General features: G+C 66.0%; 53 protein-coding genes and 2 tRNA genes (1 of these 55 running past the window's edge). 25 read left to right on the top strand and 30 right to left on the bottom strand.

Going from position 1 to position 57,671, the window contains the following annotated elements; genetic code table 11:
- Positions 1-27 precede the first annotated feature (27 nt).
- From OH799_RS33505 to OH799_RS33485, 5 genes are all read left to right on the top strand, one after another.
- The gene (locus OH799_RS33505) at positions 28-450 is read left to right on the top strand and encodes a DUF3052 domain-containing protein (protein ID WP_357267501.1); all 423 of its coding nucleotides are present in this window, start codon (positions 28-30) and stop codon (positions 448-450) included.
- A gap of 75 nt (positions 451-525) precedes the next feature.
- On the top strand, positions 526-990 hold the full coding sequence (locus OH799_RS33500) for a peroxiredoxin (protein WP_357267498.1): 465 nt from the start codon (positions 526-528) through the stop codon (positions 988-990).
- Positions 991-1,007: 17 nt separating this feature from the next.
- Positions 1,008-1,079, top strand: a tRNA-Val gene (locus OH799_RS33495).
- A gap of 376 nt (positions 1,080-1,455) precedes the next feature.
- The gene (locus OH799_RS33490) at positions 1,456-1,644 is read left to right on the top strand and encodes a hypothetical protein (protein ID WP_406272722.1); all 189 of its coding nucleotides are present in this window, start codon (positions 1,456-1,458) and stop codon (positions 1,642-1,644) included.
- Positions 1,641-2,309: a class I SAM-dependent methyltransferase gene (locus OH799_RS33485; protein WP_406272719.1), complete on the top strand. Its 669-nt coding sequence runs from the start codon at positions 1,641-1,643 to the stop codon at positions 2,307-2,309. Before OH799_RS33490 ends, OH799_RS33485 begins: the two co-directional genes overlap by 4 nt.
- Before the next feature lie 224 nt (positions 2,310-2,533).
- Here OH799_RS33485 and OH799_RS33480 read toward each other — a convergent pair whose 3' ends face one another.
- Together OH799_RS33480 and OH799_RS33475 are read right to left on the bottom strand one after the other, a co-directional pair.
- A complete protein-coding gene (locus OH799_RS33480) occupies positions 2,534-2,971 on the bottom strand; it encodes a VOC family protein (RefSeq protein WP_406272716.1) in 438 nt (145 codons plus the stop codon).
- A gap of 44 nt (positions 2,972-3,015) precedes the next feature.
- On the bottom strand, positions 3,016-3,594 hold the full coding sequence (locus OH799_RS33475) for a tyrosine-type recombinase/integrase (RefSeq protein ID WP_406272713.1): 579 nt from the start codon (positions 3,592-3,594) through the stop codon (positions 3,016-3,018).
- A gap of 151 nt (positions 3,595-3,745) precedes the next feature.
- Here OH799_RS33475 and OH799_RS33470 point away from each other — a divergent pair.
- Positions 3,746-3,838: transfer RNA gene (locus tag OH799_RS33470), tRNA-Val, on the top strand.
- Positions 3,839-4,030: 192 nt separating this feature from the next.
- On the opposite strand, the gene OH799_RS33465 is transcribed toward OH799_RS33470, so the two are convergent.
- The gene (locus OH799_RS33465; protein ID WP_406272710.1) at positions 4,031-5,824 is read right to left on the bottom strand and encodes a serine/threonine-protein kinase PknD; all 1,794 of its coding nucleotides are present in this window, start codon (positions 5,822-5,824) and stop codon (positions 4,031-4,033) included.
- 855 nt (positions 5,825-6,679) lie between these two features.
- Positions 6,680-7,279 carry a DUF2867 domain-containing protein gene (locus OH799_RS33460; RefSeq protein WP_406272707.1) on the bottom strand — a complete coding sequence of 200 codons (600 nt, stop codon included), beginning with the start codon at positions 7,277-7,279 and terminating at the stop codon, positions 6,680-6,682.
- 84 nt (positions 7,280-7,363) lie between these two features.
- Here OH799_RS33460 and OH799_RS33455 point away from each other — a divergent pair, with 84 nt between their 5' ends.
- Positions 7,364-7,921 (top strand): TetR/AcrR family transcriptional regulator, encoded by a 558-nt coding sequence (locus tag OH799_RS33455; protein ID WP_406282820.1) that lies wholly within the window; start codon positions 7,364-7,366, stop codon positions 7,919-7,921.
- Between the two features lie 90 nt (positions 7,922-8,011).
- Here OH799_RS33455 and OH799_RS33450 read toward each other — a convergent pair whose 3' ends face one another.
- On the bottom strand, positions 8,012-8,254 hold the full coding sequence (locus OH799_RS33450) for a hypothetical protein (RefSeq protein ID WP_406272704.1): 243 nt from the start codon (positions 8,252-8,254) through the stop codon (positions 8,012-8,014).
- A gap of 779 nt (positions 8,255-9,033) precedes the next feature.
- Positions 9,034-9,420, bottom strand: coding sequence for a hypothetical protein (locus OH799_RS33445; RefSeq protein ID WP_406272702.1), 387 nt, complete (start codon positions 9,418-9,420; stop codon positions 9,034-9,036).
- A gap of 116 nt (positions 9,421-9,536) precedes the next feature.
- On the opposite strand from OH799_RS33445, the gene OH799_RS33440 reads away from it, so the two are divergent.
- A complete protein-coding gene (locus OH799_RS33440; protein WP_406282817.1) occupies positions 9,537-10,103 on the top strand; it encodes a hypothetical protein in 567 nt (188 codons plus the stop codon).
- A gap of 83 nt (positions 10,104-10,186) precedes the next feature.
- Here OH799_RS33440 and OH799_RS33435 read toward each other — a convergent pair whose 3' ends face one another.
- Both OH799_RS33435 and OH799_RS33430 read right to left on the bottom strand, forming a co-directional pair.
- Positions 10,187-10,720 (bottom strand): DUF3145 domain-containing protein, encoded by a 534-nt coding sequence (locus OH799_RS33435; RefSeq protein ID WP_406272699.1) that lies wholly within the window; start codon positions 10,718-10,720, stop codon positions 10,187-10,189.
- Between the two features lie 95 nt (positions 10,721-10,815).
- The gene (locus OH799_RS33430; RefSeq protein ID WP_406272696.1) at positions 10,816-11,649 is read right to left on the bottom strand and encodes a serine hydrolase domain-containing protein; all 834 of its coding nucleotides are present in this window, start codon (positions 11,647-11,649) and stop codon (positions 10,816-10,818) included.
- 332 nt (positions 11,650-11,981) lie between these two features.
- On the opposite strand from OH799_RS33430, the gene OH799_RS33425 reads away from it, so the two are divergent.
- A complete protein-coding gene (locus OH799_RS33425; protein WP_406272693.1) occupies positions 11,982-12,329 on the top strand; it encodes an iron chaperone in 348 nt (115 codons plus the stop codon).
- Between the two features lie 6 nt (positions 12,330-12,335).
- Here the strand turns inward: OH799_RS33425 and OH799_RS33420 are convergent, their stop codons facing one another.
- Positions 12,336-13,466, bottom strand: a complete 1,131-nt coding sequence (locus OH799_RS33420) for an NDMA-dependent alcohol dehydrogenase (RefSeq protein WP_406272690.1) — start codon at positions 13,464-13,466, stop codon at positions 12,336-12,338.
- Positions 13,467-13,623: 157 nt separating this feature from the next.
- Positions 13,624-14,619 (bottom strand): phosphotransferase family protein, encoded by a 996-nt coding sequence (locus OH799_RS33415; RefSeq protein ID WP_406272687.1) that lies wholly within the window; start codon positions 14,617-14,619, stop codon positions 13,624-13,626.
- Positions 14,620-15,019: 400 nt separating this feature from the next.
- On the opposite strand from OH799_RS33415, the gene pabB reads away from it, so the two are divergent.
- Entirely contained in the window at positions 15,020-17,266 is a 2,247-nt protein-coding gene (pabB, locus tag OH799_RS33410) for an aminodeoxychorismate synthase component I (RefSeq protein ID WP_406272684.1), read from the top strand.
- A gap of 44 nt (positions 17,267-17,310) precedes the next feature.
- Here pabB and OH799_RS33405 read toward each other — a convergent pair whose 3' ends face one another.
- Positions 17,311-17,802: a hypothetical protein gene (locus OH799_RS33405; protein ID WP_406272681.1), complete on the bottom strand. Its 492-nt coding sequence runs from the start codon at positions 17,800-17,802 to the stop codon at positions 17,311-17,313.
- Positions 17,803-17,929: 127 nt separating this feature from the next.
- Between OH799_RS33405 and OH799_RS33400 the strand changes: the two genes are divergently transcribed.
- Positions 17,930-19,969 carry a TerD family protein gene (locus OH799_RS33400; RefSeq protein WP_406272678.1) on the top strand — a complete coding sequence of 680 codons (2,040 nt, stop codon included), beginning with the start codon at positions 17,930-17,932 and terminating at the stop codon, positions 19,967-19,969.
- 2 nt (positions 19,970-19,971) lie between these two features.
- Here the strand turns inward: OH799_RS33400 and OH799_RS33395 are convergent, their stop codons facing one another.
- The 4 genes from OH799_RS33395 to OH799_RS33380 form a co-directional block, all read right to left on the bottom strand.
- A complete protein-coding gene (locus OH799_RS33395) occupies positions 19,972-20,697 on the bottom strand; it encodes a TetR/AcrR family transcriptional regulator (protein ID WP_406272675.1) in 726 nt (241 codons plus the stop codon).
- An 8-nt stretch (positions 20,698-20,705) separates the two neighbouring features.
- Positions 20,706-21,935, bottom strand: a complete 1,230-nt coding sequence (locus tag OH799_RS33390; RefSeq protein WP_406272672.1) for a cytochrome P450 — start codon at positions 21,933-21,935, stop codon at positions 20,706-20,708.
- A gap of 154 nt (positions 21,936-22,089) precedes the next feature.
- Positions 22,090-23,511, bottom strand: coding sequence for a DUF1254 domain-containing protein (locus OH799_RS33385; RefSeq protein WP_406272669.1), 1,422 nt, complete (start codon positions 23,509-23,511; stop codon positions 22,090-22,092).
- A 325-nt stretch (positions 23,512-23,836) separates the two neighbouring features.
- A complete protein-coding gene (locus tag OH799_RS33380) occupies positions 23,837-24,130 on the bottom strand; it encodes a hypothetical protein (protein WP_357267451.1) in 294 nt (97 codons plus the stop codon).
- A 413-nt stretch (positions 24,131-24,543) separates the two neighbouring features.
- On the opposite strand from OH799_RS33380, the gene OH799_RS33375 reads away from it, so the two are divergent.
- Positions 24,544-24,819: a hypothetical protein gene (locus tag OH799_RS33375; protein WP_195033234.1), complete on the top strand. Its 276-nt coding sequence runs from the start codon at positions 24,544-24,546 to the stop codon at positions 24,817-24,819.
- Between the two features lie 141 nt (positions 24,820-24,960).
- On the opposite strand, the gene OH799_RS33370 is transcribed toward OH799_RS33375, so the two are convergent.
- On the bottom strand, positions 24,961-26,250 hold the full coding sequence (locus tag OH799_RS33370) for a VWA domain-containing protein (protein WP_406272666.1): 1,290 nt from the start codon (positions 26,248-26,250) through the stop codon (positions 24,961-24,963).
- 166 nt (positions 26,251-26,416) lie between these two features.
- Between OH799_RS33370 and OH799_RS33365 the strand changes: the two genes are divergently transcribed.
- The 9 genes from OH799_RS33365 to OH799_RS33325 all read left to right on the top strand — a co-directional run bounded on the left by OH799_RS33365 (position 26,417) and on the right by OH799_RS33325 (position 35,659).
- Entirely contained in the window at positions 26,417-27,793 is a 1,377-nt protein-coding gene (locus OH799_RS33365; RefSeq protein ID WP_406272663.1) for an MFS transporter, read from the top strand.
- Positions 27,783-28,202 carry a MarR family winged helix-turn-helix transcriptional regulator gene (locus tag OH799_RS33360; RefSeq protein ID WP_406272661.1) on the top strand — a complete coding sequence of 140 codons (420 nt, stop codon included), beginning with the start codon at positions 27,783-27,785 and terminating at the stop codon, positions 28,200-28,202. Before OH799_RS33365 ends, OH799_RS33360 begins: the two co-directional genes overlap by 11 nt.
- Before the next feature lie 167 nt (positions 28,203-28,369).
- Positions 28,370-28,978, top strand: a complete 609-nt coding sequence (locus tag OH799_RS33355; RefSeq protein ID WP_406272658.1) for a TetR/AcrR family transcriptional regulator — start codon at positions 28,370-28,372, stop codon at positions 28,976-28,978.
- 7 nt (positions 28,979-28,985) lie between these two features.
- The gene (locus OH799_RS33350) at positions 28,986-30,446 is read left to right on the top strand and encodes a hypothetical protein (RefSeq protein WP_406272655.1); all 1,461 of its coding nucleotides are present in this window, start codon (positions 28,986-28,988) and stop codon (positions 30,444-30,446) included.
- A gap of 286 nt (positions 30,447-30,732) precedes the next feature.
- Complete coding sequence (locus OH799_RS33345) at positions 30,733-31,875, top strand: AI-2E family transporter (protein ID WP_406272652.1); 1,143 nt, start codon at positions 30,733-30,735, stop codon at positions 31,873-31,875.
- Between the two features lie 96 nt (positions 31,876-31,971).
- Positions 31,972-32,487: an OsmC family protein gene (locus OH799_RS33340; RefSeq protein WP_406272649.1), complete on the top strand. Its 516-nt coding sequence runs from the start codon at positions 31,972-31,974 to the stop codon at positions 32,485-32,487.
- Between the two features lie 48 nt (positions 32,488-32,535).
- Positions 32,536-33,834 (top strand): bifunctional o-acetylhomoserine/o-acetylserine sulfhydrylase, encoded by a 1,299-nt coding sequence (locus tag OH799_RS33335; protein WP_406272646.1) that lies wholly within the window; start codon positions 32,536-32,538, stop codon positions 33,832-33,834.
- A 512-nt stretch (positions 33,835-34,346) separates the two neighbouring features.
- On the top strand, positions 34,347-35,261 hold the full coding sequence (locus OH799_RS33330) for a hypothetical protein (RefSeq protein ID WP_406272643.1): 915 nt from the start codon (positions 34,347-34,349) through the stop codon (positions 35,259-35,261).
- A gap of 224 nt (positions 35,262-35,485) precedes the next feature.
- Positions 35,486-35,659, top strand: coding sequence for a CsbD family protein (locus OH799_RS33325; RefSeq protein ID WP_357267423.1), 174 nt, complete (start codon positions 35,486-35,488; stop codon positions 35,657-35,659).
- A gap of 52 nt (positions 35,660-35,711) precedes the next feature.
- On the opposite strand, the gene OH799_RS33320 is transcribed toward OH799_RS33325, so the two are convergent.
- From OH799_RS33320 to OH799_RS33295, 6 genes are all read right to left on the bottom strand, one after another.
- Positions 35,712-36,305, bottom strand: coding sequence for a vancomycin high temperature exclusion protein (locus OH799_RS33320; RefSeq protein WP_406272640.1), 594 nt, complete (start codon positions 36,303-36,305; stop codon positions 35,712-35,714).
- Positions 36,306-36,485: 180 nt separating this feature from the next.
- Positions 36,486-38,543: an MMPL family transporter gene (locus OH799_RS33315; protein ID WP_406272637.1), complete on the bottom strand. Its 2,058-nt coding sequence runs from the start codon at positions 38,541-38,543 to the stop codon at positions 36,486-36,488.
- 237 nt (positions 38,544-38,780) lie between these two features.
- Positions 38,781-39,593: an RNA polymerase sigma factor SigF gene (locus tag OH799_RS33310; RefSeq protein ID WP_406272634.1), complete on the bottom strand. Its 813-nt coding sequence runs from the start codon at positions 39,591-39,593 to the stop codon at positions 38,781-38,783.
- The gene (locus tag OH799_RS33305; protein ID WP_406272631.1) at positions 39,586-40,020 is read right to left on the bottom strand and encodes an ATP-binding protein; all 435 of its coding nucleotides are present in this window, start codon (positions 40,018-40,020) and stop codon (positions 39,586-39,588) included. Before OH799_RS33305 ends, OH799_RS33310 begins: the two co-directional genes overlap by 8 nt.
- A 131-nt stretch (positions 40,021-40,151) precedes the next feature.
- Positions 40,152-40,622, bottom strand: coding sequence for a hypothetical protein (locus tag OH799_RS33300; RefSeq protein ID WP_406272628.1), 471 nt, complete (start codon positions 40,620-40,622; stop codon positions 40,152-40,154).
- A 115-nt stretch (positions 40,623-40,737) separates the two neighbouring features.
- Positions 40,738-41,163 carry a VOC family protein gene (locus tag OH799_RS33295; RefSeq protein ID WP_406272624.1) on the bottom strand — a complete coding sequence of 142 codons (426 nt, stop codon included), beginning with the start codon at positions 41,161-41,163 and terminating at the stop codon, positions 40,738-40,740.
- A gap of 149 nt (positions 41,164-41,312) precedes the next feature.
- On the opposite strand from OH799_RS33295, the gene OH799_RS33290 reads away from it, so the two are divergent.
- Positions 41,313-42,287 carry a GlxA family transcriptional regulator gene (locus OH799_RS33290; RefSeq protein ID WP_406272621.1) on the top strand — a complete coding sequence of 325 codons (975 nt, stop codon included), beginning with the start codon at positions 41,313-41,315 and terminating at the stop codon, positions 42,285-42,287.
- Positions 42,288-42,447: 160 nt separating this feature from the next.
- On the opposite strand, the gene OH799_RS33285 is transcribed toward OH799_RS33290, so the two are convergent.
- From OH799_RS33285 to hsaA, 3 genes are read right to left on the bottom strand one after another with little or no spacing between them, the layout of a single operon-like run.
- The gene (locus OH799_RS33285; protein ID WP_406272618.1) at positions 42,448-48,210 is read right to left on the bottom strand and encodes a beta-ketoacyl synthase N-terminal-like domain-containing protein; all 5,763 of its coding nucleotides are present in this window, start codon (positions 48,208-48,210) and stop codon (positions 42,448-42,450) included.
- Positions 48,198-49,331 carry a 3-oxoacyl-[acyl-carrier-protein] synthase III C-terminal domain-containing protein gene (locus tag OH799_RS33280; RefSeq protein WP_406272615.1) on the bottom strand — a complete coding sequence of 378 codons (1,134 nt, stop codon included), beginning with the start codon at positions 49,329-49,331 and terminating at the stop codon, positions 48,198-48,200. The genes OH799_RS33285 and OH799_RS33280 overlap by 13 nt, the downstream gene beginning before the upstream one ends.
- A 2-nt stretch (positions 49,332-49,333) precedes the next feature.
- Positions 49,334-50,476, bottom strand: a complete 1,143-nt coding sequence (gene hsaA, locus OH799_RS33275) for a 3-hydroxy-9,10-secoandrosta-1,3,5(10)-triene-9,17-dione monooxygenase oxygenase subunit (RefSeq protein WP_406272612.1) — start codon at positions 50,474-50,476, stop codon at positions 49,334-49,336.
- Between the two features lie 338 nt (positions 50,477-50,814).
- Between hsaA and OH799_RS33270 the strand changes: the two genes are divergently transcribed.
- The gene (locus OH799_RS33270) at positions 50,815-51,555 is read left to right on the top strand and encodes a hypothetical protein (protein ID WP_406272609.1); all 741 of its coding nucleotides are present in this window, start codon (positions 50,815-50,817) and stop codon (positions 51,553-51,555) included.
- 163 nt (positions 51,556-51,718) lie between these two features.
- Here the strand turns inward: OH799_RS33270 and OH799_RS33265 are convergent, their stop codons facing one another.
- Genes OH799_RS33265 through OH799_RS33250 form a run of 4 tightly spaced genes read right to left on the bottom strand, consistent with a single transcriptional unit; the run spans position 51,719 to position 54,877 of the window.
- A complete protein-coding gene (locus tag OH799_RS33265; RefSeq protein ID WP_406272606.1) occupies positions 51,719-52,306 on the bottom strand; it encodes a DUF5825 family protein in 588 nt (195 codons plus the stop codon).
- Positions 52,303-54,204: a RiPP maturation radical SAM C-methyltransferase gene (locus OH799_RS33260; protein ID WP_406272603.1), complete on the bottom strand. Its 1,902-nt coding sequence runs from the start codon at positions 54,202-54,204 to the stop codon at positions 52,303-52,305. The genes OH799_RS33265 and OH799_RS33260 overlap by 4 nt, the downstream gene beginning before the upstream one ends.
- A complete protein-coding gene (locus tag OH799_RS33255; RefSeq protein WP_406272600.1) occupies positions 54,201-54,707 on the bottom strand; it encodes a hypothetical protein in 507 nt (168 codons plus the stop codon). Before OH799_RS33255 ends, OH799_RS33260 begins: the two co-directional genes overlap by 4 nt.
- 5 nt (positions 54,708-54,712) lie before the next feature.
- Positions 54,713-54,877 (bottom strand): hypothetical protein, encoded by a 165-nt coding sequence (locus OH799_RS33250; protein WP_406272597.1) that lies wholly within the window; start codon positions 54,875-54,877, stop codon positions 54,713-54,715.
- A gap of 145 nt (positions 54,878-55,022) precedes the next feature.
- Here OH799_RS33250 and OH799_RS33245 point away from each other — a divergent pair, with 145 nt between their 5' ends.
- Positions 55,023-55,685 (top strand): CatB-related O-acetyltransferase, encoded by a 663-nt coding sequence (locus OH799_RS33245; RefSeq protein WP_406272594.1) that lies wholly within the window; start codon positions 55,023-55,025, stop codon positions 55,683-55,685.
- A gap of 110 nt (positions 55,686-55,795) precedes the next feature.
- On the opposite strand, the gene OH799_RS33240 is transcribed toward OH799_RS33245, so the two are convergent.
- Positions 55,796-57,070 carry a cytochrome P450 gene (locus tag OH799_RS33240; protein ID WP_406272591.1) on the bottom strand — a complete coding sequence of 425 codons (1,275 nt, stop codon included), beginning with the start codon at positions 57,068-57,070 and terminating at the stop codon, positions 55,796-55,798.
- Positions 57,071-57,546: 476 nt separating this feature from the next.
- On the opposite strand from OH799_RS33240, the gene OH799_RS33235 reads away from it, so the two are divergent.
- A protein-coding gene (locus OH799_RS33235) for a DUF389 domain-containing protein (RefSeq protein ID WP_406272588.1) crosses the window boundary here: on the top strand, positions 57,547-57,671 show its start. The gene runs 838 nt beyond the window's last position; only the first 125 of its 963 coding nucleotides appear in the window; it begins with the start codon at positions 57,547-57,549; the stop codon falls past the right edge of the window.

Here is a 57,671-nt window from a genome sequence, read left to right as displayed (position 1 = left end):
CTGTCGGGAGTTGAGGAGGACACCACCGTGGTCGCCGCGGCGGACGCGCAGAACTACGCTCAGAAGCTTGGCATCACACACGGCTTGGTTGTCCAGGAATTGGGTTGGGACGAGGACGTCGACGACGACCTGAGGGCCGACGTCGAGGACTCGATCGGCGGCGAAATCGTCGACGAGGATTCCGACGAGGTCGTCGACGTTGTGCTGCTGTGGTGGCGCGACGGGGACGGTGATCTGGTGGACGCGTTGATGGACGCGATCAGCCCGCTCGCCGACGACGGTTTCGTCTGGGTACTGACACCAAAGACTGGGCAGCCCGGCCATGTAGAGCCGAGCGAAATAGCAGAATCCGCACCTACCGCCGGTCTTACCCAGACCTCGGCGATCAACCTCGGCACCTGGACGGGTAGTCGTCTGGTGCAGCCCAAGGCGCCCTCGAAGCAGCGCTGACCCACTTCGCTATGGTTTTCACCGGGCGGCCGTGTACGCCGCCCGGTGAAAACCCGACACGATGGAGGACTCACGATGCCACTCGAGGTCGGCACTGTCGCCCCGGATTTCACGCTGCGGGACCAGAACAACCAGAACGTCACCCTGTCGGACTTCCGCGGCAAGAAGAACGTTCTCATCGTGTTCTACCCGCTCGCGTTCACCGGGATCTGCCAGGGTGAATTGTGCAAGGTGCGCGACGAGCTGCCGAAGTTCCAGAACGAAGACGCGGAAATCATCGCGATCTCGGTCGGGCCACCGCCCACGCACAAGATCTGGGCCGCCGAACAGGGCTACACCTTCCCACTGCTGTCGGACTTCTGGCCGCACGGCGCGGTGGCTCATGCCTACGGCGTCTTCAACGAGAAATCCGGCTATCCCAACCGCGGCACCTTCGTCGTCGACCGCGAGGGACGCATCCGTTTCGCCGAAATGAACGGCCCCGGCGAGCCCCGTGACCAGGCGGCTTGGGAGAAAGCGCTCGCCGCACTAGATTCATAGACCGTCGGCAACGATCCGGGCGTATAGCTCAGCGGTAGAGCACTGGTTTTACACACCAGCGGTCGGGGGTTCGATCCCCTCTGCGCCCACAGATGAATATGCAGGTAGAGAGCCGTTGTCCAGCATCGAATGTTTGCCCCACGGAGTCGCCGTGGGGCAACGTGGGGCAGTCCAACCCGAGTGGTAGTCACGACTACCGCGAAATACGCGACCACAACGGCATCAGGACTCACGCTTTCGCGAAGTGTCCGACCGGGATCAGTACCGCCGCCGCGCTGGCCGCCGCACTAATCACCACCGAATGCGCTGTCGCGCTGTGTGAGGCGCAGGCCTGCGCACCCGGCGGACAGGCGACCATACGTCCGGTCGTCAATCACCTGGCGCAGACCATCACGCAGTGGGCTGACGCGTATCGAAACTGACGCCTACACACGAACAGAGCTCAGCACCGGTACGAAGGACAAGGTGCTCGAGCATCTACGCGACGCCGTCACTGCGCACCTGAGCCTGCCCCAGGAGGCGATCGTGCCGAAGGAGGCGACCACAGGGGTCAAACGCAACATCAACTACCTGTATCCCGCGCGAACCACTGCTTCGTCCGCCGCGGCGGACGCGTACGCGATGACGCCCGTCGGCGTACGGTCGAGTCTGTGAGCAGTGGCGGCATGCCAGCGGCAGCGGTGGAGCGCTCGGACCTGTGGGCGCGGGTGTTCGCGGTGCTGTATGACCCGCTGCTGTGGGTGGGCGAGAGGGCGGGTATGGGCGCTCGCCGACGCGATTTGCTCGGTCGTGTGAGGGGGCGGACTGTCGAGCTCGGCAGTGGTACTGGTCTGAACTTGGGGTACTACCCTGACGGCCTTGACGAGCTGATCTTGACCGAACCGGAGGCCGCGATGCGTGCGCGGTTGGCGCGGAGGCTGCGTCGCAATCGACGTCGGGCGCGTGTGCTCGACGCGTCGGCGGAACAGCTGCCGTTCGAGGATGAAACCGTGGATACGGTCGTCTCAACGCTCGTGTTGTGCACTGTCGACGACCCCGATCCGGTGTTGCGGGAGATCGCGCGCGTGTTGCGTCCCCGCGGCCAGCTGCTGTTCCTCGAGCACGTACGTTCCAAGTCGCCGCGACTTGCCTATTGGCAAGACCGCCTCGCCGGCCCTTGGCGCCGGTTCGCGGAGGGCTGCCACTGCAACCGTGCCACCCTCGAGCTGATCCGGGCGTGCGGGCTGGAACTCGAAGACGTACAGGAAACGTCGTGGCGGGGAATGCCCCCGATTGTTCGACCGCTGATCACGGGTGTGGCCACCAAAAGCGATATCTGACTGAAGCTGCGCCTCACTCGGCCGTGTACCGACGAGCTGCCTCAACGGCCTGCCGGTGGCACCAACCTCATGAGACGGCACAACTAGAGCGTGTCTGACAATGCTCGGGTTCAGGCGATCACGGCGTTTGAGGGCGACGGCTGCGCGGTGGGTGATGGTCTAGTGGGCAGACCTGCGACCTCGACGAGGTCTAGCAACAGACCCCTGAATGGGTCGATCGGCCGTCAGCTCTTCTTCAGCTCCTGGGCGAGCATAACGATGATGTCGCTGGGACCGCGAACGTACGTGAGCTTGTAGACGTCCTCATAGGTCGCCACACCACGAAGCGGATGGCAACCGTGCCTCGCGGCTATCTCGAGGGCTTTGTCGATGTCATCGACTGAGAACGCGACGCGGTGCATGCCAATCTCGTTGGGACGAGTGGGCTCCGACTCTATCGCTTTGGGATGGATGTACTCGAAGAGCTCGAGGCGACCATGACCGTCCGGCGTCTGGAGCATCGCAATGTTTGCGTGGTTGCCATCAATGCCGACGGCAGTGTCGGTCCACTCGCCGCTGACTGTGTCACGGCCGACGACCGTGAGACCAAGGTCGGTGAAAAACGCGATCGTTGCTTCGAGGTCGCGAACGGCGATGCCGACGTTCTCGAGTTTGATGGCCATGCGTTGCATGCTACCGAGCCGGGCCTATTAGGCCTGGTGGCGAGCTAGCCCAGCACACCGCGGACGCTCTCCCACTGGCTGTCCGCCAAGCTGGCGTAGCGCTGGGTCGTTCGAAGCGACGCATGCCCGAGCAGCTTCTGGACCTGCTGGATCGGCACTCCTGCTCGCACCAGGCGGCCCGCGTAGGTGTGCCGCAGATCGTGGGGCCGGACCTTCCCCAGTCGACACTTGTCGTCGCCCTCACCGACCCATGTCACACGTGACGCAGCCTGGAAGCGCTTGCCGAAGTTGTCGGCATCGAATGGTCGGCCATCGACGTGCGCGAGGAGCAGTCCGCTTCGGACCGATCGGCCGGCCACGTACGGAACTGGCGCCGTTTCGCCGAGCCCGTCCCGCTTGATCACGGCGGCGAGGAGCTTCGTCAGCGTGTCACCAATCGGAATCACTCGCTTCTCGTGGTCTTTCGGAGGCTTCATGCGGCGCGCGGCCTTGTCCCATGCCCATTCGATCGAGATCGTCTTCCGCTTGAGGTCGATGTGCTCCTTGTGTAAGCCTTGGGCCTCGCCCATCCTCATTCCGGTACCGATCAATACGTCGATGATCAGCCTACCGGGAAGGTCCACCAGGCTCTGACACAAGTGACTGTACGTGGGGCAGCACGGCAGCGTACATGGGGCAGATTGTGGGGCAGACACGTGTTTCGACCTGACATTTTCTGTCGCTCAAGTCGCATCATCGTGAGCCTGAAACTTCCTGTTCTGCACCGATATTTTCGGGCATCGGCACTGGCAGAGCTCTCCGCAGTATCAGAAACCCTGTACTGGTTTTACACACCAGCGGTCGGGGGTTCGATCGCCTCTGCGCCCACAGAACAAGTACCGGCTAGACAAGGGTCTTCTACGCCCGACCTGCTGCTCCATGCGCATTCCGTGGAGCAAATGTGGAGCACGTGACCATTCCAGCCAAGCCGCCTGCACCACCACGGGGCCGCGCCATCGCCCGCTGCCACGCCAGATTCCGGACACTCACACATCCCCCCGCAGTAGGCGGAACAGGGGTTCAGCCGACCTGGAGTTTCACCACCGGATTGGGGCCCAGGTCGGTGACGTATACGTTGCCCGCCGTGTCGACCGCCACACCCTGGGGATTCTTGAGGCCGGTGAACGGCAGCGGGGTCGGCGTCGACGCGCCCGCCGCCAACCTCACCACCCATTTGTTACCCCAGTCGACGAGGTACACGTCTCCCGCCGTGTCGACCGCCACACCTTGGGGATCTTTGAGCCCCGCGAACGGCAACGTGGTCGGCGCGGACGCGCCTGCCGCCAACCTCACCACCCGCTCGGTACCCAATTCGGTGACGTATACGTTGCCCGCCGTGTCCACCGCAAGCCCCTGAGGATCTTGGAGCCCCGTGAACGGCAGCGTAGTCGGCGCCGACGCGCCCGCCGCCAACCTCACCACCCGATCATTACCCCAGTCGGCGACGTACACGTCTCCCGCCGTGTCGACCGCCACACCATGGGGATTCTTCAGGCCGGTGAACGGCAGCGGGGTCGGCGTCGACGCGCCCGCCGCCAACCTCACCACCCGATCGTTACTCGTGTCGGTGACGTATACGTTGCCCGCAGTGTCCACCGCCACACCCTGAGGATTATTCAGGCCGGTGAACGGCAGCGAGGTCGACGTCGACGCGCCCGCCGCCAACCTCACCACCCGATCGTTACCCATGTCGGTGACGTATACGTTGCCCGCAGTGTCCACCGCCACATCGGTGGGCAGGCTGACGCCGGTGAACGACAGCGGAGTCTGTGACGGATAGGCCGGGGCGATGGGCGTGGGCGAGTTGCCGCCTGATTCTCGTTGGACACCGATGACGACAGCTACGGCGGCCACCACCGTAGCCGCGACCGCGGCGGCGAGCAGCCCGGCGGTCTTGGGCGCCAATCTGATTCGCCGCCCATGGCGCGCAGCCACGCCCCGGGTGGTGCTGACCGCGGAATCGCCCACCGCGGCAGAGGCCGCCGCGGCCAGCTCGCGCACGGTCTGGTAACGCTCGTCGGGGTTTTTGGCCATTCCCTTGGCAATGACCGCATCGAACGCAGTCGGTACATCGGGTGTAGTGGTGCTGGGACACGGCGGCGGGGTGTGCAAATGATGGGCGATCACACCCTGCACCCCCGCTGCGCTCGCAAACGGCGGTCGGCCGGTCAGACACTCATACAGCACGCACGTCAACGCGTACACGTCCACTCGGGCATCGGCCTTGACCTCCGCGCCGATCTCCTCCGGCGCCATGTAGGCGATGGTGCCGATGGTCTCGCCGATCGTGGTCAGCGTACGGTCGTCGGCGGCGTGGGCGATCCCGAAGTCGATCAGGGAGGCGAACTCATCGGCCCCTAGCAGGATGTTGGTGGGTTTGACATCGCGGTGGACCAGCCCGGCGTCGTGGGCCGCCTGCAGCGCACCGGCCACCTGTGTGATGATCGCCACTGCCCGCCGCGGCGACAAGGCCCCTTCTCGGCTGATCACCTTGCGCAGGTCGGTGCCCTCGATCAAGCGCATATTCAGATAGAGCCGACCGTCGATGTCGCCGAAGTCGTGGATGGGGATCACATGCGGCTCGGTCAACTGCGCCACCGCCCGGCACTCCCGGCGGAACCGCTCGCGCAACTGCTCGTCATCGGCGAAGCGCTCAGGCAACACCTTGAGCGCCACCACCCGGTTGGTCAGCGAATCATGCGCCCGCCACACCTGGCCCATACCGCCCTGACCCAGCAGCGACAGAAGCCGATAGCGTCCGAACGCCTCCGCTGACAAAGTGGCGTCCCCGCCACCCATTGATGTGTCATCCATTGTGCCGTCCCGTGACCGCCTGACTGGCAAAACGATGTAATTGGTTGCATTCCCACCCCGCCCGAGCGGGTAGCCCACACCAGTTGATATAGCCAGGTCAGACAGTCGAGATTCGGCGCTATCGTCGGCGCTCGACTTTCCCAGCCATGCTCGTGCCGGCAAGTACGCGGCTCGGGCACTGCCCCGCCGGTGCGAGTGCGCAGATCGTGCCCGGAAATCCGCCAACAAACCCTGTCGCAAGTTCAGCGTACCTCTGAGCCATACGACCAACTTTGTGAAGCCGGTCGTCCAGCACCACTCGGAGGCCAGGCATCTTGCATAAAAGGCCCGTCCGACAGCGAACCGATTACACTGGCAGCACAAGGCCCGGCGGCGCGCATCACGCCAGGTCCATCTCCCGGTCTCGGGCTGTTCCTCCCAGTCGATTTTCCTTTCGCGCTGCCAGGATGATGAGTGCCCCCGAGATGGTCCCGGCGAAGAACGGGGACGGGACGAGAAGGACACCGCCTAACACACACCACGCCGCGAGGCCCCAACCGATCCCGGCGGGCACAGCCACCTCGCGTCCAGCGAGGTGCCATGTCAAGCAACCCAAGAGAAGCAGAGGCACGGCGAAACTTCCCGGACCGCCCCAGAAGGTGACTTCATTCTGCATGGAATCCACCGTCTGAACGGCGTCTCCATCCGCGAGCACGAGCGGGACGGCTGCCCATATCCCCCGATCCACCCAGCCGGTGATATCCGCCCAAGCGACGAGCCCCAGCAAAGATAGGTGCCCTACTCCCAGCACGAGCATGATTCCGCTCGCCCAGCGGAGCAACCGCTTTCTGGAGTTCATCATGACCTCTCTTCTTCCTACTCCGCCGCTGCACGATCGTGGTCGCGCCAGGCTCGTTCCCATTGCCGGGTCAGGGCCGGGTACACGATGAGGTATCGGAACGGGGCGATGGCGCCCATGTAGAGGCGCCCGAACCATCCATTGGGCTTGACGAGTACGGCCATCCGCAACTCATAGTCGCCGTTCGCTGCTTGCACCCAGCCGAGATGCATCACGGTGTGCACGGTCTTGTTCGCAAGCTCGCGAGCGGACTCCGTGTCGAGTTCGTAGACCGCTTCGAGGGGCATGCTCTCGTTGTCCGGACCGCGCGAAGCGGCTCGGACGTCGCTGGGCAGGCGGTCGCGCAGCGAGGCAACCCGTTCACCGACGCCCGCTGACGGTTCATCCCAGCCGAGGAGTGCACCGAGCTTCCACCGCACATCGAACAAGAACCGCACCAGCCAGGTCTGCTGCACGGGGCCACCGGCAGCTCGCATTGCCGCGAGCATCGTCGGGAAGTCGTCAGGCCCGGCACCGGGAGTGCGGAACGCCCACACGTCCTCAACCGAGAAGTCACTCGTCAGTTCGTGGATGCGCCACGACTGCTCGAGGTAGGTGGTCTTTGCAAGTCGTGGCACGGTTCGACCTCTCATCTATACGGTGTCGTACAGTTCATATATACGATAACGTATAAATACAACGCGCTCAATGGAGGTGTCCGAATTCCTGCCGTGCCCCGCACAACCCGAGCCCGCTGGATAGCAGCGGGCCTCGAAGCCCTCGCACGAGGAGGACCCGACGCAGTCCGCGTCGAGACGCTCGCCACCGAACTCGGCGTGACGAAAGGCGGGTTCTATGGGCACTTCGATGGCCGTCCCGCGTTCCTCATGGAGATGCTCGACGAGTGGGAACGCCGCTGCACCAAAGAGGTCATCGCCCAGGCCGACGCGGAAGGTGGCGACGCCACCGACAAAATCCGGCGCGCGGGTCGACTGACCTTCTCAGAGGACCTTCACCGGATCGATCTCGCGATCCGGGCCTGGGCCCGCCACGACCAGTCTGTCGCGACGCGCCTGCGGCGCATCGACAACGAGCGGATGCAGTTCCTGCGCACGATGTTCGGCGCCTTCATCTCCGACCCCGACGAGATCGAGGCACGCAGCATCCTGACGTTCACGCTCGCGATCGGCCGCCACTTCATCGTCGCGGACCACCCTGGGTACACGAAACGCGAAGCCATCCAACTTGCCGGAGAACACCTCTTGCGCCCGCCACCGTGAAACGTACGATTCGCGCAGGCAACGCCGAGCCGACTCAATCACCGTGATCAGGAGACGGCCCCAACACAAACCCCTGATCGAAGCTCATAACTACGACCACAACCGGGAAACGTGTGTTCGATTACACAGCTGCTGGAGCCGACAGTTTTGGACACCCCCGCTGGGGTTGCTCGCCACAGCGACCGGCGCGGGCATCGACCCGACGGCGGGGGCGGCGGTAGCGTGCCCCATTTCGGCCTCCGAAAATGCCCGCATGGCCTCGGTATCGTTGCCTTCGGCTGTCAGCGCGTAGAGCTGCGCCGAGCGGGTGAAGCGCTGCGGGGGCGTGAGCATTCGACGCCGACCACATCGCCTCGGTGCCGCGGCGAAGCCGCCATTTCATCGAGATAGCCCGCACGCTTCCAACGTGGCGCGCGGCCGCTTCCGGATCCCTCCGGTTTGCGGCTCGCTAGCCCTCTCGATTCAGTTCCCGCCGACGGGCCGACGTCGTTGGTGGCCCTTCCAGCGCCGTTGCTGGATGCGGGACTGTTCATAGGTGTAGCGGTCTCGCTACCTCATCTGTTCAATTGAAGGTCGCGGAACCGTCTTGGGGTGGCCCGCTGAGGCCCTGATAAGAACAGTACGTCGAGCGGCGATGGAGAATAAGCGTCGGAACCGACAACTTTCGCGCGTTTTCCGACATCCTCACCTTCTCGCCGACGACCTCATCCGCCGAAAACGTCCAGTCGACCTATCTAGAGCATCATGTGTTCGCCGCCGAACTAGAGGCAACAAGGCGGGCCGGGTTGCTGAAGTCGGGTCCTCGGGGAACGGACCGATTCCACTCATGTGCTGGCAGTCTGCAGCCACGGTGAGCAGGATGAGATCATCGGCGCCTTCATCCGCTGGCGGAACCAGTACGCCGAACCAAAATGGGACTTCGCCATCAACTCCTGCAGTCTCTGAGCAGGCGTTGTGCAGATCGATGATCACGGGCCCAACTTAGTACTCCAGCTGCACTTCGTGATGTAATCGGTGTCGGCGCTGGTAGTGGGCCTTCTTGGCCCTGTATTGGTGGCGTCGGCGCCAGGTCGACCATCGCCAGATCGCTGCGCGGTCGGGTGAGTGTGTGATCACGTGTGCCAGAAGACGGCGGATTTCGCCGAGGGTGAGCGAGATAAGGCCGCTGCCAACGCTTTTGGGGCGATAGCGGCGGTGACTGCGAGGTAGGTATGGGCGAGCATGGCCAGGGTGATGTGCCGGTACCAGGCGTCGTAGTGGCGGACCTGGTAGTGGTCGAGCCCGACCTCGGTTTTGGCGGTTTGGAAGCAGTCCTCGACGGCCCATCGGGAACCGGCGACGCGGATCAGTTCCTCGTCGGTGGTGCCCGTGGGTGCGCAACACAGGTAGTAGGCGATCTCCAGCTCGCCCTTGGCGTTCGGAGTCAGTGCCCGCCGCGCCAGCAGCCAGCGGCTCCAGCCCGGGGCGGTGGTCCACTCATAGACCGGCTGAGAGGCCACCGCCCAGTCGAACAGTCGTGGCCCTTTCGCTCCGGCACCGCAACTACGCCGTTTCCATGCTTGCGAAGGTGCTTGCGTGACAAGGTGATCCGCACGCGTGCGACAAAGTCGCTGAACTGCGGGCCCGGTTCGAGCGGACCAAGAACCCCCGCCACTCCGCGGCACGGCTGCGGTTGCATCGCGTGTGGAGGCTGACCGACACCACCGGTCAGGAAGTCTGGGACAAGGTCCGCGAGCGGTTGCGGCACACTCGGCGGCTCTGGCACGGCACCCTCACCCACAATGTCCTGTCCATTTTGCACCGCGGGCTGTTTGTGCCGCCGACGAGCGGCAGTACCGTGAACATCACCGGTCGCATGTTCGGCGACGGTATCTACTTTTCCGACCAGTCCACCAAGGCGCTGAACTACAGCCACGGAACCTGGTCGCGCACAGGCGAACGGACCTACCGCTGTTTCATGTTCGCCGCCCACGTCGTCATGGGACGGGAACTTCGCACGACTGCTGGCGACGACCGCGGCGACGTGCTGCACCGAATGTTCGGCCCCGCCTCGACCTCCGTCCGCACCTACAACTCGCTCGTCGTGCAGGCCGGCACCTGCGGTGTCATCAACAACGAGATGATCGTGCCGAGCACCGATCAGATTCTCCTTCGCTACCTGTGCGAATTCCGTTCCGACTGAACTTCCCCGCGCCCAGCTCAGAACGAACGGCCTTTCCACGAAACGCGTTTTAGTTCACAACTTTCGCGGCTCGCGGGCTAGGTCTACCCCACGTCGCGGCGCAGCCAGGTGACCTCGGCGCCGGATTCGGTTCCGTAACGGTAGATTTCGAGGTCCTCGTCCCAGTCGGTGCCGAGGGCGCGGTCGATTTCCGCGGCCAGGTCGTAGCCGGAGTACCTGCCGAGTTCGCTGGTGGCCTGCAGCATCGCGCGCAGGCGCATCTCACCGATCGTGACGTCGCCGTTGGCGCTGGTGGATCCGTGCCACAGACCTAGGCCGGGGACGAAGCTGTAGCGCTCGCCGTCCACGCCGTCGCTGGGGTCCTCGGTCACCTCGAAACGCAGCACCGGCCACGAGCGCAACGATTGGGCGATCCGGGAGGCGGTACCGACGGGACCGATCCAGTCGCTGGTTGCGCGCAGTTGGCCGTCGGCCGGTTGTGCGGTCCAACGCAGTTTTGCCGGGGAGCCGAGGGTCGAGGTGAGTGCCCACTCGACATGCGGGCACAGCGCGGCAGGCGACGAGTGGATGTAGACCACACCCGCCGTCGCATCCGCGAACTGACTCGATGCTCGCACCACCAATACCTCCAGCTTCGACGAGGAACGTCTTCCCCAACGACTCGTCGAACTGGCGTTGCCCGAGTGTACTGGAGTGCCCGAAGTTACACGTGTTACTTTGCGATCGTGTTGCGTGCGGTTGTCGCCTCCGCAATGACGGCATCGCTGAAAGGTGGCCAGGCCGCACGCGCCCAGTCGCCGAAATTCTCGTCGCTCAGTGCAAGACAAGCCGTCCCTGCGTCCGGGTCGACCCACAGAAATGTCCCGGATTGGCCGAAATGGCCATATGTGCGTGGCGAGTTCGTGCCACCGGTCCAATGCGGCGTCTTTTCGTCGCGAATCTCGACGCCGAGCCCCCAGGCGTTCGGGCGTTGCGAGCCGTAGCCGGGCAACACGCCATCTAGTCCGGGGAATTGGACCGAGGTAGCCTCGGAGTGTGTCTGCGCGGAGATCAACTGCGGGGCCAGCAATTCGGCCGCGAAACGCGCCAGGTCGGCCGCAGTGGACCGCCCCGCGTGTCCGGCCGGGCCCGCGAGGACCGAAGCAGTCATGCCGAGCGGCCGGAACACCGCGTCGCGTAGATACTCCTCGAACGCGATACCGGTCTGCTCGGTGACGAACCCGGCGAGCACCTCGAAGCCCGCGCTGGAGTAGATCCTGCGGGCACCGGGTGCCGCCTGGACATCGGTGGTGTCGAACGCGAGCCCCGACGCGTGCGCCAACAGGTGGCGCACCGTGGCGCCGGGCGGTCCAGCGGGCTGGTCCAGTTCTACCGCGCCCTCCTCCACCGCCACCAGTACGGCGTAGGCCACCAGCGGCTTGGTCACCGACGCGAGCGGGAAGACCCGGTCGACGTCGCCCTCGCTCGCTGTTCCGCCATCCGCGGTGACCACCGCCGCCGCCGCGTGCCGAACCGGCCATTCCCGAATCTGCTCGAGTGAACGCACGCTGTGAGCCTACGAGAACCCCGCCGCCGCCATCGACTCGCCATCCGTGACGAGCTCAGGCTGCATGGTGAAGTCGAGTCCTTCTCCGTTCGGGTTCGGCCCGGACAAGCGGGCCTGCGGCAGCACGATGCTGGGCGGCTCGTTCGGTTCGCCGGCTCCGCAACGGGTCTCGACTTCGGTTACACGACAGGCCGGCTCGGGCCCGCGATCTTCCGACGCCGTCCGCGATCGCGACCGGCGCGAAGGTTTGTTGTGCCGCCTCCGACCCTCCCGATTCCGTACACTGGCCTGGCTCGACCAGCGGTAGCCGATCGCGGAATCGAGGAGGCCTGATGGCACAGCAACCCGAGAACATCGACGCGTACCTCGCCGGATTCCAGGACGACGTGCGCGAGATCCTGAGTGAGATCCGCGGTACCGTGCGGCGGGCGCTACCGGAGGCGACCGAGGCGATCAGCTACGGCATCCCGACCTTCCGGCTGGGTGGCCGCAACGTCGTGCACTTCGCGGGCTGGAAGCGCCATGTCAGCCTCTACCCGATCCCGGACGGCGACGCGGCGTTCGAGCACGCGGTCGAGCCGTACCGGGCAGGCAAGGGGACACTGCGATTCCACCTCGGCGAGCCGGTGCCGTATGACCTGATCGCACAGATCGCCACCCTGCTCGCCGAACAGCGTTGATCGGGTCTACCAGTCGGCTTCGGTGTACTTGATGATGCCGCGAATGTTCTTGCCTTCCAGCATGTCCTGGTAGCCCTGGTTGATCTCCTCCAGCGAGTAGCTGCGTGTCACCATGTCGTCCAGGTTGAGTTGGCCGGACTTGTACAGTGCGAGCAGGCGCGGCGCGTCCTGGCGGGCGTTGCCGCCGCCGAAGATGCAGCCCTTCACCGTCTTCTGCAGCATGGACAGCAAGAAGCTGTTCAGCTTGACGTCGCTCTCATCCATCCGGCCCATCGCGGTGACCACCACGGTGCCCGCCTTGGCGGTGAGGATCAGGCCCTCTTCGATGTACTCGCCGTGCATCTCACCCATGGTGAGGATGACTTTCTCCGCCATCCGTCCCTCGGTGGCCTCCATCAGCGGCATGATCGCCGCGGCCATGCTCTCGTAGGTGTGCGTTGCTCCGAACTTCTGCGCCTGCTCACGCTTCCACGGGTTCGGGTCGATGGCAACGACTTTCGAGGCGCCCGAGAGCACAGCCCCCTGTAGCGCACTCATGCCGACGCCACCGATACCCGCGATCACCACGGTCTCGCCCGGAGACACCTGGGCGACGTGGGTGGCGGAACCGAAGCCGGTGGGGACGCCGCAGCCGACCAGGCACGCCACCTCGAACGGAATGCTCGGATCGATCTTCACCACCGAGGTGTGGTGCACCGTCATATACGGCGAGAAAGTGCCCAGCAAGCACATCGGGATGACATTCTCGCCGCGCGCCTGGATCCGGTAGGTGCCGTCGCTGATCGCCTGCCCCATCAGCAGGCCCGCGCCGAGGTCGCACAGCGCCATGTGTCCGGCTACGCAAGCCGGACAGCGGCCGCAGGCCGGGATGAACGAGAGGATCACATGGTCACCGACCTGCAGGTCAGCAGGGGTGTTCGGCCCGAGCTCGGTGATCACGCCCGCACCCTCGTGCCCGCCCATCACGGGATAGGCCGGCATCGGGGTCGCACCGGTCACGATGTGGTGGTCGGAATGGCACATGCCGGCCGTTTCCAGTCGGATCTGCACCTCGCCGGCGACCGGGTCACCGACCTCGATCTCCTCCACCGACCACGGCTGGTCGATCCCCCACAGGATCGCGCCCTTCGTCTTCATTCCTGTCGACCCTCTCGCATGCACGTGCTTATATGTGACTGCACCCACACTACGAGAAAAATGGAACGCGTTCTAGTACCGCTCGGAAAATATCACTGATACGGCCGAACATGTACTCCGAACGCGTTCTAGTCCTGAGGCGCGCTCAGCCACAACGTCATGGATGTGCCATCAGGTACTGCGCACGCTCGAAAAGCTCCAGTGTGATCGCGTGCAGGAAGTCGCCGACCTGCTTGGGCGCCTTGCCCGCGAACGCGCGGGCATGCGTGCCCTCCAGGACGATGCCGAGCTTGAAGCAGGCCAACACGGTGTACCAAGGGACTGCGCCGAGATCGCGATCGGAGAACTGGCCGTAGTGCGCGATCATCTCCTCCGGGGTCGGCAGACCGCCGACCGCGCCGAGCTTGCCTACCAGGGCCGCGACGGTGGTACCCGGCTCCGGGCGGGTGGCGATCTGCCAGCCGAGGTCCAGCAGCGGGTCGCCAATCGTGGACATCTCCCAGTCGACCATCGCCGCGACCTGGGGGCCGTCGAAGGAGAACATCATGTTCGCCAGATGACAGTCGCCGTGCAGGATCCCGGGCGTCCAGTGCGCGGGACGGTTGCGGTCCAACCACTCCCCGACCTGCTTCACACCAGGGATCTCAGGCCCCGGGTAGCCCTCGTTCACCGAGTACGACTCGAGTTCGCCGAGCCAGCGCGGCACCTGCCGCTCGAGGAAGCCCTCCGGCTTGCCGTAATCGGTCAGGCCGAGCGCCTGGTAATCCAGCGCACCGAGCCGCGCGATGGCCTCGACCGCGGACAGACCCATCTGCCTGCGGATCTCCGGATCGCTCGCGTGCGGTTCCGGCAGCTCGTTCTGTGGGTTGAACCCGTGGATCGGCTCCATCAGGTAGAAAACCGCGCCTAGCACCGATTCGTCGGGGCAGGCCGCGATCACTCGGGGCGCACGCACCTCGGTGCCGTTGAGCGCGCCGAGCAGGCGGGCCTCGCGCCGGATCACGTCGTTGCTCTTGGCGCGCAAGTGCTTCGGCCCGCGACGCAGCACGTATCCGCGGCCACCACGGACGAAGCGAAGCATGATGTTCTGCGTTCCGCCGCCCAGCGTGGTCACGTCCTCGAATTCGCCGGCAGGAAGCCCCTGCTCATCCATCCACCTTCCGACGACGGCGAAGTCGACGACCGCGGGATCCGCATCCGCTCCTCCGCCGCTCCTCGCCTTATGTCGATCTGTAAACACCTCCGAAGTCGCGTCGCGGACCGGCGGTGCGGCAGGTCGCCCGGATTTGGGCTTACCCGGCGAGTTACCCATGTACTGTTCCGCCTCTCCGAGGATCAGGCCGTGCCCGTCGGGGGCGCCGGATTTGCGTTCAGGTCCTGCGTCTGGTGCCACTCGAGTTCTGGGGTACCCGGCGAGTTACCCACTGTTGTCTCGAATCACTTATCGCGTGAGAGCATGAGCATCCATACCTATCACGTTGTCATGAGCTGTCTCACTCCGGCCATCGTAGGGCGCAGGCGTCAGCCAGCCGTTGGCGTAGTGTTCTGCACAAATGCGCACGCTGTTGGTCGACAATTACGACTCGTTCACCTATAACCTCTATCAGCTGATCAGCGAGGTGAACGGAGTCGAGCCGACGGTCGTGCGCAACGACGAGGTGCGGACCGTCGCCGAGCTGGAACTCACCCGCTTCGACAACGTGGTCGTTTCGCCGGGGCCAGGGCGGCCCGACATCGCGCGGGACATCGGGATTTCCGCGGCCGTGATTCGCGAGACCGAGCTGCCGGTGCTCGGGGTGTGCCTCGGACATCAGGGCATCGTGGTCGGCGCCGGTGGCGTCGTTGCCGCGGCGCCCGCGGCAAGACATGGATTCCTCGACCGAATCGAGCACGACGACCGGGATCTGTTCGCCGGAATCCCGCAGGGTTTCACCGCCGTGCGGTATCACTCGCTGTGTGCGCTGCGGCCGTTGCCAAGGGATCTGGAAGTCACCGCGGTGGCCGCGGACGATGTTGTCATGGGGGTACGGCACCGCCGAAGGGCACAGTGGGGTGTGCAGTTCCATCCCGAGTCGATCGCCAGCGAGTTCGGCGCGGCAATATTGCGCAATTTCGCGAATCTCACCGCGACGCGCCGTGTTCGGTCGAATGCCGGGCGCGCCGCCGTACCGCGAGACCCGGTGGAGGCGGAAGGCGGGATCGCTCCGGAAGCGAGCACCGCCGGCCCACCATCCCCCACTCCGATGTCGGCACTCGCGCCTGAGCAGTTCCCGGCCGCCGCAGTCCGATTCGAGCGCTCCGTCGGCGAATGGTCCGTAGCGCGAGCGGTTTCGGCTCGCACCGAGCACTCGGCACCACTTCCCCGGACATTCCGGCTCCAGCAGGAGGTGATCGAGCGGGCGATCGATACCGAGAGCGCGTTCGTGCGGCTCTACGGCAACTCTCCCACCGCATTCTGGCTGGACAGCGAGCACGTGGAGCCTGGGTTGGACCGGTTCTCGTTCCTGGGTGACGCGAGCGGTCCCCTCGCGGAGGTGCTGCGCTACCGCGTGGGCGACGGCGAGGTGACCGTCGAGTCGTCCGACGGCCATCGGCGCACCGTCTCGGGCGGCATTCTCGACTACCTGGCCGCCGAACTGCGGGCGCGGCAGTTCGAACTTCCCGATCTGCCTTTCGATTTCGTGGGCGGGTACGTCGGCTATCTCGGCTACGAGGTCAAGGCCGACTGCGGCGGGGACGCGGTTCATCGCGCACCGACACCGGACGCACAGTGGATTTTCGCCGACCGGATGGTGGTGGTCGACCACATGGGCGGGCGAACACATCTGCTCTCGCTCACCGACGCGACACCGGACACCACCCGGGCGGGCGCCGACTGGCTGCGCGATACCCGCGAGACCATGGAAACCCTTCCGACCTGGAGAAATCCGCTGCCGCTCGAGGTGCCCTCGGACCGCGAGGCCGCCGCACCGCTGCTCACCCGCGGCCGCGAGCGCTACCTCGCCGACATCGCGGTCTGCCAGGGGCGACTGCACGCCGGCGAGTCCTACGAGATCTGCCTGACCGACAGCGCGACAATCCCCGCCCACGAAGCCGACGGACTCGACTTCTACCGCGCGCTGCGGCGCTGCAACCCCTCGCCGTATGCCGCCTACCTACGCTTCGACGACCTCGACATCGCGTGCTCCTCGCCGGAGCGCTTCCTCAAGGTCGACCGCCACCGCGCCGTGGAGAGCAAGCCGATCAAGGGCACCGCGCCACGCGGCGCCACCCCCGCCGAGGACGAACGTCTGCGCCGCGAGCTGGCCGATAGCCCGAAGACCAGGGCGGAGAACCTGATGATCGTCGATTTGCTGCGCAACGATCTCGGCCGGGTCTGCGAGATCGGCAGCGTGTATGTGCCGAAGCTGATGGCCACCGAGCAGTACACGACCATGCATCAACTGGTGTCCACCGTGCGCGGCAGACTGCGGCCCGAGGTCGACGTGGTCGACTGTCTGCGCGCGTGTTTCCCAGGCGGCTCGATGACCGGCGCGCCGAAGCTACGTACCCTGGAGATCATCGACGCGCTGGAAACCGAAGCGCGCGGGGTCTATTCGGGCACCATCGGCTTTCTCGGGCTCGGCGGCACCGCCGACCTGAACATAGTGATCCGCACCGCCGTGCGCTACGACGGCAGCTGGCGGATCGGTGCGGGCGGCGCCATCGTGCTCGATTCCGATCCCGAAGACGAATACCACGAGGTCCTGCTCAAGGCTGCCGCCACCTTGCGCGCGGCCACAGTCCACGCGCCCCGCTGAGTTCGAGCGGTGCACCTTTCGCCGCTTCGCGCGGCCGCCCACCTTCACCTACGCCGCTTGGTCGACTTCGACGGTGGCGGCTCGACCGGCTCCGGTGCGCTCAGGCCGGTCAGCTTGCCGAGCAAAGCCACTCCGGGCACCTTCGACAATCGGCTGAGCACGTCCTCGCCGAGCGCGATCATCGCCTCCAGCCTGGGCAGCAACCTGTCATAGGCCACGAAGGCCGGGTCGGCCAGCGCCAGCGTCCGATCCAGGCGATCGATCGTGGAGTTCAGCCGCTCGACGGCGATCGACAGGCGCTCTACCAGGTCGGGCAGCTGCGCGGCCAGCTGGGCCGATGCGGGAGGCAGCCGCACCGCTGTGTCGAACGCCGAGCTCGCGGTCAGCTGGGCGGCTTCCAGCGCCTGACCCGCCGCCGTCTGCGCCGCTTCGACCGCGGACTGCGCGGCGGCCAGGATGTCGGAGGGACCGGGCACGCGCCCACCCGGCATTTTCGGGGTCGAGGGCCTGCGACCCGGGCGTTTCGGGTTCGTCATGAGAACACTGTGCCGTACCGCACGGTACGAACGCGGTATTGCGGGATCACGCGCGTTGTCCGCCCCGCCGAGGGACGCCACCTCGCGCGTTCGGCGTGTCGGAGGGTCGTGGCATAGTTCGAGCACGATGAAACTCAGCAAAGGCGCCAACGCGCCGGTACCGACATCCCTTCTAGCCGTGGTTGTTTCATGGCGGTCGGAGCATGCGGTGGACGCACACGCCTTGCTCCTGGACAGGACCGGCACGGTCCGCTCGGACCGGGATCTGGTGTTCTACAACGCCCCGCGCCACGTCTCCCAGGCAGTGACGCTGGACCAAGAGCCGGCGCCGCGGACCGCGCGGCTGAGCGTCTCACTGCCGCGCACCGAAGCGGACGTGGACCGGATCGTCGTCGCCGGCTCCGTCGAGAACGGAATCTTCAGCGATATCACCGCTTTGACTCTCACCGTGCACGCCGTCGACGGGGCGGTGGCGACCTTCGAGATCGAGGACGCGGACGCGGTGCCCGCGCTGATGTTCGGCGAGTTCTACCGCAGAGATGGGCGGTGGCGGTTCCGAGCCATCGGCCAAGGCTGGTCCAGCGGCCTGGCCGGACTGGTCACCGAATTCGGCGTCCAGGTCGAAGATCCGGCGGATCCGGCCCGCGCGACGCACCCCACCGATCCGTTCCGTCTGCACCGATCCGCCCGTACATCGCCGTCGCAGGAGCTGCGCTCGGCACGGTCGGCCACCGGCGCTCACCCGGATCCGGCCGCCCCGAGCCTGCGCGATCGGCACGACCTCGCTCCGGTCCTGCACTTTCCGCACGGGTCCTTCGCGTCCGATCCGCCCCGCAGGAGTTCGCAGTCGGCGCGGGAGGAACGAGCGAGCGAAACCGACTCCGAAGGCATTGCGGTGCAACGCTTCTCTTCGAATTCCGACGACGTCGACAGCCCCGACGAACAAGGAGTGGCGCACAACCGGTCGGACGCGAGCGCATTCGACCGGCCGCGCACGAACCTGCTGGACCGCGCGGAGACCGCCGCCATGCTCGGTTCGTACCGCCCGGTCGACCTGACCCGGCACACCTCGGAAACCGCACCCGCCGCGCTCCCACCACCCCCGAATCCCGAACTGGCCGACTGGCATTCGGATCCCGAAGTACCGGAACGCATGCGCTGGTGGGACGGCAATGAGTGGACGAGCGCCAGCTACCCGCGCCACCGGCCGAGCGATCGGCACTGCGCGCGCTGCGGACATCCGCTCCGCCGCAAGCTATTCGGCGGGCTCGCGCCCTGCCAGGGATGCGAGCTGGAGATCGAGGAGTACCTCACCCATTGGCACACCCAGGCGTGGCGGGTGCTCACCACGCACGGTCCGCGCGGACCCGAATGGGCGGCACTCTGGGCGTCGTTGCGCTACCAGCGGATCGACGCGGACGCGGGCCGCCGTGCCTTACGCGCCGCGGCGCTCAGCTACGTGGAGCGGCTGGTCACCTTCACCTTCGCCGACGGCGAGGTCCAGCACGCCGAACTGGAGCTGTTCGAGCAGGCGGTCACCGAGTTGGCGCTCGACGGCCCGCTGATCGAGGACCTGCGCAGGCGGATGCACCGCGGACGTACCCTGTCCCGGTTGCGTGCGGGCGATCTACCGGTGGTCCGCACGCCGGGCTTGCACCTGGACCCCGAGGAGAAGGTGCACGTGGATCTGCCCGCGATGCACGTGCGTCAGCTCGCCCGCGGCCCGAAGCTCACCGAGGGCAGGCTGATCTGCAGCAACAAGAAGCTGCGGTTCGTCGGCGCCGGCGCAGGCACCGAAATGCCATGGTCCCGCATTATTTCCGTGCACGCGGAGCAGGAAACGGTGGTGATCGCGGCCACCTCGTCTCGTGGCGGTGGGACGTTCGCCGTCGCAGATCCCGACTACGTCGCCGCCGCACTGGAAGGTGCGTTGCGTGTGGCCAAACGCCTGGTGCTCACACCAGGGCAGCGCGACACCCGCAGCATCCCGCAGGAGATCAAAGCCGAGGTGTGGCAGCGTGACGGCGGCAAGTGTGTCGAATGCGGTGACGGGCACTACTTGGAGTTCGACCATGTCATCCCGCTCAGTCGTGGCGGCGCGACCAGCGCGGCCAATCTCCAGATCCTGTGCCGCTCGTGCAACCGCGCCAAGGGCGCACGCATCTGAACTCAGCCCGCGATCAGGCCCGCCGTCCGCCCCAGGTCGGCCAGCATGGCGTCGAACAGGATCTCCGGATTGGCCAACGGGATCGGATAGTTCCCGAATACCTCCAGCGTGACGTGCCCGTACAGCCTGGCCCAGATCTGGATCATCAGATAGATCACCCCGAGGTCGAGCTTCTCCGCCGGGAACTTCTGGCCTGACTCGGACAGCACCGCGAGCAGCTCGGTCTGGAAATGCAGGAGATCCTCGCGCAGTTCCGGCGGGATGACATCGGTGGGCGGAGTGACGACGTCATAGGTGGCAAGCAGCCTCCCCGCCGCACCGAGGAAGATGCGGCCGAACGGCTCATCGAACCGGCGCAGTGCCTGTACCCGATCGGCGCCCGGCGAGGCGAACACCAGGGTGAACTCCCTGGTGTGCGCGAGCGCCCAGCGCCGAAAACCACGGCAGATGGCGAAGAACTGCACCACGCCGTCGTCGGGCAGCGTGGCGATCTCGGCGGTCAGCTCCCCAGCCAGATCGGCGCAGAAGTCCAGGCGCAGCCTTTCCAGCAGATCGTCCAGCGACTTGTAGTACCGATACAGCGCGGGAGCGGTGACACCGAGCTCGCGCGCGATCGCGCGCAGGGTGATGGCGGCGGGCCCGCGCCCGACCAGCAGCGTACTGGCGACCCGCCGGATGTCGGCGTCGCTCACCACCGGTGAGCGGCCCCGCGGTTTGGACTGATGCACGAGTCGATTCAAGCGTATTCGACTTCCCAGCGCTTGATCCCGTTCAGCCAGCCCGAGCGCAGCCGCACCGGATCGGAGACCTGCCGCAGGTTCGGCATCACGTCGGCGATGGCGTTGAACATCAGGTCGATCTGCAGCCGGGCCAGGTTGGCGCCGACGCAGTAGTGCGTGCCGGTGCCGCCGAACCCGACATGCGGGTTCGGGTCGCGCAGTACGTCGAAAGTGAACGGATTCTCGAACGCGTCCTCGTCGAAATTGGCCGAGCTGTAGAACAGTCCGATCCGTTGGCCCTTCTCGATCTCCTGGCCGCCCAGCACAGTGTCTCGGGTCGCGGTGCGCTGAAACGCCGTCACCGGGGTCGCCCAGCGGACGATCTCGTCAGGTGCAGTGCGCGGGCGCCGCTGCTTGTAGATCTCCCACTGCTCCGGGTTGTCCACGAACGCCTTCATGCCATGCGTGATCGAGTTGCGGGTGGTCTCGTTGCCCGCCACCGACAGCAGGATGACGAAGAAGGCGAACTCGTCCGAGCCGAGATGCTCGCCGTCGATGTCGGCGTTGACCAGCTGGGTGACGATGTCGTCGGCCGGGCACGTGCGCCGCTGCTCGGCCATGTTCCACGCGTAACCCATCACCTCGGCGGTGGCGGCGTGGTGGTCGCCCTCGAACTCCGGATCATCGTAGGAGATCATCTGATTGGACCAGTCGAAAATCTTCATCCGGTCTTCCTGCGGGATGCCGATCAGCTCGGCGATGGCCTGCAGCGGCAGCTCGCAGGCCACCTGTTCGACGAAGTCGCCACCGCCGGACTTCTTGGCCTCGTGCACGATCCTGGCGGCGCGTTCGGTGAGCGCGGCGCGCAAACTCTCCACCGCGCGCGGGGTGAAGCCCTTGGAGATGATGCGGCGGGTCTTGGTGTGCTTGGGCGGATCGAGGTTCAGCAGCAGCATGTCACCGAGCATGTCGATCTGCTCCCGGGTGGTGTCCTCGTTGAACCGGATGATCGCCGTGTTCTCCTGCGAGGAGAACACCTCCGGCTTCTTCGAGATCTCCTTGAGATGGTCGAGCTTGGAGACGACCCAGTACCCGCCGTCGCCGAAGCCGCTGGCGCGGCCGGACTGAGCGCACCACCACACCGGGGCGGTGCGGCGCAGCTCGGCGAACTCCTGGATGGGCAGGCGGGTGGCGAGCAGGTCGGGGTCGGTGAAGTCGAATCCTGTGGGGATCGAGGGCGTGGTCACGGCTAACTCCTACCGGTCTGGGCGTGGCGCAGACCTCACGACATTGTGTTGAAACACGGTCCAAGAGGAGATGGAACCACAGAACAAGCTTGAGTGAACAGTGTTTAGTAAAGCCCGTTTACTTTCTGCTTCGTTTGGGCAGGCGAGGGCTGAATCAGAGCAGTGGCGTGAGCGGCGGGGGCAGCCAGCGCCCTTGCAACGCCTCTTCTTTCGGCACGTACAGGCGCAGGGTCAGCGAGAACTGGCCCGATTCCGGGATGGGCAGCCAGTTTCCGGTGGGGACGCTCGGTCCGGGGTCGGCGTACTGGAGCGTGAGGTCCAGGGAGCCATCTGCATTGAGCACGACCGGGACCAGGTGGCCGACCGCGTATATCCTCGCCGGGTTGGGCACCAAATAGTTGTCGGCGTCGTAGGCGGTCAGCGACCAGAAGGCGTCGACAGGCGGCAGCTGGCCCGGTGCGAAGTGCAGCCGAAAGCGGCCCGCGCTGCCGTGCGCGTCCGCGGTGGTGAACAGTGTCGGATAGATGGCGTCCTCTGGCAGGCCGATGCCGAGACCCACCCAGGCCATCACGGCGCGCAGCGGGTAGTTGGTGCCGTACCTGCCGACGCCGTGGTCGTAGACCCAGCCGTTCACGTTGGCCGTCTGTGCACCCAGAACCACAGGAATCTGCTGCCGGGCGGTGTCGACGGCAGCCGCGAGCTCGACGTCGGACAAGCCCTCGACCTTGCCGCCCGGCCGGATGCCTATGGTCGCGAAGCGGCGCATCGCGGGCGCGTCGTCGGGCGCCGGTGGATTGATCGACATCACCGCGCACATCCGGTCGAAGAAGGCCCGCGGGTCCAACTCCGCGACCTGGGCAGGCGGGGACTGCGCCTCCGCCGGCCCACTGGGCGCCGCGGCGGGCGGATCCGTTCCTGCGATCCATGCGCTCAGCGGAACCAGCTTCAGCTCCTGCTGCAGCACGCGAACGCTGGGGAGGTCGTCGTTGCCATTGACCTGAATCCGGCTGATCAGCCATACCGTCGGCGTCGGCATCGACATCGGGGTGAGACCGTTCGGCAGCGCACCCGACCAACCGGGACCGGTCACCACGTAGGTATACGGCGGCGCGGCCGACTTGGCTCGTGGACGAACGCTACTCGGGTTGTGCACTGTGTTCGTCCACGCGTCGAGCAATTGCACCAGCCAGTACCGCCGGCCGTCCATCGCGGGAACCTGCAGCACCATCGGCTCGGCAGTCAGATCGAGCCAGGCGGTCGAGTACAGGGTGTCCAGATTCATCCGCACCAGATCTCGCTCCGCGGAGGTGGGCAATGTCGCGGCGTGCTGGAACCGGTTGGCGGGTGTGGTCGCCTCGTTCGCAGCGCGCGTGAAGTCCATCAGCACCAGCGGAAAGCCGAAAATGTATGCGTCCTTGGCGATCTTCGCGGCCTCGCCGGGCATGGTGGGGACGGTCGAGCCGTCCTCATCCGATCCGCCACACGCCGCCACGCCGATCGCGGCCATCGACGTCACGGCCATGCCGAGCACGGCGCGCCGCGAGACCACGGGCCTATTCCCGGTCCTATCGTCCATGATCCTGCTCCGCCTCCGATCCTATCGGGCACCGCGCGAGATCCGTCCTGGAGTATAGCCATCCCTCACCGCGAAAATCGCTGGTCAGCGCCCCCGAGGCGCAACAATCCCGAGCAGCCCGGTGCGTCGACCAGGTCGGTGGCCGGCGGCCGCGGTTCGTCCAGGCTCCACCGAGGCGCCGGAACGTCGAGCGCGCCGAGGAACGCTATCCGGCGCCAGCCAGGCGCGCATAGGCGACCGCACGGCGAGCAGCCACCGCGTTGCACTCCTTGCCGCCGACGACAGTCCGGACCCGGACCAGAGGCTCGCCGAGCGGTCTGCGCGGTCAGATCTCCAGGATGGTGTTCATGATCGTGCCCGCGCTGGTGGCGACAACACCACCGAGCATGGCTCCCGCGATCATCTTCGGCGACTGCAATGCGCCCCCGGTCCACTTCTCCCAGGCGAATCTGCCGCCCGCGTAGATGATGCTGACGATGCCGGACAGCAGCGCGAACCAGGTCAGATACCGGACGAACTTCAACAACTTGTCCGACAGAGGAGGCGCCTCCGGGGTTGGATTGCCGATCTGCGCCAGTGTTGTGATCGATTCGCCGACCGACGCCAGAATGATGCTCACCGTCTACTCCCTACGCTCCAGTACAACCTTGCCGTTGCCGAGCTGCCACACGAAAGCTGTTCGACCATTGAGGAATTCGATCGTGAATGAGAATACGGGCCCGGCCGCGCCACCGTGTGCAGGTTCTGCCGAGCAGGCACGGTGCCGGCCGCGAAACCTGGTGCGGGGCTCGAGAATCCGAATCGCGCCCAAGTGGTCATGACAATCGCCGGCGAGTCCGGCGACGCACGACAACCGCGTTCTCGATCACCGTGCCCCACCCATCTTCCAGAGCTTCGACCGACCCGGCAAGGCCGTAGAATGCACGAACTCCCCTGCGCCACACCGACCCGCCTACATCACGGCAGACAAACGGATACGATCTTCACAGCGAAGCACTGCCCTTGTCCCGAATCCGGAATGAGCGAACGACGATGATCCTGGCCGCCGCTTACGACACCCTGGCGCAGATCGGCAACCCCACCCCCGAGGCTCCGCCGATTTCAGACAAGTTCCTTCAACTGGTCCGCTACCTGACGTGGTTCGTTCTCCTGTCGGGCGTCTGCGGCATCATCTACGCGGGCGGCCGCTTCGCCTGGGAGAAGTGGACCGGCGGCGGCCTCGAGTCGCCGAAGATGGTGGCGGGAGCCATGATCGGCGGCGTCATCGCCACCAGCGCGGGCACCATCATGAACGCCGTCATCGGCTGACCCCGAACCAACACAGCACTAAGCAGAGCTCTCATAGCTTCTCGCCATAACAGCTGATGGCGTCGAATGGGACATGGCGTCGCGCTTCGCCGCGAATGTCCCACGCACGCCAGGTGTCCGGGGTGTGCGAGCGGAACGGTTTCAGCGAAGGATGCCCGCGACCCGCGCAGCACGAAGCCAGTCCGGGAACTCACCGAGCAACCGCGCGTACAGCCGCGCGTCATCGACCTGATCGATGTCGTCGAGGGCGAAGAAGCCCGCGTTGTCCACCACCCGGTCGGCCATCTCGTCCAGCGAGCGCAGCAGGCCGTAGTTGGCCAGGCCGAGGCCGATGAACTGCCAGAAGACGGGCAGCCGTGACGCTTCCCGCATCAGGGCGGCGATCTCGCGCTTGTTGGCGAAACCGCCGTCGGTGAAGAACAGCACGAGGGTGGGGCGGTCACCAGGACGCAGGGAGTCGATGATGTCACGCATGATCGGCAGTTCGTCGTTGCGGCCGCCGATCCCGTCGTAGTCGATGTCGGCGTGGGTTCCACTGAGGTGCAGGAAGGTCTGGGCCCATTCGTCGCCGTGTTCCACCTCGATATCGGGCAGCTTCACGAAGAAGCGGGCATAGAGGTATGCCTCCAGGGTGCCGTCGTCATCGAGCTGAGTGGCGACCGGAATCATCCGCTGTACGACGCGATGCACCACCTGGTCGCGGTACTGCCGGTTCATGCTGCCGGTCTTGTCGATGACCAGCACGACACGGGCGCGAATCCCGAAGGCGTCCTTGTCGATCAGGACTTTCGCCACTTCGCGCTTGCGCAGATCCAGCTTCGCGCGCTTCTCCAAGGAGAGCTTCGCTTCACCCGGCACGGTGAAAACCTCGACTGAGCGAGCGAATCGGGACGTCGCTCCCGATTGCGGCGGCGCCGAAGGGGCCCGATCTGCGGGCTCGTCCACCGTCACACCGTGATCGGTGACGAGTGCGGCGAATCCCCCTGCATAGCCTTGACCAACCGCCCGCACCTTCCATTGCGCGTTCCGCCGATACAGCTCCAGCGCGATCACCACCGATTCGCTGTCGAGGCCCTCGATTCGATACTCGTACAACACCGCCCCCGCCGCGTCGGCCACCGTCGCCACCGCCGCCTCGAACCGGCCGAAGGTCGCTGTCGGATCGTCGAGGGTGAGCACCGCGCGCAGCTGTGCAATGCCCTCAGGCAGATCGGTGAGCGAAACCTCGAGCGTGGCGGGCGTTCCCGGTCGCAGCGACACTCCCGGCGCACTCGGCTGGTTGAAGAACACGAAGTCCGCGTCCGATCGCACCTGCCCGGCTTCTGTCACCAGCAGCGCCGACAGGTCGACCGTGGTCTCGGTCAGCACCGAAACCAGCACCCGATCCACCTCCAGCGCCCCGTTCTGCCCTTTCACCAATGCAGCGCCCACCGGAACTCCCAAGCCGAATCGAATTCGCTACCGCGATCAGCCTCAGCCTAGGACAGCCCCGGCCCGGCCCGCCGACTTCGAGTTCGCCGGATCGGAGGACCACCTGCGACGCGGACCACATCGTGCGTCCTTGCGCGGGCAACTATTGCAACATCACAATAGTTATGTGAACACAACTGTTGAGTCATTGACCGTCCGGCGCAAAGCGCTCGTGCTGGCCACCTGCTGCCTGAGCCTGTTGATCGCGTCAATGGACGTGACGATCGTGAACGTCGCCATCCCGACGATCCGCGACGACCTACACGCTTCGCTCTCCCGCTTGCAATGGGTCATCGACATCTACACGCTCACGCTCGCGAGCCTGCTCATGCTGTCGGGTGCCGCGGCGGACCGGTTCGGACGCCGCCGCGTCTTCCGGATCGGGCTGGTGACCTTCGCCGTCGGCTCACTTCTGTGCAGTCTCGCCCCGACTGTCGAGCTGCTCATCGGGGCCAGGTTCATCCAGGCCATCGGCGGTTCGATGCTCAACCCGGTGGCGATGTCGATCATCACCCAGGTCTTCACCGGCCGGGTGGAACGGGCCCGCGCCGTAGGGGTGTGGGGCGCGGTGGTCGGTGTCTCGATGGCGCTGGGGCCCACGGTCGGCGGCGTGCTGATCGATTCGCTCGGCTGGCAGGCGGTGTTCTGGATCAACCTGCCGATCTGCGTGCTCGCGCTGATCCTTACCACGGTCTTCGTGCCGGAATCGCGGTCGGCGACAGTGCGCGGCATCGACCCAGTCGGCCAACTGCTGGTGATCGTCTTTTTGTTCACCATCGTGTTCGGGCTGGTCGAGCGCGCGCCCGCGATCTTCGTGCTCGCCGCGCTCGCGTTCGCCGCGTTCCTGCGCCACGGATCCCGGCACCGGGATCCGTTCATCGATCCGCGATTCTTCCGCAGTGTCCCGTTCGCCGCCGCCACGGTGATCGCGGTGTTCGCCTTCACCGGCCTCGGCGCGTTCCTGTTCACCTGTTCGCTGTATCTGCAGAACGTGCGGCACTATTCGGCGGTCCACACCGGTCTGCTCTACCTCGCGATGGCGATCGCGATGCTGATCTCCTCGCCGCTGTCCGGCCGCCTGGTCGGCCGGCACGGCACGCGGCCATCCCTGCTCACCGCCGGGTTCGCCATGACGCTTGCCGCGGTCCTGCTCACCCGGCTCGACACCGGCACCCCGGTGTGGGCGCTGGTCGGGATGTTCGCAGTGTTCGGTATCGGCTTCGGCATGGTGAACGCCCCGATCACCACCTCCGCGGTCAGTGGGATGCCGCTGGATCGCGCGGGCGCCGCCGCCGGGGTCGCCTCGACCAGCCGCCAGGTGGGCGCGAGCGTCGGTGTCGCGCTGTGCGGCGCATTGACCGGCGCGAGCCTGTGGTGGGTGATCGCCATACTCGCCGCGGGAATCGCCATACTCGGCATTGCCTCGAACACCTCGTGGGCCGACCGGTCGCGCGACCGCGTTGCTCCGCTCTTGGAACAGAAAGTCCCGATCCATGCCGGCTGACACCCCGACACCCGACGAGGTGTGGGCACTGCTCACCCACCTGGTGATCGACACCCGCGACCAATGGAAGCGCGCCGTTACCGAGCGAACCGGCTTGCCGTTCAGCCGGATTCGCGTCTTGCGACGGCTGCGTCCCGGGCCGAAGACAGTCAAGGAACTGGCGCACGCCGCGGCCATGGATGCCCCCGCCGCCACCGTCACGGTGAATCACCTGGAGGAGCTGGGATTGGTGGCCAGGGAGATCGATCCGGCCAACCGCAGGCAAAAGCAGGTCTCGATCACAGCCGCCGGGCGCACGGTTCTGAACACCGCCCTCGCCACCCCTGACCCCGCCCCCGCGTCGATCACCGCCCTCTCGAACGAGGAACTGCGGGCACTACACGAGATCCTGGGAAAGCTTCAGCACTGAGGGATCCGTGACGCGATCACGCACCCCTACCAGCCGACCTGGAAGACCACCGCACCATAGCCGCGCCCGACCCGACCAACAGTTTGTCGCGCCGTCAGGTATCGACATATAGATACGGTTTCGTAGCTACGCTTGAATAGCTACGAAGCAGTTGCTAAATTGCCGTTGTGAGCTCCCCACGCACGCCAAGGGCCCGGCGCACCAAAGCCGAACTGCTCGATGCCTGCCGATCCGCCGTCATCGCCGAAGTCTGCGAATTCGGGCTCGGCCGCCTCGGAATGGAAGGTGTCGCACGACGGGCCGACACCGCGAAAACCTCGCTGTACCGGCATTGGGCCACCGCCGAGGATCTACTGCTCGACGCACTGCGGCATGCACACCCGGTGGAACTGCCATCGCCAGAGGGCGGTCAGCTACGCGCGGACCTGCTGCGCGCACTGGCGCAGTTGACCGGCTGGCTCGCCAGCCCGGCGGGAGCGGCGACCGCGGCGGTCCTCGCCGAACGGGGACGCCGCCCGGAGCTGGTAGATGCCATGTACCGCACCGTGTTCGACTCACGCGGTGGCCGGTTCACGCGCACCGTGCTCGAACACTACGCATCGCTGGGCGAACTCGACGCCCGGCTACTGACCCCCGTCGTGACCGACATCGGCGAGGCCCTTGTCATCAAGCACCACATCGACAGCGGGCAGTTGCCCGACGAACGGGCCAGGGCTGCGATCGTCGACCAGGCGATACTGCCCGCGCTCGGTTTTCCCCGTTTCCGTGAGGAGTAAACCCGATATGACACAGACACTTCCCTGCTCGGTCCAGGTGGACTGGAAGACGACCACCGGCACCTCCCGCACCACACTCACCACACATCTGTGGACCGCGCCGCCGCTGCGCCGCGATTCTCCCATCCACGACAAGGCATTCGACGCGCTGCGCTCTCTCGACGCCGATCTCGTCCGCTTTCTGCCGTGGTTCTCCCATCCGCGCCTCGCGGTCGCCGAGCTGACGCCGCCGACGAAATCCGAAACATCCTGGAACTTCGACCTCCTCGACCCCATGGTCGAGGATTTCGTCGCCGCTGCGGGCGGACGACCTATCGTCGCGAACTTCGCGACCATCCCGGCCTGGATGTTCCGCACGCCGGAAACCGTGGCCGTGTCCGCGGATCCGAACGAGATCCATTGGGATTACGAACAAGGCACCGAACTCCGCGACCCGACACTGAACGAAATCGCCGACTACTTCTATCGGGTCGCCAGCTGGTACATCGTGGGCGGTTTCACCGACGAGCTGGGACGCAGACACGAGTCGGGCCATCGGTACCGCTTCGCGTACTGGGAGGTGCTCTGCGAACCCGATCTCGGCCACCGGATCTCCCCGGAGCTCTACACCCGACTGTACGACGCGATTGTCGAACGCCTGCGCCCACTCGATCCGGAGATGAAATTCATCGGATTGTCACTGAGCCATGTGCATCACGACCCTGAGTACTTCTGGCACTTCCTCGACGCCGCGAACCATCGGGCGGGCATCCCGATCGACGCGTTCTCGTACCACTTCTATGCCGCGCCGGAGATCGTGAACCCTTTTTCCGCAGAGGGCAACGCGCCGTACTCGTCCTGGCGCGACATCTTCTTCGCCCAGGCCGACGGTTTCATCGAGCAGGTCCGCTACATCGAGTCCCTCCGCCGCCGCCTCGCGCCGGACACCCGCACGTTCATCAACGAACTCGGTACCTTTCCCGCCGATGTGATGAATCCGGAACCCGAGATCCCCGATGAGTACTGGGCGCTCAGCGCCGCTGTGCAGTCGTATCTGTGGGCACGGCTCGTCGGTATCGGAATCGACCTGGTCGGCATCGCGGAGTTCATGGACTACCCGGGCATGATTCCCGGCACCACGCTGCTCGACTGGGATACCGGAACCCCCAACCTCCGCTACCGTGCGCTGGCGCTGCTGCTCGAGCACTTCGGGCCGGGAGACCAGTCGGTCACCACCGCTACGGGAATGCCGGGTATGCCCGACAGCCGAGTGCATGCGCAAGGGTTCCACACCGTGTCGGGAGACCGAAAAATTCTGCTGGTCAACAAGACCGCCGATCCCATCACAGTCGCGATCTCCGGTGACACCCCGGACATCGGTCATCTGGCTCAGATCGGCGCTGCCACCACCGACGCTCCGAGCACGGCAACCCTGTCCGAACCGAGCTTCGCGCTGGACGGCTTCGCCACCGCGATCGTCACCTACTGACCGGTCCCACTCACCATGGGCCGGTAGCCCGCACGACTGGCCCCTGTTTCGCCGCGGCGCGCGGTCGACAGCTCGGTTCGACCTGCCGGACCGCGGCCCGGCGCGTCACCGCGTGCGGAACGAGTCCTCGGCTCGGGGTGCTGTTGCGGCATTCCGCCGAAGACAACCACGTGGAAGAACAGCTCGGCGGTGGGGCGACACGGATCGCCCGCCACACGCGCCCAGGCGCGGCCTGCGCCTGAGCCGAGCCCTACTCGGCCCCGCGACTTCGTGCCAAACTTGGCCCGTGAGCGAACCGAACAAGGGCCAGGAACCGGATGACCGTGCGACTCGGGATCGGGGCGACGTCATAGGCGCGGGCATCCTGTGGCTCGCCAAATGGGCGCTGTGTGTTATCGCGATCGCGGCGGGCGCCTGGGTGCTCGGCTTCCTGGTCGCCAAGCTGTGGGTGGTGATCCTGCCGGTGGCGCTGGCGATCGTCGTCTCGACCGTGCTGTGGCCGCCGACGCGCTGGCTCACCACACACGGCCTGCGGCCCGCCGCGGCAGCCTCGATCGCGGTGCTCGGGTTCATCGGGCTGCTGGCCGGGGTCATCGCGCTGATCGTGCCCTCGGTCGTGGACCAAGCACCCGAACTCGCGGACAAGTCGACCGAGGGTGTCAACCAGGTGCGCGACTGGCTGCAAGGTCCGCCGCTGAGAATCCGTGACGAACAATTGGATTCGGCGGTCGACGCGATCGTATCCCGGCTGCAGTCGAGCTCCGAGCAGATCGCGACCGGCGTGTTCAGCGGCGTGAGCACCGCGACATCGGTGCTCGTCGCCCTGTTCCTCGTGCTCGTGCTCACGTTCTTCTTCGTCAAGGACGGGCCGCGCTTCCTGCCGTGGCTGCACATCATCTCCGGCAGTCGCAGCGGCAAGCACCTCGAAGAGGTGCTGAACCGGATCTGGGTGGTACTCGGCGGGTTCATCCGGACCCAGGCGCTGGTCAGCCTGATCGATGCAGTGCTGATCGGGGCGGGTCTGGTGATTCTCGGGGTGCCGCTCGCACTGGTCCTCGCGGTGATCACCTTCCTCGGCGGGTTCGTCCCGATTGTCGGCGCGTTCGTCGCGGGCGCCCTCGCGGTGCTCGTCGCGCTCGTCGGCAATGGGTTCGTGACGGCGCTGATCGTGCTCGGCATCATCGTCGCCGTGCAGCAGCTGGAAGGCAATGTCCTGCAACCGGTATTGCAGAGCCGCAGCATGCGGCTGCACGCCGTTATCGTGCTGCTGGCCATCACCGCGGGTGGCTCGCTGTACGGCATCGTCGGCGCCTTCCTCGCGGTGCCGGTCGCCGCCATTGTCGCGGTCATCGTGCGCTACATCGGCGAGCAGATCGACGCGGCAACCGCCGCTGCGACGGGGCCCGAAACCGAACCCACTCCCGAATAAGCGCAGGGCAATTGGGAAAGGTCGACGCACCACTGTTCGACTCAGCCGGAGTGTAACTATCGCCGTCGCGCGACATCGTTCCTAGCGTCAGTGCATATGACAACCATCCGGCGCACGCCGCTCAACGACATCGCCGATGCCACGGCACGGGCCGTCGCGGACGACCTGGCGAACGCGCTGGTGGTCTTCCGCGCTTCCGGCACACCGGAAGGAACAGTAGGCAGCGCGGTCACTCTCGGCAAGCACACCGTTCGTGTGGATGAGCCGCCCGCGCTCGGTGGCGCGGACACCGCACCCAACCCCGTCGAGGTCTACCTGGCCTCGCTCATCGCCTGCCAGGTGGTGACCTACCGGTTCTGGGCCCAGCGGCTCGGCATCACGATCGATGATCTGGCGGTGACGGCCGAGGGCGATCTCGACGTGCGCGGGTTCTTCGGTCTGGACGGCGCCATCCGCCCGGGGTTCCAGGTGGTGCGCGTGACCGTGCGGGTCAGCGGACCCGAGACCGAGCAGCGCTACACCGAGCTCCAGCAGGCCGTCGACGCGCACTGCCCGGTCCTGGATCTCACCACCGGAACCACTCCGGTGGACACCACCCTGATCATCGGCTAGCCGCTGCTCGACTACGACCCGATCGCCCACACGAAGGAGGACCTTTCGATGACCGAACCCGACCTGTCCGGCAACTGGAGCTTCGAGACCAAGCAGATCCACGTCGGACAGATACCCGACGGCGCGACCAACGCCCGCGCGCTCCCGATCTACCAGACCACCTCATACACCTTCCGCGATACCGCGCACGCCGCCGCGCTGTTCGGGCTGGCCGAGCCGGGCAACATCTACACCCGGATCATGAACCCCACCCAGGACGCGGTGGAACAGCGCATCGCCGCACTCGAAGGCGGTGTCGCCGCACTGCTGCTGGCCTCCGGACAGGCCGCGGAGACCTTCGCGATCCTCAACATCGCCGGAGCGGGCGACCACATCGTCTCCAGTCCACGGCTCTACGGCGGCACCTATAACCTGTTCCACTACACGCTGCCCAAGCTGGGCATCGAGGTAAGCTTCGTCGAGGACCCGGACGACCTCGACCAGTGGCGTGCGGCGATCCGCCCGAACACCAAGGCGCTCTATGGCGAAACGGTGTCCAACCCGCAGAACCACATCCTCGACATTCCGGGGATCGCAGCCGTCGCGCACGACAACGGCGTTCCGCTGATCGTGGACAACACCGTCGCCACCCCATACCTCATCCAGCCGCTTGCGCACGGCGCCGACATCGTCGTGCACTCGGCGACGAAGTATCTCGGCGGGCACGGCGCGGCCATCGCGGGTGTCATCGTGGACGGCGGCACGTTCGACTGGACGAGCGGGCGATTCCCCGGCTTCACCACACCCGACCCGAGCTACCACGGCGTGGTCTACGCCGATCTGGGCGCGCCCGCCTATGCGCTCAAAGCACGTGTGCAGCTGCTGCGCGACCTCGGCTCGGCGGTCTCGCCGTTCAACGCGTTCCTGATCAGCCAGGGCATCGAGACGCTGAGCCTGCGCATCGAGCGTCATGTGCGCAACGCCCAGGCGGTGGCGGAGTTCCTTGCGACGCGCGAGGAAGTGATCTCGGTGTCGTATGCGGGCCTGCCGTCGTCGCCGTGGTACGAGCGGGGCCGCAGCCTCGCACCGAAGGGCGCAGGCGCGGTGATCGGCTTCGAGCTGGCCGACGGCGTGGACGCGGGCAAGCGGTTCGTCGAGGCACTGCGGCTGCACAGCCATGTGGCCAACATCGGCGACGTGCGCTCGCTGGTGATTCATCCCGCCTCCACCACCCACTCCCAGCTGACGCCAGAAGAACAGCTCGCCGCGGGGGTGACGCCGGGCCTGGTGCGACTCGCCGTCGGCATCGAGGGTATCGACGACATCCTCGCCGACCTTCGAGCCGGTTTCGCGGCGGCAGGTTCCTGATAGGCCGTGCCCCGGGGCACTCGAGCAGTCCGAACAGGCTCGGACGGCCTGGCCGGCGTCGGCCGGACGAGTCGACCCCGGCCCGGTCTCGCTACCGTGCGGGGTTGCTTTACGTTCGGCCCTCGGCCCGATGAATTGCGGAACCGGCGTGTGGACGATCGCATCGTCCGGTGTCGGCGTCGAGCCGCCGACTGGTCAGGGGCTTCCGACACGGACAGCGGGGCGGGCACCCGTTTCGAGCTGGTTTTTCGAAGTTCAGGCCCGAAGAGCGGGCTGAAGAAACACTGCCGTATCCAGTAATTGATCCCTGAAATAGGAACGTCCGACTACTAAATGCGGCATTACCGCGATGTGGTGCGGATTCGAGTATACGAATTGTCACGTGAACCTATGCGTTGACCGACTGAAAAGACCGACCGGGAAAAGAATTCGTTGCGATCTTCGCATCCAGAAGACGCCCCAGATCCGAACTAGAAAGGTAGGTAGGAACCCCGGTTCGAAATGAGGTAAGCATGGGCACAAAACCGCCCGGACCATCTGTTCATCCCTTCTATCGTCGCGCCGCCTCCCTCGTCGTCGCGGGGGTGATCCCGCTCTCGGTGGCGGTGGCCGGAGCCGCGACCGCCGCGGCCGATCCACTATCACCCGATAGCACCATCCAGATCCCCTTCGGACGGGTACCCGCCATCGCCACGGTCCCAGCCGCCGATCCGGCCGATCCCGGCTCCGTACCGGGTGACGCCGTCATCCCCGCCGACCCCGGCCCTGTACCGGGTGACGTACCTCCCGCACCTCCTCCGATACCTCCGATACCTCCGGTAACTCCGGAATCTCCGGTACCTCCGGAACATCCTGCGTCGACCGGCCGCAACGACATGAGCACCACCCGGCCGATGCCGGACCCCGGCAAGCTCGCGCCCATCGATCCCCAGCGCTTGCGTTTCCCCAACCCTCTCGCCCCCGCTCCTCCGGTCGCACTGATCGAAGCCCCCGAGGGCACCCTGCGCGTCGGCAGCCTGATAATCGGGAGGCCGGAATGGTTGAGTCGCGAACAGGGCAAGCAATTCAACGACGCGATCGCGGGCTCGGAAGCGGGCATGGCGCAGAGCTTGGATTCGGCAGGCTTCGAGCCGTCGCGCTCTGACCGGATCGCCGCCGACGTAATCGGCGCCACCACAATCGGCGCGTCGGTAGGCAGCATCGTGGCTGCCCCGGTCGCCTCGATCGGAGCGGGTATCGGCGCGGTCTGCGGCGCCATCGCCGGCATACCGATGTTCCCGACCGGGACGGTGGCCACCACCGTTTTCGGCGCCGCCGTCGGCTACGCGTTCGTTGCTTCCCCTGCCATCGCTATCGGCGCGGCGGTCGGTGCGGCGGTCGGCGTCGCCGAAGGCCTTCTCATGCCACCCACGATTCCGGCCTCATAACCCGACTTCCCGGCAAGACTCCGCGGGACAGGACACAGATACGGCGGGTCGATACCACCTGGATCAATTTCATAGGCCCACGGTTCAACCAGGAAGACCCGGTGTCGGCCGGGTCTTCCTGGTTGCTGTGACCACACCGCATGTTTGGCCTCTCTGTGACGGGTTATGGCCCAGGAGACCGGCTGGATATGGCAAGCCGATCACCGCACGAAGGAGGTTGTGACATGGGCACAGTCGACAAGGCGAAGAACAAGGCCCAGAATCTCGCGGGCAAGGCCAAGGAAAAGGTCGGCGAGACGACCGACGACCAGAGCAAGAAGAACGAGGGCCGCGCCGATCAGACGAAGTCCGACGTCAAGGACGCGGGCGAGAAGGTCAAGGACGCCTTCCGCCGCTGATCGCGCACGGCTGCCAGACCGAGCGGATGGCCGCACGCCGCGGTCATCCGCTTCAGTTACGCAAAACGGCTTTCGGCGCGGCGAACCACTCGCGAATAGTGTTGCGGAACTTCGTCACCTTACGTGCTTCGCAGGGGGCCACCACTCCGTCGGCGTGGATACCCGCCGCCCGACACAGTGCCACCGCGCGCGGGAGGTGTCGCCGCTGGGTGACGATGAGCGCGCGATCGATGCCGAACAGTTGTTTCGCTCGCAGGCAAGTCGCCCACGTCGACAGTCCTGCTCCATCAGCGCGGATGAGCGCGAGGTCGACGCCGTTTTTCACCAGATAGCTTGTCATCGAGTCGATTTCATCGCCCGAGGCCCGCGACGCCGCTCCGGACACCAGGATCTCCCCGGCCCGGCCCGCGCGCACCAGCTCGATCGCGGCGTCCAGCCGCCCCCGCAGATACGCCATCGGCGAACCATCCGGGGCGACCTTCGCTCCGGGCACGATCACCACGGGAGCGCTCGGCGCCTCCGGGGCCGCGAATCGATGCCCGGCCGACAGCCGCCACAACCGCAGGTTCGACCCGATAACCAGAAGGGCCGGTACCACCGCGCCGCCGATGAGCACCCACCGTCGACGCCCTCCCCCACCGGCCATACATCCTCCCTGTGTCTCGTCATCGGTTCGTTGTGAGCGCGAGAAGCACCGCGCCGCATCGACAATACGCAGCCGCAACAGCGGCGGATTCCCGCTGGTCGCGTTGCCGATCTGTGCTGGTCACGTCGATCCACGCGACCTGTGCACCGCGACCCAAGCTCGTTACCGGCCGAGCGTTGGTCAGCTGTCCTCCTCGACGCGCCACAGGACGCTCGGCCACCAGATTCCCCGGCCGATGAGGCTGAACAGCGCCGGGATGACCACAGTGCGGACGACGAACGTGTCGAGCAAAATGCCGAGGCCGACCACGATGCCGATCTGTGTGAGGGTGATCAGCGGCAGCACACCGAGCACACAGAAGACCGCGGCCAGCACGATACCTGCGCTGGTGATCACCGCGCCGGTCGCCGACACCGCGCGGACCATGCCCTGGGTGGTGCCATGCCGCACGGTCTCCTCGCGGGCCCTGGTGACCAGGAAGATCGTGTAGTCGACGCCGAGTGCGACCAGGAACAGGAACGCGAAGAGCGGAACGCTGATGTCCAGCGCGGAAAATCGGAACACGTACTCGCTGATCCAGCTGCCCAGACCGAGTGCGGCGAGCGCACTGAACACGGTGACCGCGACCAGCAGCACCGAGCCGGGCACCGCACGCAACAGCACCAGCAGCACCAGCAGCACCACGACGAGGACCAACGGAATTATCACCGCCCGGTCCCGGCTCGCGGCGGATTGGATGTCCAGCGCCTGCGCGTCGGTGCCGCCTACGAGCGCGCCGGCCCCCGGCACCTGATCGACCGAGGCGCGCAGTGCTTCAGTCGTGTCGAACGCTCGCGCGGAGGCCGGTGGCGCATCGATCACGACCGCCCACCGGGCCAGCCCGGTCGGCGAGGTACCTGTCCGCCACGTCTGTACCACGCCCTCGGTTCGTCGGAGGGCTTCCTCGATACCCGTGGCCGAGCCACTCGTCGCGAGCACGATGGCCGGATCGGACGCGCCGGGCGGGAAATGCTGCGCGAACGTGTCGAAACCCGCAACGGACTCGGCGCGGACGCGGAACTGTTCGATCTGCGGAAGTCCGACCCGCACAGTCAGCAAACCTGCCGCACACCCAGCCAGCACCGCCATCGCACACACGGCGACCACCGCGGGCCTGCGCACCACACCAGCGGCGACCGTGTGCCAGATCCCCTCGTTCATGGTGTCGCGGTCGTCCGCGTGTGGCACGAGCGGCCAGAACACATTCCGCCCGCACAGCGCGAGCGCCGCGGGCAGGACGAGCAGGACGAACACGACGGCCACGAGCAGGCCGGCCGAGGCCATAGTGCCGAGACTGCGCGTGCTGGGCAGTGCGGCGAGCAGCAGTACGAGCAGAGCCGCGACCACCGTCACGTTGCTCGCCAGAATCGCGGGTCCGGCCCGGCGCACCGCCTGCCGCAAAGCCGCACGGTGATCCGATTCCCGGTGCAGCTCATCGCGATAGCGCGACACCAGCAGCAGCGCGTAGTTGGTTCCCGCGCCGAACACCAGCACGCTCGTGATGCCGGAGGTCGAGCCGTCGAAGGTCAGCCCGGTGAGGTCGGCCAAGCCGGTTCCGACGCCGGTGGCCACCCGGTCGGCCGCGCCGACCACGGCCAGCGGCACCAGCCACAGAACTGGAGAACGATAGGTCGCGATCAGCAGCACCGCGACCACGACCGCGGTCGCCACGAGCAGAAGGACGTTTGCGCCGGAGAACGAATCCGCGATATCGGCGCCGAACGCGGGACCGCCGGTGACCTGCAGGGTCAGCCCGGCGGGCAGCCCGTCCGCCGCCACAGCCCGAATGTCCTCGACGCGGTCGGTCAGGGCGAATCCGGTCAGCTCGGCAGACACCGGCACCTGACCGATCGCCGCTTTCCGATCCGGTGAGGTGATGATGGGCCCGGCGGACGGCTGCCCGGCGGCGCGGGCCGTTGCCGAGGCCGTGGCGGCGCGGTCGTCATCGGTCAGATCGCCGTTGTCGGCTCGGGTGGCGACCACGATCGCGGCGTAGGAGCCTCCGTCCGGAAACTCGGCGAGCGCCTGCTCGACCCGCGCGGACTGCGCCGACGTCGGCAGCGACACGGGCGCCTGCCCGGCTGCTTCGTTCTTCCCCACGGCGCCGATCAGCCCTAGCGACGCGGCGGCGACCACCAGCAACAGCACCCAGGACTTGCGGGCGGTCACCAGCGACGCGTACCGATCCCAAGCGTTCACCTGGCAACCCTCTCAGCTTCTGAAATATCAAGCAATCGAGGACTCGCCTGCTGACGCCCGTGTGCGAAATGACGCGATGTCGACCGAGAAACCATCCACGCCGAAGCCGAACCGCGACCGACCACGAGAACGATGTATCGCTACGGCCCACGATCCGGCTGTACCAGATGTCCACAACGCACTACCGAGGCCGCCCGAGCACGAGGCTCGCGCAACCCGGCCGAGCCGGCTTGTGCGTCAGTCTCGTAAAGCCTGCTCGCGCAATGATTTCAACGTCTTGGACAAAATGCGCGACACCTGCATCTGCGAACAACCGATCCGCTGGGCGATCTGCTCCTGGGACATGGAATCGAAGAAGCGCATCGCGAGCACCTGTTTCTCGCGTTCCGGCAACGCGGCGAGCAGCGGTTTCACCGCCAGGTAGTTCTCAACGGTGCCGAAGTCCGGGTCCTCGGCGCCGAGGGTATCCAGCAGGGAGAAGCCGCCCGACTCCGCCTCGTCGGTATCGGACGCGGCGTCGATCGAGGAGGTTTGATAGGCGTTGCGGGCGATCAGCGCCTGGGTCACCTCGTTCAGATCGGCGTCCAGTTCCTCGGCGATCTCCCGCGCCCGAGGCATGCGGCCGAGCCGCTGCGACAGGATCTCCACCGTGGGACCGATCGTGGACTGGATTTCCTTGAGCCGCCGAGGAACTCGCACCGACCACGCGTAGTCGCGGAAATGCCGCCGGACCTCGCCCATGATCGTCGGCACCGCGAACGACAGAAATGTGGAGCCGTGCTGAGGATCGAACCGGTCGACGGCGGCGAGCATGCCCACCCTCGCGATCTGCAGTAGATCCTCGAAGCTCTCCCCGCGACCACTGAACTTCCGTGCGATGTGCTCGGCCAGCGGCAGACACCGGCCGATCAGTTCCGCGCGCACGCTCTCCCGGCGCGGATCGTCCACGGTCAGCGCGGCCAGCTCCGCGAACAGCGGTTCGATGTTGTCGTAGCTGTCGCCCCTACCCGACTTCCGCCTGGAAGCACCGGGAATCGGCTCGCTACTCATTCGAGCCGCCGCGGACCCAACGGAAGTCGACGACAGTCGGGTAGCCGCCTACCGCGGCGTCGTAAGCATCCTGCGACGTGGCGACCGAGTCGGTCAGCGTCGCCACGATATGCCAGCCGAAGCTGGACTCATCCGGGCTGGAGTCCGACACCGCGACCGAGGCGACTCGCACCTGCACCGCTTCGTCGTCGAAGGAGAACGCACAGTCGATCACCGACCCCTCCACCGCGTCCAGCACCAGCGCGCTGGCGACCTCGTCCAGGGCCAGTCGGATATCGGTCACCTCGTCGATGCCGAAATCGGCCATGAGCGTGACAGTTTCGGTCAAGGCACGCAACATCGCCAACTGCTCCGACTCCGCGGGCACCTGCACGCTGATCGTCCCGGTCCTCGTCGTAGCGGGAGGAGTCCCCTCACTCTTGCTCATGCACCGCTCCCAGAAGTCGCACCGTCGGTCGGAGCGACCAGCCTACGCCCTCGCACCCGCCGGCCCGAAGAGACATGGCACGGTGCGAGCATGTTGCACGGCGGGTCGGGTGGCGAGCGGGCGGCAGGAGCTCAGCCGCCTGCGACACCCACCGGCGGCAGACAACGGCGACCGTCCCCCACCTGTTCGACCAAGTCTCCGTACGCGATCTCCATTTCGGCCAGCCGGGTCCACTCCGCATGCATCCGGTCGCCGCCTGGATCATCGTGCATAAGCACATGGAATGCTCGGTCTGCCACGGCAGCGATCCGATCGATCACCTCGCCCAGGCTCGCGTCGTGCAAGCGTGCGCCCACCGCTGGGCACGGCAGGTGCAGCGTCGCCCACGTATTGATCCGATCGACCAATTCGGCGCGGCGGTTATCGATTTCGACACTGAGCCGCCGGTCGTCGCGTCTGCGCCCGTGCAACTCGGTCAGTTCACGGGCCCACCGGCTCACCGGTCCGTCCACATGCTGGCCGCCCAGCGCGCACAGCAGGGTGCTCGGGCTCGGCAACGCCGAACCGGTCGCTTTTCCCTTTTGCGCACGCTGGACGAGCATCGACCTACCTCCTCGGCACAACCACACCGATTCCGCGGCCGGTCGTCAGAACCTTCATCAGGATGTTCATTCCGGGTCGTTCACACTCGGGTCGGCGCCATGCGATCACGGGCCGTCACAGTGGCGAGGTGAGTTCGAGATGGATGCCGTCCGGATCGAAAAACGCCAAGATGGCGATGCCGAAATCGGCCATCTCGGTGATCTCGCCGTGTTCGATTCCGGCCGCGGCCAGACGGGCGGCCGCCGAGACCAGATCGTCGCGGGAGGGGACGGTGAAGCTGAGATGGTCGAGCCCGACGCGGTCGGCATCGAAGCGATCCGTCGCGGCCGCCACCGGGCGCAGGCCGAGTAACATCCCATTGGCCTGGAACACCACCCCGCCGAAGAGCTGCATAGGGTCATTGCGCACCACAGGGTCCTCGGGACTGCCCGGAGACTCGGCGGCGATCGGGAAACCGAGGACATCCCCGTAGAACGCTTGAGACCGAGCGATGTCGGTCACCGTCAACCGGACGTGGTGAGTGCCGGTTGTTTCGATCATGGTCACGCAAACTCCCCAGGTGAAGAGGTACGGCGGGCAGGTCGGCCGGACCGGCCCGCGGGCCGGTGCTGAGCCGTGTTCGATGACAGTAGGACAGATTCCCACCAAAACGGAGTGTCGCAAACGACATGTTCGGTACTGTTTCCGACATGGACGTCGCTGTCTTCGTCGTGGACGGCGTGGCCGATTTCGGCTTCGCCGCCCTCCTGGAGACCTTCAACACCGCAAACGCCGTGCGATCCGAACTCGCCGACCCGCCGCAGCCGTGGCGGATCCGAACCGTGTCGTTCAAGGCCGACATACGCTCGGGCAACGGCTACACCGTGCCGACTATTCCGCTCGACGAACTCGGTGACGAGTTCGATCTGATGATCGTGCCCGCGGTGAACGTGCTGGCCGCCGAGGCGCTGGTCGAACTCGTCTCCGCACAGGCCAGTCGCCCTGTGCTCGATCGCTTGATCGCGGCGCGGGACCGAGGTGTGCAGCTCGCCGGCGCATGCACGGGAACGTTCTTCCTTGCCGAGGCCGGAGTGCTGGATGGCTCACCCGCGACCACGAGTTGGTGGCTCGGCCCGGCCTTTCGCCGCCGCTACCCCCACGTCGAGCTGGATGAGGGTCGGACGCTGTGCCGCGGCCGTGGCGTCATCACCGCCGGCGCCTCGCTGTCGCACATGGACCTGGCCCTGTCGGTGATCGCCGCGCGGAGCCCCGCGCTGGCCGAGCGCGCGATGCGCTACCTGGCGGTCGGTGCCGGCCGACCGCAGCGCGAGTTCATTGTTCCCGAGATCGTCGCCAGGGGAGATTCGATGACCGCCGCGTTCGAACGGTGGGTTCGCGACCATCTCACCGAGAACTTCCGGATTTCACACGCCGCCAAGGCCATCGGTGTCACCGAACGAAGCCTGCAGCGCGCCACCCATTCCGAACTCGGCATGTCGCCCAGCGAATTCGTGCACGACATCCGGCTGGAGCGGGCAATGCACCTGCTGCGGACCACCTCACTCACCGTGGACGCGGTCGCGGCCAAGGTCGGCTACCTCAACGCCGGCACCCTGCGCGGCCTGTTCCGACGCCGTCGGGGCATGTCGATCTCCGAGATCCGGACTACCCGCATCTCATACTGACGCGCGCCTGGTCCGCCGGCCACTTGACGGGTACGCAGCGCGCAACGTCCAGCGGATCATCTCCGCTCGGTGGACGCGCCAACGCTCCCACGAACTCGATCACTGCGAGTGGTGGAACTCAGGGTTGCCGGCAGCCATCGGGATATTTGCTCGCTATCCCTCACAAACGCTCATCCAGCCATTCGCGGATGACCTGGGCCGTCTGCGCCGAATCCGGCCCCACCAGGCCGAAATGGTCCGATCGGACGGTACGGAGATCATGTGTCCGTTCGAAGGGTTTCGTCAGCCAGCGAGCCGGGTCGGGCGCACCCGGAACGACCGGTTCCGAGGCCTGAACGAAGAGCACCGGCACATCCAGCGAAGTGAATTCCATGCCGGACATCGTCGCGAGCCAGCGGCCCATCGCGGAGAGCCGGTCACTGGTGATCCCACCGAAACCATGGGAATCCGCGAACATCTCGCGCAGGATCGCCTCAGTCGGCACCGTGGGGTCATCGATCCGGAAAGTGTCGATCATGATCACCGCGGACGGCCTGGCCTGCTGAACTGTTTCCAGGTGGCGGGCCGCCGCATACGCCAGAGCGCCGCCCGAGGAGTATCCGAGTAGGACGAAGGGCTCGCCCGCAGCGGCCCGATGCACGCTTTCGGCCACCGCGGCGACCGCGGCTTCGGCGGAAGCCGGAAGCTTCTCTCCCGATACGAACCCCAGTAGGGGCACCGCCGAGACACGCATAACGCCCTGGAAATGAGCGGCGAGCCTCGCATGCTGGTGAACGCCGCCGTTCGCCATCGGCGAGCTCACGGCGATGAGTCGCGCGCGTTGCGGTCCATCGGCCAGAATCGTCGGTGCGGGAAGGGAGCCGAGATCGGCGACCGCGCCGAACGATGGCCGAAGGTCCGCCACCGCACGCATCAAGCCGAAGGCCGCATCCGGGTTACCCACCGCGACCGCATGCTGGATCACCGTCCGGACGGACTCGTCGTACCGCGGTAGTGGCGCGATCGACTCCGGCCCGGGAACGCTCGGCTGTTCGATCAGCTCATCGAACACTCGCCTGGCCAGTGCAGCGGGAGTCTCGGCCTCGAATACGGTGATAGGCGGCAACCGGAGGTCGATGACCTGGTTGAGCGTGTCTTGCAGCTCCGTCACGGTCAGCGAGTCGAAGCCGATTTCCAGGAACTTGTGATCCGCAGCCACCGCCGACGGATCATGGTGGCCCAGCAACGCAGCGGCGCGGGCACGCACCAGGTCCTCGATGAGCCGAACCTGCTCGGCCTTGTCGCGCCCGGCGAGCTGACCGCGAAAAGAGTCCGACGGTGCGGCAGCGGCGGTCCCTGTTGCCTGCACCGCACTGGTGTCGACCAGTTCACGGTCATCGGTGGACTGCGGCCCGGCCGAGTCCCGCGTGACGTCCTGCCGACCGGGTCTGGCGGGCTGCCTCGTTTTCGTTCGGCCGAGCCAGTAATGGCTGCGCTGGAACGGATAGGTGGGCAGGTCGATCCGGCGGACTCGGCAACCGTCGAAGAACCTCGCCCAGTCGACCGGTAGCCCCCGAACGTATGCCCTGGCCAGCGAAGCCGCGAACTGGCCGATGCCACCCTGGCCACGCCGCAAGGTTCCCACGGCCAGTCCTGCTTCACCCACCGTCGCGCCGATCGCGGCGGTGAGCACCGGATGGGGGCCGACTTCGATGAAGTGGCTGAACCCCGCCGACGCCACAGTATGCACCGTCGACGCGAACGACACAGGCTGCCGCAGATTGTCATACCAATAGCGGGCGCCGGCCTCGGGGCCCGCCATCAGTTTGCCGGTGACTGTCGAGTACCACGGAATACGGGCGCCCAGCGGGCGCAGGTCGGACAGGTCTGCCGGCAGGCGGTCGCGGAGGGGCTCGACATGCACCGAGTGCGACGCGAAGCCGATCGGCACGACGTGGGTCGCCACGCCGACCTCCCGAAAGTCCGCCGCTAGCACGGTGACGGCGTCGGCGTCGCCCGCCACGACCGTCGTGGAAGGACCGTTACGCGCGGCGATGCTCACGCCCGGGTGGCCGGAGATCCGTTGCTCGACGTCGTCGGCGTCCGATTCGATGGACAACATCTGACCGCTCAGATCCGCGCACAGCGCGCCACGGCAGACGATGGCCCGGACGGCGTCGCGCAGCGAGAGCACGCCGGCGACGTGCGCGGCGGCGATCTCGCCGAAGGAGTGGCCGATGACCGCGTCCGGCACGACCCCGTGCCGCTGCCACAGCCGCGCCAGCGAGACCGTCACCGCGAACAGCACGGGCTGAACGACTTCGGTTCGGCGCAAGGCGGATTCGTCCGCGATCACCTCGGTCAAAGACCAGTCGACGAACTCGCTGAGCGCCTTCTCGCACTCGGCCATCGCGTCGGCGAAGACCGGGGACGAACCGAGCAGTTCGGCCCCCATCCCGGCCCACTGCGCGCCGTGCCCGGGGAATACGAACACGATACGGCCGTGGAGATCGGCGCGACCTGTCACCGCACCACTCGGCGTCCACGACGCCAGCGCTCCCAGGTCGTCGCGATCGAACACGACCGCCCGATGTTCGAGCCTCGCGCGGGTGGTGGCCAGTGCGTAGCCGACGTCCGTGGGCGTGGCACCTTCGCTGAGAAGGGAATCCAATCGTTCCGCCTGAGCGGCCAAGGCCTGTTTCGTCGACGCCGAGAAGACCAGCGGCACCACCGGCGCCGACGTGCGTGTGACGGCGGCTGCTTCGGCTGTGTCTTCCTCGGTGGGTGCGTGTTCGATGATGACGTGTGCGTTCGTGCCGCTGATCCCGAACGCGGAGACGCCTGCGCGGCGCGGTCGTCCGGTCTCCGGCCACGGCACCGCGTCGGCGGCCAGGCGTACCGCTCCTGTTGCCCAGAGCACATGGGGGGACGGCTCATCCACATGCAATGTCTTGGGCACCAGACCATGCCGGATCGCCATGAGCATTTTGATCGTCCCGACGAGGCCCGCGGCGGCCTGCGAGTGTCCGAGGTTCGATTTCAGCGAGCCGAGCAGCAGGGGCTGTGCACGGTCGCGCCCATAAGTCGCCAGGATCGCGTTCGCTTCGATCGGGTCGCCGAGTGTCGTCCCCGTGCCGTGCGCCTCGACCGCGTCCACCTCAGACGGCTCGAGCCCGGCATCGGCCAGCGCTTGCCGGATCACCCGCTGCTGCGCCGGGCCATTCGGCGCGGTCAGCCCATTCGAGGTGCCGTCGGAGTTGACGGCCGACCCGCGAATGACGCCGAGCACGCGATGGCCCGCCCGGCGCGCATCCGAGAGACGCTCGAGCACGAGCACACCGACCGCTTCTCCCCAGCCCGTCCCGTCTGCCGCGGCCGCGAAGGGCTTGCACCTCCCGTCGGCCGCGAGGCCATTCTGTTGGGCGAATTCCACGAAGGTGGCCGGTGTGGACAACACCGTCGCACCCCCGACCATCGCCAGTGAGCATTCCCCGTCACGCAGCGATCGGGCCGCGAGATGCAGCGCCACAAGGGAAGACGAGCACGCCGTGTCCACGGTGAGAGCCGGGCCGTGCAGCCCGAGTACGTAGGAAATCCGGCCGGACGCCACACCGCCGGCATTACCGGTCATGGCGCCGATGTCGGAATTCTTGACCGTCTCATACGTACGCGGCAGGTAATCCGAGGCCATGATGCCAACGAAGACGCCCGTGTCGCTGCCGCGCAGCGAGACCGGGTCGATCCTCGCGTGCTCGAGCGCCTCCCACGCCGTTTCCAGCAGGAGCCGCTGCTGGGGATCCATGGTGACGGCTTCGCGCGGCGAGATTCCGAAGAAGGCGGGATCAAACCAGGCGGCGTCCAGGAAACTGCCGCGACGCGCATACGTGGCGTCCGGGTCGACCTCCCAGCCACGATCGGTGGGGAAGTCACCGATCGTCTCCCGCCCCTCCGCGAGCAGGTCCCAGAACTCGGCGGGGGACGCGACGCCGCCCGGCAACCGACATCCCATGCCCACGACGACCACCGGGTCGTCCTCGGCAGGTCGTGGCCGGATCGGCATCGCCAGGCCGAGCCGGTCCCGAGTCGGGCCTGCACCGAGAAGGGCGCAGAGGTGGCGGGCGAGCAGATTCGGTGTCGGCAGGTCGTAGGCGATGGTCGTCGGCAGATCGAAACCCGTGGTTTCGGCCAAGGCGGCGCGTAACCGGACCGCGGTGAGTGACTTCAGGCCGTAATCGGTGAACACCTGGCCCGGCCCGATCGGCTTGGGTGCCTCGAGCACCGCGCCGACTTGTTCGCGCACCAATTCCAGAGCGTGCCGCAGCCGTTCGGAGGGTGGTAACGCCCGCAGCCGCTGCGCCCAGGGCGACTGCGTCCGCGCGCCACCGCGCTGCAGCATCGCGACGAGCTGACTTCGCGCGATCTTGCCGGTCGGCGTACACGGCATCTCGTCGAGCACGACCAGCTCGACCGGGATCTTGTACTCCGCCACGCCCTTGGCCGCCAGATGTCCGGCAACGTCGTCGAGGGTGACCGAGGCACTCGCCCGCAGTGTGACGACCAGACACGGATACTCGCCCAGACGATCGTCCGGGCGGCCGACGACGGCGATCGAGCCCAGTCCCGCCATGTCGTCGAGTAACGTCTCGATCTCCGGCGCGCCGAATTTCACGCCGCCGACATTGATGACCTCGACGTCCCGGCCTCGGAAAGCCACTGTGCCGTCGTCGTTCATGCTGGCGCGGTCGCCGGTCCGCAGCCAGCCGTCCGCGGTCAGCGCGGTCCGGGTCAGCGCGGGATCCTCGAAATACCCGGTGAAGAGAAAAGGGCTGCGGAACTGCAGCCGGCCGGTCTCACCAGGAGCACACGGGCCACCGTCGTCGTCGACCACTCGCACCGCACCGCCAGAGATCGGGCGGCCGACACTGCTGGTCGCCGCTTCCAGCGGATCACCCGGCCGGGTGAACAGGCCCGCCCCCAGCTCGGACATGCCCCATTGGGCGATCACTTGCGCCCCCAACAGACGGCGGGCGTCTTCGATGAGCGTCGCGGGTACGGCCGCGCCGCTGGCCCGGACCTCGCGCAACCGGACTTCACCCGGGTCGGCGGAGGAACCCAGCCGGGCTACGACATCGCGGATCTGGGCCGGCACCGCGAAGAGCACCGTCGCCTCGCTGATCTGTGCCAGCCGGAGGAACTCCCCCACATCCCAGCTGGTCAGCAACGCCTGGCGGCCACGGGTCACCAAGCTGAGGTGGACCGAAAGGAGGCCGAAAAGGTGCGTGAAAAGGCTGCCGCTGAGGATCGTGTCGGTGCCACGGGCCCCGGCGTCGGCAGCGACCACGACGGCGTTCGAGACGAGACCGTCGTGGGTGTGCACGCAGATTTTCTGGCGCAGCGAGGTGGTGCCGGACGAAGGGAGAAGCACAAACCGGTCGTCCGGCGCCACATCTGTCGGCAGCGGCGCGGTCCCCGCCCACCGCAGCACGACGTCCTCGAGCGACAACACGTTGCTCGACGGATCGTCCACGTCCCCGACCACCAGCACATGGTTCAGTGCAAGGAATTCCCCGCAAAGTTCCGGCATGAGTTCGCGCCGACGGTCCGCGGTGACGACCACCGTGCCGGCCCGTGTCCTGGCGAGGAGCGAGCGCAGCTCGTGCACCCCGAGGCCCATGTGCAGCGGGAGCATCACCGCGCCCACAGCCGCGACAGCGATGTGAACGATCAGGAACTCCCAGCAGTTGGGCAGGTGTACTGCGACTACATCGCCCTTCCTGATTCCCAGGTCCTGTAGCCCGCGGGCCAACGCGTCCGCCTCCGTACGCCACCGCGTCCAGGACCGGTATCCGCCGTCGGCAAATACCGCCGGTTCATCACCCCCGGCCTCGGCGGCGGCGTTGAACAGCGAAGGAAGTGTGTACCGCGGATGCACTACGGAGCCCATCCGCCTTCGGGGACCGTCATCGTGAATGCGCCGCAGCCGAAACTCAACCCGAATGCCACGAGAATTCCCTGGCCGGCCGGACGGTACACCGGCTCCGCCAGCATCAACGGAACCGAGCAGCCGAGGGTGTTGCCGTAGTCGCGCAGCACCCGATACGACGAGACGACCACCTGATCGTCAGGATCGAGGCCGAACCCCTTGCACAACGCGTTCAGGATGCGCACGCTGCCGGTGTGCATGAGCAGCACCGAGGCATCCGCCGGCGAGGCCAGTTCGCAGGACTCCTCCTTCAGCGCCATCCGCACGGTCTCCCTGGCATAGAAAGCTCCGCGCGGCGTGACGAGAGGACTCAGGGTGTACGCCCGGCGCCCCTCCACCACGGGAAGATCCGAGCCGCCGTCCGGTACGGTGCCGAGTTCGGCGTCCTCAGGCACGTCGTTCGTCAGGTTCGCCACCGGACCGAACGACGGTCCATCCCCCTCCGCGCCCAGCACCATCGCCACGGCGGCGTCCGCGAACAGAAATCCGTGCATCACGTTCACGGTGTCCTGACGCTCGTCCAGGCCTACCTGGGAGAAATGCGAGTAGAAGCCCGGGAGCGGTGGTGACAGCGGTGTGGTGGCTTCTGCGAAGCAGACCAGAACCCGCTTTCCGGGGTGGCACGTCAGATACCAGCGCGCCGTGTCGACGGCCTTCGCCATCGCCGAGCAACCCATGTACTCGATACTCAGGTTCTGCGCGGTCCTCGGCAGTTCCGGCATCCGCGCAAACATGTCGCACACCAGGCTCGGCACCAGTCGGCCGGGGCTGCTCGACACACCGAGCACCAGACCGATCGTCTCCACCGGAATATCGGCCTTGGCAAGGCATTTGCGGGCCGCCCTGACCGCGAGATCGACCACGGCGATACCACGTTCCGGTTCGGCGCCTCGAAAGAGAACGTCCGGATAGTTGGCGAGGACGGAGTGCCTCTTCTCGACCCCCAGGCTGCCGAGCATCGTCTCCAACTCGTCGGACAGATGCCCGCGGCCCGCGGCGAGCAATTCCTCGGTCGAATGCACGGAACGCGGAAGTTCGGTGGCGATCCCGATGAGCTGGGGATCAATTGTGGCGGTGGCCATGCTCAGAGGATCCGATCTTCCACGGGCAGCTCGAGTTCGCCTCGGCCGAAGTTCGCCAACGCCCGCTCGGCGGCATTGGCAAGGTGCAGGCTTCCCGCGTGCGCGTCCCGCCAATGGCGTTCCACCACATTGGGAGTGTGTGCCCCCCTGCCACCGGAAATCCTGAAGAGCAGCTCGATCGCTTCTACCGCGCGCTCGGTGCCGCGTACCTGATCGCGGCGGGCGCGTAATCGCAGTTCAATCGGGATATCCTCGCCCGCTTCGGCGTAGCGCAGTTCCTCGGACAGGTTGCGATCCATTTGCAGGATCGCGGCGTCGATCTCCGACGCGGCCCGGGCGATGTGCACATGAGTAAAAGGATCGGTGGCGGTGGCACGCTGCCGCATTCGCTCGAGGTACGCCTCGTAGGCGCCCTGTGCGGCACCGATGACCGGTGCGGCGACGCCGCTCGGCAAGATGCTTGTGAAGGGAAGCCGATAAAGTGCGGGGACATCGGACGGCACGCCGCCGAGTTCCGCATTGTGAAGCTCCGCATCGTGGGTCCGGTGAACAGGCACGAACGCCTTGTCGATCACAATGTCATGGCTGCCGGTTCCGGACAGACCGACCGCATGCCACACATCGTCGATCCGATAGTCGCCGCGGGGCACCAGCAACGTCAGGTGGACACCCGGTGCACCGTCGACGCCAGGCGCCAACGCACCCACCATGACCCAGTCGGCGTGATCACAGCCGGACGAGAACCCCCATCGGCCGGACAGTTCGAACCCTCCGTCGACAGGTGTCAAGGTACCCGCCGGCACATAGGACGTCGAAATCAAGGCGTCGGGGTTATGGCTCCAGACGTCATGCTGGGTTTCCAGCGGGAACAATGCCAGCTGCCATGCATGCGTGCCGAATACCGAGGCGACCCACCCCGTCGACGGGCAGGCCGCCGCGATAGCTCGAATGACTTCGAAGAACTTTACCGGCGATGACTCGTCGCCACCGAAACGGCGGGGCTGCAACATTCGGAAAACGCCTGCGTCGGCCAGTTCGCGGATCGTGTGCTCCGGCACCCGCCGCTGCCGCTCGGTATTCGCAGCCCGCTCCCTGATGTCCGGGACGAGGTCCCGCACTCGCTCGAGCAACTTGCCATTGGTCATAGCCGTTCCTGATGAGTCTCTGATCGGCCACGCGGCTGATTTCAACGAAGCGTGGAACACCTTCGTGAGCAGGGAATTCCACTCCTATGGACACTTCCACTGACGGATCTTGCCATAGCGTGCCGCAGGGCGCTGGCCAAGCCTGTTGGGACGCAAGATATAGCGAAGGAACTGCGTTGTCCGCTCGCTCGGCTTCTCCGCGGCGCAGCGTCATCAGGATCTAGGTTTCGCGTTGCGGGAGTCGATTCCACCGGGAATACTTCGCACTGGCAGATTTCCGCACCAGTTCTTCACGCTGCGCCGCGCTGGAATTGCTTCACCGGACGGGGCCCCGCACGATGGAACTATCAGATGTCGATAGTGTCGAAGCCTCCGCCGTCGGGGCCGACGGCCTCGATGCGACGGACAGCGCCAGACTGACCCGGTTGGTCGAGTACATCGCGTCCTTTTCTCCGCGGGTCATTCTTTCGACCTTGTTGGCACTGGATCACGGCGACGAGTCGCGGGGCGCCCTGTGGGATCGATGTATTTTCGATCATGGTGCGGTCTTCTTGTTTCCGACGGATGCCGAGGCCATGCGCAAGCACCTCGCAACGGCCGGCTTCCGGCTGGGCGCGACGGTGCCGAGCGTCGTCGTCCAGCGACGGGTCTGCACCCGCTACGGACTCGACACGGACAGCTATCGCATTCACATCGTGCACGCCCGACGCCGACACCCTGGCAGTCCCGGCCTCGACCAGCGGATCGAGATTTTCTTCCCAGTGACGTCGGCCGCCCACCCGTGGGCGCGCGAGGACGAACGGCGCCACAACCGAGAGACCCACTTCGCTTTCGCCGTAGAGGGCTTGGACTCGAGCACCTATCTGAATATGCGGCGCGAACTCGCGGAGTCGGCGGGCATGGTCCCCGACGGCGGCGGATTCAACCCGCACGACCGCAACCATGGCCCGGGCTGCTCCACGTTCTATTTCGCGGGTCCCGGCACGATGGGCGAACACCCATGGCCCCGTCGCCTGGAGCTGGTGTGTGGCGGACGACTCGAATCCGCACTCGCCGCCCATAGCGCACCGCGCCCGTGACCGGATGACGCCTTCGACGATGCGAGTTCGGTCGCGGCACCAACCAGTACTGCGGGGACACGCCATCCGTCGAAATGTAGGCCGCCTACTACCCTCCACAACCCGCCGGGCTGTCACACCGGCAAGTCTCCGAACTCACCGGAGGATTCAGCTTGTGGTGAATTCAGAAGGTGGTACACGGAATGGGGAAGGTTCGAACTCGGTATGGCGACAACAGGAAATGCGCACCGTCGATGAGGGCAAGGTCGTTGTTCCGCAAGTCGGCCAGCAGCATCAACTCATCGCCGGTCAGCTCATCGACACGGGTTGCGGCGGCCAGCGCACGGAACCGGGTGGCGTGCGGCTCATCGAGTGTGGCGCGAAAGCTCGCTTCGGCTCGGCGAATGTCCCTGATAGCCACGAAATCCGGTCCGTACCGGTAAGAACAGAGGCCGACCTGGTGGCGTTCCAGCCACCGCGCCAGCGTCTGTTCCGCGGTGCGGCCCTCCGCGCGCGCGGGCGGCGGCAAGTGCACAACGTCGTCCAGTCCGGACGGTGCCGCGGAGCCAAGTGTCCAGTCCATTCGAACACCGGCCTCCATCGCCGCGCCCAGCAATCGCAGCACTGCGAAGTCGTCCGCCCCACCACCGAATCGCACCGGATCGGCGATGGTGACGACCTGCCCGAGCCGGCGGGCATCGGCGACCGTCGCGGCCGGCTTCGTGAGGTCGGCGACGACGGTTTCCGGCCACCGGGCCAGTGGGGCGGTCATGTCGGCGCCTCGATGCGCACCAGCACCGGCTCCGGTTGTTCCGGCCGCACGATCGAGCGTTCGATCCCACCCGGCGTAGTCGCCACTCCGAGCCAGCGTCCACCTTCGGTGAACACCAGCCCGTTCGCCAGCTGCGCGGCGAGCCATTCCTCCAGTTCCGCCTCGTCCCAAGGGAACCCGGCCGAGGCGAGATTGCGGTGCAACGCGGGGATGGTGCGGCCGTGCTCCAATTCGACCCAGGCTTCCCGCTCCCTCGAATCGGTGAACACGTAGTCGTCCGCTGCCCAGCCGAACCGGCGATCCCTGATGATCAGCACGCCGTCGATATCGTTGCGGAGCAAGGAACTCTCCGAGTACCGCGCTTGCCATACAGCGATCGCGGCGCCCAGTGGGGCAACCTGCTCTTCGGTGATCCCCTGATCCGGAGTGTCGAACTCGTAGACGAGGTCGGCGAGTACCCGCCGATCGAGGTCGTACACCGCATGGTATCGCTCAGCGGGAGCCCGTTCGGTGAAGCCGATGGCCGGATCGGCGAAATTCGGCGAGAACCGTTCGAGGAAGATCCGGGTCGCTCCGCTTGGCGGCTGAAGGTGCACCAGCGCGGGCAACTGCTCGATCACCCTGCGGTAGTCCTCCTCGCGTTCGCCGGGAAATCCGTACAGCCAGTTCCACCCGACGGTGATCCCCTCGGTTTCCAAGTCCCGCAACGCGCGCACATTGCGCACTCCACCGATGCCCTTGTCCATTCTCCGCAACACGTCGTCCACAAGAGACTCGATGCCCGGCTGCACACTCCACACCTTCGCCGCCCGCAGAGTCGCCGCCTGTTCCGCGGTGATGTTCGCCTTGATCTCGTAATGCAGTCGCAAGTCGATGTCCATCGCGGCGATCTCCGGGAGGGAGGTACGCAGATAGGAGACATCAAGGATGTTGTCGACCACGGTGACGTCCAGTGTGCGGTGCTTGCGCACCAAGTGGTCGAGTTCGGTGACGAACCGGGACGGTTCCTTCGCCCGGTAGGTCATTGTCGACCCGTTCAGGCCGCAGAAGGTGCAGTGATGTTTCTCGCCCCACCAGCAGCCACGCGAACTCTCCAGCACCAACTCCGGTTCAGTGAACTCACTGACCACACTGTTGTCGTAAGTTTGAAACCAATCGTCGAACAATGGGACGCGCATGCCGGCGGGACCGACCAGGGTGCCCCTGCGATCGTTCACCTGCTGCCCGCCATCGGCGTCCCGCCAGCACAGTCCGGCAATCGACCCGAGGTCGCCATGTTCCGAGCCGAGCGCACCGAGCAATTCCGGAAAGGTCTCGTCGGATTCGCCGCGCAGCACCAAGTCGACGAATTCGAATTCCCGGTGCAGCGTGACACCCATGATCCCGTCGCAATTGTAGCCGCCGAACAGGGTCCGGATTCCAGGTGCGCGTTGCTTGATCCGTTTCGCCACGGCCAGGCTCGGCACGTTCTGGCTGAACGTGGAGGTGAACCCGACCATTTCCGGATCCATGGTCAGCACCGCGTCGGTGACCGAGGAGACGAAATCGTCTGCGAATTCCCGCATTCGGGAGATCAGATCGAGGTCGATCCGGTGCCGTCGCGCGTAGTCCGTCATTTGCTCGATCCCGAATTCCTGGCCGTTCAACGCGCCGGCGAACACCCATTCGCCGAGCGCGTGCGCAAACCCACCATCAGAGATCCGGAGATAGTCGCCCACGGTCAACCCGGCGTCCAGCAGCACTTCGGCCCAGTGGATATTGGCGAAATATGCGGCGGGTTCGGCCATGCCATGCGCTACACAACTCGCTTTCAGCAGACCGATCGCGAGCGACGGGCGGGTCAACTCGTGCCACGGCATGCACACCAACACGCTGCGTGGCGAATCTTCGACACTCACACGTCACCGCCTTGTCCTGCGGCCCGGTGTATTGCGGCGATCGTGTGATAGCAGTAGTTCTGCACCGCGTGCGACGGAACTCGGGGCACGTTACTCAGCGCGTCCACCCGGTTTTCGTTTTTGTTGAGGTGCCGGGCCGCGGCCAGCACGACCAACACCACCAACTCGTAGTGCACCTGGAGCCGTCCGGTGCATTCGCCGCCCACACCGCTGTGCCGAGGGCAACGCGTTCCATGGCTGCACACGACGATGCCGGGAATGGCTTCGCTCAGCTGGTCGTCTACATCTTGAGCGGCGACTCCATAGTGCCGCCGCCCAAGGCCCCCGAGTAGACGCGGCCTGCGCACTACCGACCAGAATCGCCACTTCCAGCTGATCGCCCGAATTCCCCGCACCGCGACGAAAGCTTGCTCGTCGGTGAGCGAACCGAGAAGCGGAAGGGAAGGCTCCAGCCACCGCGGAAGCCTAGCTGGTGAACATCCCTCCCGCGTCTCGGAGGGCATTTGTATCAAGCTGTCTCGATGTCTTTCTTCAAACGGAGGTCCGACTCGATGACGAACGTCGTCGGCTTGGCGCTGAGCTGCTGGATCTTCTTTACCGACAAAGCTGACTCGGCCTGATCCGTGATGTCGAGGTGGACAGCGGCATCGAAAGCTTCTGGATTGTGTGTCATGGGGACACTCCTCTCGGGGGTCAGATGATGATAAGAACTCCGTGCCCCACCCACAAGGCCGATTACCAACGGCTGCGTCCGCAGCCGCCGCACGTGTCCACCCATTCACGCACACGAGGTAGGGACCGTCAGAATAATGGGCGGCATGTCGGTACCGGACCCTCGCCAACTGCACCCCTCCACTCGTCCCGATCTGACCAACGTGGTCTTTCTCGTCAACCAGGTCGATTCCGAGTTCATCGAGGTCGGTGACTACACCTACTTCGACGACGAGGGATCCGGCGTCCCATTCCAGACAGCGAACGTCCTCTACAACTACGGCCCGCAGCGCCTGATCATCGGCCGGTTCTCCGCGATCGCACCGCGGGCGACCTTCCTCATGCCCGCGGGCAATCACCCCATGATCGGGCCGTCGACCTATCCCTTCACCATGTTCGGCGGCGCCTGGGCGGAGAACACCCTCGACACCTTCCTCTCCATCCCGCCGGTGCCGAACACCGTCATCGGCAACGACGTGTGGATCGGCCGCGAGGCGACGATCATGCCCGGCATCACCCTCGGCGACGGCGCGGTCGTCGCCGCACACTCGGTTGTCACCAAAGACGTGGCGCCCTACGCGATCGTCGCGGGCAATCCGGCCCGACCCATCCGCGCCCGCTTCGAGCCGGAAGACGTCGAACTGCTGCTGCAAGCCCGATGGTGGGACTGGCCGATCGAGCTGATCACCGAACACGCCGCCACCATCATGGGCGGCACGCCCACCGACATCGCGCGCATTGCCGAGGAACGGTCTCGGTGGCCCCTCTGATCGCCGACTGTGGCCGGAGGGCAAGCATGCCGCTGGTCATTCGCGTCGAGTTCAGCGGAAGGGGCGCTCGGTTGGGACCGAAAGATCAATCGGCTCCATCGGTCGGGCTCCTACATGATGTTCAACGGAGGGGACTCGGGAAAGACAACCGGCAATGCCGTCATAGCCCGATGGAAAGGGCCCGGTCGCCACACCAGCTCCTCAGGCGGCACAGCCAGCCGCATTTCAGGGAGAGCGTCGAGTAGTTGATCGATGGCATCCTGCACGACCAGGTACGCCACGGACTTGGCCGGGCAGGCATGCGGCCCCGTACTCCACGCCAGATGCGAGCGATTACCGGTGCGGTCCCCACCACGGATCGCGGGGTCGTTGTTGCATCCGGCGAGACTGATGAGCACCGGCTGGTGCGCAGGCAACCAGGTGTTGTCGATCAGCATCGGTTGCCGTGGGTAGGTTGCGCAAAAGTTGGCCAACGGCGGGTCGTTGAACAGCACTTCATCGAGCGCGTCGCGGGTCGACAGACTTCCACCGAGCACATCGCCGCCGAACCGCTCGTCGGTCAGCATCAGCAACAGGGTGTTGGCGATCAGATTCTGCTGCGGTTCGATACCCGCACCGTAGAAGCTGATCAGCTGAGAAAGCATCTCCGTGTCATCGAGGTCGGCCGGATGATGAGCAAGCCGCGACGTGACGTCGTCCGCGGGCTCCGCGCGTCGCAGCTGAATCAACTCCGTCAGCGCCTCGCTGAGCATCTCCATGCCACGGGCAGCCTCGACGGTATCGAAGAGCGCGGCCATGCCGGTCGCGACGCGCTGCCCCAGTTCCGCCGAGCAGCCGACCATTTGGTTGAGGACCTCGAAGACGAGCGGAAACGCGTACTGGGACACCAAGTCCGCCGTACCGTCCGCACAGAAGCTGTTGATCAGGGGAATCGCGATCTTCTCGACCGTGGAATGAAAGGCGTGCAGGTCGATTCCGTCGATGCTGGCGGTGTACGTCTGCCGATAGCGAGCATGCGCGTCTCCGCTGTTGCGCAGCGCATTCGGGTGCCACTCCAGCATCGGCTTGATGGGTGAGTCGTCGGGAATGTTCTGCTGCCATCGGCGTGGATCGGCAGGAAAGTGCTCGGGATCGTTGAGGATTCGCAACGCGGTGCGGTACCCGATCACCAAGGTCGCGGGCACATTCGGAGCCAATTCCATCGGAGCCAGCGAGCCGTACTGTCTGCGCATGTCACGGTAGCCGCTATGCGGATCAGCGGCGAACTTCCGGCTACGCAGACAGACTTGAGGGGTGTCAGTATTGATAGGTGATCCGTGCTGGACAGGGCAGGTTTCGGGCGCGGTGGTGTGCGGTGTGGAAGTTGGGGACTGTGCTGCGGTCATAGACGTGCCTCCAGAGGATGGAACAGGAATCCGGCCAGGTGATAGGTGAGCGCAGGCGCATGCCTGGTGTCACACGCGTCGAACGGTCATAGGTATGTCAGGTCGCATGTGGAGCGCGTTGCGGCGACCGTTGAATGGCAACGTAGTCAGCTCCGATTCGGCTCGATTCAGCATCGTATCCGCACCGGCGGCTCGAGGTGGATGCCGTTGGTGTCGACCGTCGCCACTATGTCTCCGAAAGGGTTTGCCGTTGTTGTGAATCACGGTAGATCGCGCGCGCCGGTCGAACCTATGGTCGGAAACGACATATTCAGTACTGAATGCGACATGGATATTGCACCCTGGGCTTCGGTGTGGGGGTGATGGGAAGGTATGCCGGGTTGTCGCATGCTGACGATGATTTGGCTACAGCCGGTGCTCAGATTGTTGCGCCGCGTCGCGGCGCGATATGCGGCGGTGCGCGGCACACTATCGGGGTGCTACACCTGCGGATGCTGGCTCCGGCCGAGATAACCGATGACGTGATCCGAATTCTCGAACAAGACGATGCCGTCAGTGGCCTCGCAGTCATGCGGGGCGCCGCCTTGCAGCCCAGCGGTGA

This window comes from Nocardia sp. NBC_00881 (assembly GCF_045207455.1).
GTDB lineage: Bacteria > Actinomycetota > Actinomycetes > Mycobacteriales > Mycobacteriaceae > Nocardia.
This window is presented reverse-complemented; position numbering and strand designations above follow the sequence as displayed.

What these genes read in the sequence shown, in the direction of transcription:
- OH799_RS33450 (WP_406272704.1), bottom strand. Translation starts at nt 8,254, where the DNA reads ATGCTCACGCCCCCGCAGCGCTTCACCCGCTCGGCGCAGCTCTACGCG.
- OH799_RS33325 (WP_357267423.1), top strand. Translation starts at nt 35,486, where the DNA reads ATGGGCACAGTCGACAAGGCGAAGAACAAGGCCCAGAATCTCGCGGGC.
- OH799_RS33405 (WP_406272681.1), bottom strand. Translation starts at nt 17,802, where the DNA reads ATGACGAACCCGAAACGCCCGGGTCGCAGGCCCTCGACCCCGAAAATG.
- OH799_RS33400 (WP_406272678.1), top strand. Translation starts at nt 17,930, where the DNA reads ATGAAACTCAGCAAAGGCGCCAACGCGCCGGTACCGACATCCCTTCTA.
- OH799_RS33420 (WP_406272690.1), bottom strand. Translation starts at nt 13,466, where the DNA reads ATGAAGACGAAGGGCGCGATCCTGTGGGGGATCGACCAGCCGTGGTCG.
- OH799_RS33250 (WP_406272597.1), bottom strand. Translation starts at nt 54,877, where the DNA reads ATGACACACAATCCAGAAGCTTTCGATGCCGCTGTCCACCTCGACATC.
- OH799_RS33255 (WP_406272600.1), bottom strand. Translation starts at nt 54,707, where the DNA reads ATGCCCTCCGAGACGCGGGAGGGATGTTCACCAGCTAGGCTTCCGCGG.
- OH799_RS33280 (WP_406272615.1), bottom strand. Translation starts at nt 49,331, where the DNA reads ATGGCCACCGCCACAATTGATCCCCAGCTCATCGGGATCGCCACCGAA.
- OH799_RS33330 (WP_406272643.1), top strand. Translation starts at nt 34,347, where the DNA reads ATGGGCACAAAACCGCCCGGACCATCTGTTCATCCCTTCTATCGTCGC.
- OH799_RS33300 (WP_406272628.1), bottom strand. Translation starts at nt 40,622, where the DNA reads ATGCTCGTCCAGCGTGCGCAAAAGGGAAAAGCGACCGGTTCGGCGTTG.
- OH799_RS33285 (WP_406272618.1), bottom strand. Translation starts at nt 48,210, where the DNA reads ATGGGCTCCGTAGTGCATCCGCGGTACACACTTCCTTCGCTGTTCAAC.
- OH799_RS33265 (WP_406272606.1), bottom strand. Translation starts at nt 52,306, where the DNA reads ATGACCGCCCCACTGGCCCGGTGGCCGGAAACCGTCGTCGCCGACCTC.
- OH799_RS33290 (WP_406272621.1), top strand. Translation starts at nt 41,313, where the DNA reads ATGGACGTCGCTGTCTTCGTCGTGGACGGCGTGGCCGATTTCGGCTTC.
- pabB (WP_406272684.1), top strand. Translation starts at nt 15,020, where the DNA reads ATGCGCACGCTGTTGGTCGACAATTACGACTCGTTCACCTATAACCTC.
- OH799_RS33465 (WP_406272710.1), bottom strand. Translation starts at nt 5,824, where the DNA reads ATGGATGACACATCAATGGGTGGCGGGGACGCCACTTTGTCAGCGGAG.
- OH799_RS33425 (WP_406272693.1), top strand. Translation starts at nt 11,982, where the DNA reads ATGGCACAGCAACCCGAGAACATCGACGCGTACCTCGCCGGATTCCAG.
- OH799_RS33270 (WP_406272609.1), top strand. Translation starts at nt 50,815, where the DNA reads ATGGAACTATCAGATGTCGATAGTGTCGAAGCCTCCGCCGTCGGGGCC.
- OH799_RS33350 (WP_406272655.1), top strand. Translation starts at nt 28,986, where the DNA reads ATGACACAGACACTTCCCTGCTCGGTCCAGGTGGACTGGAAGACGACC.
- OH799_RS33310 (WP_406272634.1), bottom strand. Translation starts at nt 39,593, where the DNA reads ATGAGTAGCGAGCCGATTCCCGGTGCTTCCAGGCGGAAGTCGGGTAGG.
- OH799_RS33335 (WP_406272646.1), top strand. Translation starts at nt 32,536, where the DNA reads ATGACCGAACCCGACCTGTCCGGCAACTGGAGCTTCGAGACCAAGCAG.
- OH799_RS33415 (WP_406272687.1), bottom strand. Translation starts at nt 14,619, where the DNA reads ATGGATGAGCAGGGGCTTCCTGCCGGCGAATTCGAGGACGTGACCACG.
- OH799_RS33320 (WP_406272640.1), bottom strand. Translation starts at nt 36,305, where the DNA reads ATGGCCGGTGGGGGAGGGCGTCGACGGTGGGTGCTCATCGGCGGCGCG.
- OH799_RS33305 (WP_406272631.1), bottom strand. Translation starts at nt 40,020, where the DNA reads ATGAGCAAGAGTGAGGGGACTCCTCCCGCTACGACGAGGACCGGGACG.
- OH799_RS33295 (WP_406272624.1), bottom strand. Translation starts at nt 41,163, where the DNA reads ATGATCGAAACAACCGGCACTCACCACGTCCGGTTGACGGTGACCGAC.
- OH799_RS33245 (WP_406272594.1), top strand. Translation starts at nt 55,023, where the DNA reads ATGTCGGTACCGGACCCTCGCCAACTGCACCCCTCCACTCGTCCCGAT.
- hsaA (WP_406272612.1), bottom strand. Translation starts at nt 50,476, where the DNA reads ATGACCAATGGCAAGTTGCTCGAGCGAGTGCGGGACCTCGTCCCGGAC.
- OH799_RS33480 (WP_406272716.1), bottom strand. Translation starts at nt 2,971, where the DNA reads ATGGCCATCAAACTCGAGAACGTCGGCATCGCCGTTCGCGACCTCGAA.
- OH799_RS33500 (WP_357267498.1), top strand. Translation starts at nt 526, where the DNA reads ATGCCACTCGAGGTCGGCACTGTCGCCCCGGATTTCACGCTGCGGGAC.
- OH799_RS33340 (WP_406272649.1), top strand. Translation starts at nt 31,972, where the DNA reads ATGACAACCATCCGGCGCACGCCGCTCAACGACATCGCCGATGCCACG.
- OH799_RS33375 (WP_195033234.1), top strand. Translation starts at nt 24,544, where the DNA reads ATGATCCTGGCCGCCGCTTACGACACCCTGGCGCAGATCGGCAACCCC.
- OH799_RS33240 (WP_406272591.1), bottom strand. Translation starts at nt 57,070, where the DNA reads ATGACCGCAGCACAGTCCCCAACTTCCACACCGCACACCACCGCGCCC.
- OH799_RS33385 (WP_406272669.1), bottom strand. Translation starts at nt 23,511, where the DNA reads ATGGACGATAGGACCGGGAATAGGCCCGTGGTCTCGCGGCGCGCCGTG.
- OH799_RS33360 (WP_406272661.1), top strand. Translation starts at nt 27,783, where the DNA reads ATGCCGGCTGACACCCCGACACCCGACGAGGTGTGGGCACTGCTCACC.